The sequence below is a fragment of the Streptomyces zhaozhouensis genome, from assembly GCF_900230195.1.
GTDB lineage: Bacteria > Actinomycetota > Actinomycetes > Streptomycetales > Streptomycetaceae > Streptomyces > Streptomyces zhaozhouensis.
Genome location: NZ_OCNE01000002.1, coordinates 511807 through 568914, shown reverse-complemented (window position 1 = coordinate 568914; position 57108 = coordinate 511807). Strand labels below are relative to the sequence as shown.

Genomic DNA, 57108 nt, shown 5'->3' with positions numbered 1-57108 from the left:
CGCCGTGGTCTCCACGATGTCGCTGACGGTGCGCCAGCGGTCCAGGGAGATGGCGCTGCTGAAGAGCATCGGCGCCACCCCGACGCAGGTGCGGCGGCTGGTGGTCGGGGAGACGGTGGTGCTGGCGGCGCTCGCCGCCGTCGCCGCGATCGTGCCGGCGATGGGGCTCGGGCAACTGCTGTTCGAGGCGCTGAAGGAGACCGGCCAGGTCGACGAGGGCGTCAGCCACGCCTTCGGGCCGGTCGCGATCACCATGGGCATGGCCAACGCGATGGTCGCCGCGGTGATCGGCGCGCTGATCACGGCCCGCAGGGCGACCGCGATGCGGGCGGTGGAGGCCATGGCCGACGCCTCGGGCGCCGGTGGTGAGGAGCCGCTGATGGGCAGGACGCGCTGGGTCCTGACGCTGTTGGCGCTCCTGGCCACCGCGGGCTCCGGCACGGCGGTGCTGACCGTGCTGGACGGCGAGGGTCCCGACGTGATGACCGGCGCCGGCCCGGCGGTGGTCGCCGCCTCCGTCACGATGGCGCTGCTGGCGCCGGTGCTGCTGCGCGGCGTGACGGTCGCCCTGGGCTGGGCGCTGCGGCTGCTGGGCGGGGTGCCCGGCGAGCTGGCGGCGCGCAACGTGCGGCAGCGGACGGGGGAGCTGGCCCGCGCGGTGGCGCCGGTGGCGCTCTTCACCGGGACGGCGGCCGGCACCCTCTCGATGCAGCGGGTGGAGAACCTCCAGCTGCGGGCCGAGGGCCTGGTGGCGGACGAGTCGAGCCAGACCATGGAGACCATGAACTACGTGGTCGTCGGCATCATCGTCGCCTTCTGCTGCATCATGCTGGTCAACACCCTGGTCTCGGCCACGTCGTTCCGGCGGCGGGAGTTCGGCCAGCAGCGGCTGGCCGGCGCGACGCCCCGCCAGGTGTTCTGGACGGTGGCGCTGGAGGCGCTGCTGGTCGCCGCCACGGGCATCGTGGCCGGGCTGGTCGCCGCGGGCGTCGGGCTGATGCCCTTCGGGCAGGCCAGGGCCGACGCCTGGGTGCCGGACGACGGCTGGGTCTGGGTGATCCAGGGCGCGGTGGTCGTGGTCGCCTTCCTGGTGACGCTGGTCGCCAGTGTCGGCACCGCCCGCCGGGTGGTGCGCCGCTCCTCCGCCGTCGAAGCGGCGCTGGCCGCCTGAGCGCCGCGGGCGCTCAGGGGCCGGTGGTGAGCTCGAACCAGACGGTCTTCCCGGCCGGCCCCCGCCGGGTCCCCCACCGGCGGGATTCCCGGGAGACCAGCGACAGGCCACGGCCACCCTCGTCCTCGGGGGTGGCCGTTCGCTCGCGCGGCGGGTCGGCCACCGGGTCGGTGACCTCGACCAGCAGCGAGGAACCGCGCACCACGCGCACCTCCACGGGGCCGCGCGCGTGCCGGACGGCGTTGGTGACCACCTCGCTGACAAGCAGCTCCGCCTGCTCGGCCAGGTTGTCCAGGCCCCACTCGCGCAGCGTCGCCACCACGGCGCCGCGCGCCTCGCGGACCATGCTGCGTTCGGCGGGGAACGTCCAGGTGGCCAGCCGGTCGGCCGGCAGCCCGCCGAGGCGGGCGATCAGCAGGGCGACGTCGTCGGAGTCGTGGTCCTGGTTGTGGGGGCGCAGTGCGCCGATCAGGTGGTCGCAGACCAGGCCGAGCGGCACGTCGGAGCCGGTGACGCGTTCCAGCAGGGCGCACAGCCGGTCCAGGCCGACGCCCAGGTCCTCGTCCCTGGTCTCGATCAGCCCGTCGGTGTAGAGGACCAGCAGGGTGTCCTCGGGGAGTTCGATGCGGCGCTCCTCGAACGAGGTGCCGCTCACCCCGAGCGGCATCCCGGCGGGCAGGTCCAGTGGCCGCGCCCGCCAGGCGTCGCCGTCCTCCCTGCCGACCAGCACCGGTGGCAGATGGCCGGCCTTGGCGATGGTGCAGATCCGGCTGGCCGGGTCGTAGACGGCGTAGGCGCAGGTGGCCATCATCGGGTCGTCGGGGTGCTGGGCGATGTCCTCGCCGAGGTCGTTGATCCGCCGCAGCAGCTCGGAGGGGGCCAGGTCGAGGGTGGCCAGGGTGCGCACCGCGGTCCGCAGCTGGCCCATGGTGGCGGCGGCGCGCAGGCCGTGGCCGGTCACGTCGCCGATGACGAACGCGATCCGGCCGCCGGCGAGCGGGATCACGTCGAACCAGTCGCCGCCGATCTCCGCCCCGCTGGCGCTGGGCACGTAGCGGTGGCTGACCGAGACGCCGGGCAGCTCGGGAAGCCACTGGGGGAGCAGGCTGCGTTGCAGCATCAGCGCGCCCTCGCGCTCCCTGGCGTAGAGCCGCGCGTTGTCCAACGAGACGGCGGCGCGGGCCGCGACCTCGGTGGCCAGGGCCAGGTCGTCGCGGTCGAACGAGGTGCGCTTCCCGGCGCGGCTGATCAGCAGCACGCCCAGCGTGGTGCCGCGTGCCCGCAGCGGCAGGGTGAGCATGGAGTGGATGCCGAGGCCGACGACGGACTCGACCATCGGGGAGTCCTCGGGAAGCCCCTCCACCAGGGCTTCCTGCGACTCGGTCAGGTCGGACTCGCCCCGGGCGAGCGCCCCGGCGAGCAGTGGTGTCGGAGGGAAGGACTCGGACCTGCCGACGCCGAGCAGCCGGTCGATGGCCTCGGTGTGGCGCTTGGCGGCGACGCTCAGCTGCACCAGCTCGGCCTCGCCGAGCACCCCGACGGGGACCGGGTCGCCGCCGGTGGCCAGGGGGGCGAGCAGTTGGACGCTGGAGTAGTCGCCGAACCTGGGCACCAGCTGCTTGGCCAGGGCCTCCGCGATCCGGCGCACGTCGAGCAGGTCGCTCATGGCGTTGCCCACGTCGTTGAGGAGCGCGAGCCGTTGGCGGGCCCGTTCGATCTTGTCCAGCGCCTCGCGCCGGTCGCTGATGTCCATCACGGTGCAGCTGACGCCGAGCGGCTTGCCGTCCCTGCCCAGCAGCTGACCGAGGGAGAGGGACTGGGCGCCCTGGCCGTCGGGGGAGGACAGGACCAGGTTGGTCACGGGCTGACCGGTGACGAGGACCTCGCGCTGCACCCGGTAGAGCTCCTGGGCGGTCGGGTCGGGCAGCACGTCGAGGACGGTCCGGCCGCGCAGCTCCCGGTCGCCGACGTCCTGGAGCCGGCGCAGCGCGTCGTTGGCCCGGACATAGCGCAGCTCGGTGTCGAAGATGGCGATGCCGAGCGGCGAGGCCGTGAACAGGCCCTCAAGCGCGGCCAGGTCCTGTTCGACGTCCAGCATCTCGCCGACCTCGAGGAGATTGGCCAGAATGAGCGGGCCCTCGTCGTCCTCGCCCAGCGGGTAGGCGCGGCACTCCATGAGCACGCCCGAGCCGTCCGCGTGGCGCATCCGCAGCATCCCGCGCCAGCCGCCGTCGGCCAGGACCCGCCGGTGGGTGAGCGGTGGCGTCCCGTCGTCCTCGGTGACGAGCAGCTCGGCCAGTCGGGTGCCGAGGGTCCGCTGTTGGGATCGCCCCAGGATCTCGTCGAGGGTGGGGCTCCACAGCACGACCCGGTCCGCCTCGTCCAGCATCAGGAAGCCGAAGCGGAGGATGTCCAGCAGCGAGCGCTGGGCGCCGGACGGGTTGTCCGGGTGGGCCGGTTCTCTGTGCAACGCTCCACGTCCCCCGTCGGGTGCCTTCGCCGGCCGGCCCGGCGAAGCAGGGATGAATGTCCCTTATACCCGATTGTGCCTGGGGTCAGCGGCGCCCGCGTCCCTGGGCCTCCACCCGCTCCACGAGGTAGTCGACGTCCGGATGCGCCGGAGGCGCCTCGGCGCCGCCGGCGCGCAACCGTTCGATGAGGCGCTGAGCCTCGGACCTGGTGGCGCACCGCCCTATCCGGTAGCGGCTGCCGTTCTTCTCCTGACGGATCACCTGCCACGGGTGCAAAATGCTGCCGTTCATCCCTCACCCCACCTCCGCATATGCCAGACCTTACGCCAGCGCCTTACCCAGCGCACACGGTTCAGGCCACAGCGTTGGTGGTATGCGCCGGCGCACGCATCGTGCTCCCCCCGTGCGCCGCCCCGCCGGCGTGACCCTAGTCGTCGCGCCGGCGCCGCCGGATCCGGGAGCCCAGCCACACCAGCGGGTCGTACGCGCGGTCCACCGCGCGTTCCTTGAGGGGGATCAGCGCGTTGTCCGTGATCCTGATCGACTCGGGGCAGACCTCGGTGCAGCACTTGGTGATGTTGCAGAAACCGAGCCCGTGCTCCTTCTGCGCGTCGCGCGCGCGGTCAAGCCCCCGCTCGCCCGCCGCGTCCAGCGGATGGGTGTCCAGCTCGGCCGCCCGCATCAGGAAGCGCGGCCCGGCGAAGGACTCCTTGTTCTCCTCGTGGTCGCGTACCACGTGACAGACGTCCTGGCAGAGGAAGCACTCGATGCACTTGCGGAACTCCTGCGAGCGCGCCACGTCCTCCTGGCTCATCCGGTACTCACCGGGACCGAGCCCGCGCGGGGGAACGAACGCCGGGATCTCCCGCGCCTTCGCGTAGTTGAAGCCCACGTCCGTGACCAGATCCCTGATCACCGGGAACGTGCGCATCGGCGTCACCGTCAGCACCTCGTCCGGGGCGAACAGCGACATCCGCGTCATGCACAGCAGCCGTGGCCGCCCGTTGATCTCCGCCGAGCACGAACCGCACTTGCCCGCCTTGCAGTTCCAGCGCACCGCCAGGTCGGGGGCCAGGGTGGCCTGCACCCGGTGGATCAGGTCGAGCACCACCTCGCCCTCGTGCGCGTCGACCGTGTAGTCGGTCAGCCGCCCCGAGGGCCCGTCGCCGCGCCAGATCCGCAGCCGCGCCCGGCGCGGCGGGCCCGCGCCCGCGCCCGTCCCGCCGTCGGCCGTCGCCTCCGCCCTGGGATCGTCCGTGGGACCGCCCGTGGGATCGTCCGTGGAATCGCTCACGTCAGCTCCTCTTCGGTCAGGTACTTGGCCAGCTCTTCCCGCTCGAAGAGGTCGAGCAGGTCGGCCCGCATCGCCGGCAGTCCGCGGCGGGTCAGCCGCACCCCGGCCGCCGGTTCCGGCAGCGCGCACAGCAGGTTGACCCGGCGCCAGGCCGGGTCCATCGCCGGGTGGTCGTCGCGGGTGTGGCCGCCGCGCGACTCGGTGCGTTCCCTCGCGGCCAACGCCACGCACTCGCTGACCAGCAGCATGTTCCGCAGGTCGAGCGCCAGGTGCCAGCCCGGGTTGTACTGCCGGTGGCCCTCCACGGCGACGCGTTCGGCCCGCGCGCGCAGCGCGGCCAGTCGCTCCAGGGCCTCGGCCATCTCGGCGTCCCGCCGGATGATGCCCACCAGGTCGTTCATCGTGCGTTGCAGCTCGGTGTGGATCGTGTACGGGTTCTCCGGCTCCGCCCCGCCGCCCGCCTGCTCCGCCCCGCCGAACGGCCGCAGCGCCTCCGCCTCGGCCGCCGCCACCTGCGCGTCGCCCGCGCGCGGCCGGCGCGCCGGCGCCAGCCCGCCGGCGTGCAGCGCGGCGTGCAGCCCGGCGCGGCGGCCGAAGACCAGCAGGTCGGAGAGGGAGTTGCCGCCCAGCCGGTTGGAGCCGTGCATCCCGCCGGCCACCTCGCCCGCGGCGAAGAGTCCGGGCACCCCGGTGGCCGCCGCCGTGTCGGGGTCCACGTCGACCCCGCCCATCACGTAGTGGCAGGTGGGGCCCACCTCCATCGGCTCGCGGGTGATGTCCACGTCCGCCAGTTGCTTGAACTGGTGGTGCATGGACGGCAGCCGGCGCTCGATCTCGGCGGCCGGCAGCCGCGTCGACACGTCCAGGAAGACCCCGCCGTGCGGGCTGCCGCGCCCCGCCTTCACCTCGGCGTTGATCGCCCGCGCCACCTCGTCGCGGGGCAGCAGCTCGGGCGGGCGGCGGTGGTGCTCGGGGTCCTCGTACCAGCCGTCGGCCTCGGCCTCGTCGGCGGCGTACTGCGCGCGGAACACCTCCGGCACGTAGTCGAACATGAACCGCCGGCCCGCGCTGTTCCGCAGCACCCCGCCGTCGCCCCGCACGGACTCGGTGACCAGGATGCCCTTGACCGACGGCGGCCATACCATGCCCGTCGGGTGGAACTGCACGAACTCCATGTTCACCAGCGGCGCCCCGGCCAGCAGCGCCAGCGCGTGCCCGTCGCCCGTGTACTCCCAGGAGTTGGAGGTCACCTTGAACGACTTGCCGATCCCGCCGGTGGCCAGCACCACCGCCGGCGCGTCCAGCACCAGGAACGTGCCCGACTCGCGCGCGTAGCCGAAGACCCCGGCCACCCGCCCGCCGGGAACGCCGCCCTCGGTCAGCACCCGGGTGACCGTGCACTCCTGGAAGATCCTCAGCCGCGCCTCGTGGTCCCCGCTCTCCCGGAAGTCCTCCTGCTGGAGGGCGACCACCCGCTGCTGGAGGGTGCGGATCAGCTCCAGCCCGGTCCGGTCGCCGACGTGCGCCAGGCGCGGGTACTCGTGGCCGCCGAAGTTCCGCTGCGAGATCCGTCCGTCGCGGGTCCGGTCGAAGAGCGCGCCCCAGGTCTCCAGCTCCCACACCCGGTCGGGCGCCTCGCGCGCGTGCAGCTCGGCCATCCGCCAGTGGTTGAGGAACTTCCCGCCGCGCAGCGTGTCCCTGAAGTGCGTGCGCCAGTCGTCGCGCGCGTTGACGTTGCCCATGCTGGCGGCGATGCCGCCCTCGGCCATCACGGTGTGGGCCTTGCCGAAGAGGGACTTGCAGATCACGGCGGTGCGCAGTCCCTGCTCCCGCGCCTCGATCGCCGCCCGCAGCCCGGCGCCGCCGGCGCCCACCACCACGACGTCCCACGTCTGCCGTGCCACGTTGCTCAACTCGGGTCACTCCTCGCTCGTGGGCGGACGGGTCCGGGCCGCCGACGGGGCGGCGTTCCGGTGGTTCAGAAGAGCCGCGGGTCGGAGATGACGTCCGTGGCCAGCAGGTAGACGTACAGGTCGCACAGGCCGAGGCTGATCAACGAGGCCCAGGCCAGCGCCATGTGGCGGCCCGTCAGCCGGCTCACCCAGGTCCACAGCCGGTAGCGCACCGGGTGGCGGGAGAAGTTCCGCAGCCGGCCGCCCATCGCGTGCCGGCACGAGTGGCAGGAGAGGGTGTACGCCCAGACCAGCACGATGTTGACCAGGAAGAGCAGCGTGCCGACGCCCATGTGGCCCCAGGCGTACTCCTCGTCGCGGAAGCCGAGCACCGTGTCGTAGGTGAGCACGCAGGCGATGACGGCCGAGGCGTAGAAGAAGTAGCGGTGCGCGTTGTTGAGGATCAGCGGGAAGCGCCGCTCGCCCGAGTAGGAGCGGTGCGGCTCGGCGACTCCGCAGGCCGGGGGCGAGGCCCAGAACGAGCGGTAGTAGGCCTTCCGGTAGTAGTAGCAGGTCATCCGGAAGCCCAGGGGGAAGACCAGGATGACCAGCGCGGGGGAGAGGGGCCACCACTCCCCGACCAGCGCCCAGTTGGGCCCGCCCCGCATCGGCTCGCACGCCTCGGCCAGGCAGGGCGAGTAGAAGGGGGAGACATAGGGCGCCGCGTAGTAGTCGGCGTCGGAGAACGCGCGCCAACTGGCGTAGCCGATGAACGTCAGCAGCGCCAGGGCGGTCGCCGCCGGCGCCAACCACCAGCGGTCGGTGCGCAGATGGCGCGCCCCGATGGCCGCCCGGCTCGCCGGGGCGTTCGGTGCGGTTTCGGTTGCCACGGATTGCTCCCGATGCTCGTCGGGGTCGTACGGGCGTGGAGCGTCGTCCGGCGCGCGCCCTGAGGCGCGCGCCGGATCTCAGGGGCGGGCGGGACCGTGCCGCGCGCCCAGACCCTCGTCGTCGGCGTCCCGCCACAGGCTGCGGTCGTAGGGCGCCTCGGGAACCGCGATCGGTTCGGCGTCGGCCGCGGCGGACGCGTCGGGCCGGCGGCCGGGGGAGGCGGCCAGCAGCGCGAGGCCCTCCCGCAGGTGCCGGGCGTCGGCGCGCAGCCGCCGGGTCTCCAGACCGGGCCCGAACTCCCGCTCCAGACGGCTGATGTGAACGGTCAGTTGGTCGACACAGCGTTGCGCGGCTCGCAGTTCGTCGTGCGACTGGCTCACGTGCCACCTCCGTTGGTGGTGCATCGCCCTCACGAGTGTGACGCGCGCCACAGCCCCTTGGGAAGGGGTCGTCTCGGCCACCTCGTCGGGTGCGACGCCTGGGCCGGGCGGGTGATCTGCCGGGGCGGGGCGCCGTGTCGGTCCGGTCGGGGGACGCCGGTCCCGTTCAGTGGTGGATACGTGTGATGAACGGTTTAACGGACTAGGTCCGGCGGAGGTACGAGCCATGGCAGGCGTCCCAGCGAACAGCGAGCACCCGGCCACGACCGGCCGGCCGGCCCGACGGCGGGCCGGCGCCCGATGGGTCGCCGCGCTCACCGTCGGGCCGCTGCTGGCGGCCGGGCTGCTCGCCGGCTGCGGGGGCGGGGAGGAACGGTCCCTCGTCGACGACGCCGCCCGTTCCGTCGCCGGCGCCGACCGCGCCGGGCTGCGCGAGGGCGGCACCGCCACCTGGGCCGTCGACGCGCTGCCCGCCACGCTGAACGCCTACCAGTTCGAGGCCGACGAGGTCACCGCGCGGATCGCCGCCGCGACCCTGCCGATGCTCCACACCGTGGACGAGGAGGGACGCCCCCGGCTCAACGAGGACTTCCTGCGCTCCGCCGAGGTGACCGCGACAGAGCCGCGCCAGCGGGTGGTCTACACACTGAACCCGGATGCGGTCTGGAGCGACGGCCGACCGTTGGACGCGGAGGACTTCGCCGCCCAGTGGAAGGCGCTGCGCGGCGAGGAGACGGAGTACTGGTCGGCCAGCGCCCAGGGGTACGACCGGATCGAGAAGGTCACGGCGGGGCCGGGGAAACACCAGGTCGAGGTGGTCTTCACCCGCCCGACCGCGGAGTGGCGGGCGCTCTTCAGCCCGCTCTACCCGGCCGAGGTCACCGGCGACCCCGCGGTCTTCAACGAGGGCTCGCGGACCGAACTCCCGCTCTTCGCCGGCCCCTTCGCGGTTCAGTCGGTGGACCAGGAGGAACGTTCGGTCACCCTCGCGCGCAACCCCGAGTGGTGGGGAGAGAGCGCCCTCCTCGACGAGCTGGTGCTGCGGGCCGTCGACCGGGACGAACGTGCCGCCGCGCTGCGCGAGGGCTCGGTCGACATCGCGGAGGTCGCCCCGGCGGAGGCGGCCCGCATCGAGGCGGCCGACGCCGTCGAGGGCGCGGACGACGGCGAGGGGGCGGACGACGGCAAGGGGGAGGGGCTCGGGGAGGGCGAGCTCAACGCGCCCGCCGGCCCGTCACCCGCCCTGGACGCCCTCCACGACCTCGCCCTCGCGCGGCTCGGCGGGACCGGGGAGAGCGCGGACGCCACCCGGCGCTACGCGGCGGCCGTGGCCGGCGCCGACCGGACCAGGGAACGCGCCTTCGCCACCCGCGAGGAGGCCCTGCGCGAACAGTTGCGCGACTTCACCGTGCACCGTGCCTACCACCCGAGCTACACCCAGCTCACCCTCAACGGAAGCTCCGAGGCGCTGGAGGACGAACAGGTGCGGTGGGCCATCGCCCGCGCTCTCGACCGCGAGAAACTGGCCAGCCAGGTCCACGAGCCGGCCGGGCTGCCGACCGCGCCGCTCGGCAGCCATCTGCGGGTCGTCGGCCAGCACGGGTACGAGGACACCAGCGACGCGCTCGGCGCGACCGGCGCCGAGCGGGCGGCCGAGCTGCTGGAGGAGGCCGGCTGGCGGCTGCCGGCCGACGACGCGACCAGCGACGACAAGGCGACCGGCGCACGCGCCGCCGCGCTCGCCCCGTTGAGCCCCGGCCTTCCCGCCGCGCACCAGCGCGCGGGCCTGCTGGCCCAGGCGGCCGGCGTCCTCGCCGAGCCCGCCGCGGAGCCCCCGGCCGAGCCGGCCGCGGAGCCGGCCGCGGAGGAAGAGGAAGAGGAAGAGGAAGAGGAAGAGGAAGAGGAAGAGGGGGGAGAAGGGGAAGCGGAGGGGACCGACGGCGCCAACGGCGCGCCGGCCCCCGCCGGCGCCGGCCCGCTCCCCATGACCGCCCCGCTCCCCACCGCCGACGAGGCCGGCGAGGCCGGCGAGGCGGAGGAGGCCGGCGAGGCGGGGGAGAGCGACGCCGTCGCCGAGGCCCGGCGGGTCGCCGACGAGGCGGCCCGGGAGGCCGGATCGCTGAGCGAGGCCGCCAGGGCGCCCGTCCGCACCAGGGACGGCGAGCCGCTGAGCCTCCGCTTCGTGATGCCCGACGGCGCCGACGCCGAGCCGCTGCGCCAGGTCGGCCACCGGATCGCGGCCATGCTGGCCACCGTCGGCATCGGCACGGAGATCAGCGAGGTGCCCGCCGACGAGTACTTCGAACGCCACGTCGCCTCCGGCCGCTTCGACCTCGCCCTCCACTCCTGGCCGGCGACCGCCTACCCCGCCGTCGACGCCAGACCGCTGTTCACCAAGCCGGTCTCGCTCCCCGGCGGCCAGCTGCTGGTCGAGCAGAACTACGCGAGGGTCGGCACCGACCACATCGACCAGCTGCTGGACCGGGCGGCCGGCGCGCTCGACGAGGAGGAGTACCGGCGGCTGCTCGACGACGCGGACGCCAGGATCTGGGCCGCCGCCGGCTCGCTCCCCCTCTTCCAGCGGCCCCAACTCGTCGCCGTCCACCGGGACCTGGCGGGTGTCGGCGCCTTCGGCCTCGCCACCCCGCGCTTCCAGGACATCGGCTTCCGCCGCTGAGCCCCCGCGGTCGCTGAGCCCGCCCCGCCGCCCCGACCCGAGCCGAACCCCGCCCCAACCCCGCCCCAACCCCGGCCGAAATCGGGCCGAACCCCTCCGCCACCTCCCCGCGCCGAGCCCCGACCGCCCCCGCGCCCCCCGACTCCGGTTCCCGCACGTCGTGCCCCGCGCCGACCTGCGGGAACCGGCCATGACCGGCGGCGCGGCGCCGCCCGCGCACGCCCCCCGGCACCCCGCGAGCCGCGTGGCCCGTCGCGCGCCCCGTACCATGGCACCCGAGGCCGGTGCCACGGTCTGCCCGGCGCGCGGGTCTGGGGGCCCAGCGGACACACCCGGGTGGGGCGCAGTCTGCCGCGCCGCCCCAGCCACGAACCCGGGAGAACTGCCCAGCCATGCCTACGCGTCACGACATTCGCAATGTCGCCATCGTCGCCCACGTCGACCACGGCAAGACCACCCTGGTGGATGCCATGCTCCGGCAGGCGGGGGCGTTCGCCGCCCACCAGCAGGTGGACGACCGGGTGATGGACACCGGTGACCTGGAGCGCGAGAAGGGCATCACCATCCTCGCCAAGAACACCGCCGTCCGTTACCACCCCAAGGGCGGCGGCGACCCGGTGGTGATCAACATCATCGACACCCCGGGCCACGCCGACTTCGGCGGCGAGGTGGAACGCGGCCTGTCCATGGTGGACGGCGTGGTGCTGCTGGTGGACGCCTCCGAGGGGCCGCTGCCGCAGACCCGCTTCGTGCTGCGCAAGGCGCTCCAGGCCCGGCTGCCCGTGGTGCTCTGCGTCAACAAGACCGACCGTTCCGACGCCCGGATCTCCGAGGTGCTGAACGAGACCTACGACCTCTTCCTCGACCTGGACGCCGACGAGGAGCAGATCGAGTTCCCCATCGTCTACGCCTGCGCCAGGGACGGCGTCGCCTCGCTGACCCAGCCGGCCGACGGGACGGTGCCGTCCGACAGCGACAGCCTGGAGCCGTTCTTCACCACCCTGCTCCAGGCCGTTCCGGCGCCGGTCTTCGAGGAGGACGCCCCGCTCCAGGCGCACGTCACCAACCTGGACGCGGACAACTTCCTCGGCCGGATCGCGCTCTGCCGCGTGAAGCAGGGCGAGCTGCGCAAGGGCCAGTCCGTCGCCTGGCTGAAGCGGGACGGCAGCGCGGCCACCGTGCGGATCACCGAGCTGCTGATGACCGACGCGCTGACCCGCAAGCCGGCCGAGGTCGCCGGGCCGGGCGACATCTGCGCGGTGGCCGGCATCCCGGACATCATGATCGGCGAGACCCTGGCCGACCCGGAGCACCCCGAGCCGCTGCCGCTGATCACCGTGGACGAACCGGCGATCTCCATGACCATCGGCACCAACAACTCCCCGCTGGTGGGCAAGGGCGGCAAGGGCCACAAGGTCACCGCCCGGCTGGTCAAGGACCGGCTCGACCGCGAGCTGGTCGGCAACGTCTCGCTCCGGGTCCTGCCGACCGAGCGCCCCGACGCCTGGGAGGTGCAGGGCCGAGGCGAGTTGGCGCTGGCCATCCTGGTGGAGCAGATGCGCCGCGAGGGCTTCGAGCTGACCATCGGCAAGCCCGAGGTGGTCACCAGGGAGATCGACGGCCGGGTGCACGAGCCGGTGGAGCGGATGACCGTCGACGCCCCCGAGGAGCACCTGGGCGCCATCACCCAGCTGATGGCCAGCCGCAGGGGCCGCATGGAGACGATGACCAACCACGGTTCCGGCTGGGTGCGGATGGAGTTCCTGGTCCCGTCGCGCGGACTGATCGGGTTCCGGACGGAGTTCCTGACCGAGACCCGGGGCACCGGCATCGCGCACAGCATCTTCGAGCGGCACGAGCCGTGGGCCGGTGAGCTGCGCACCCGCAAGAGCGGGTCGCTGGTGGCCGACCGTCCGGGAGTGGCGACCCCTTACGCGATGTTGAATCTCCAGGAACGCGGCGTGATCTTCATCGAGCCGGGTACCGAAGTGTACGAGGGCATGATCGTCGGTGAGAATTCCCGTTCCGACGACATGGACGTGAACATCACGAAGGAGAAGAAGCTCACCAATATGCGCGCGGCCGCGGCCGACACCACGGAGAACCTGGTGCCGCCGCGCAGGCTGTCGCTTGAGCAGTCGCTGGAGTTCTGCCGCGAGGACGAGTGCGTGGAGGTCACGCCGAGCGAGGTGCGCATTCGCAAGGTCGTGCTGGACCAGCGGGATCGCGCCCGCGCCACCGCCAGGGCCAAGCGCAACTGAGCTGAGCTGCGGCGTTCGACGACATGACCAACTTTTACGTTGGTCATGTCAAGCCCGTTTGTGGGGGGCTATGCGGTGGCTCGTCCGTTATCCGGAGTGTGGTGCGCGACCTGCGTCACATCGGTCCGGATAACGGAGAGCCCGCATCGGCTGAATGTCCGCTTTGGGGGCTTTGCTCCCCCTCATCTTCATCAAAATGAAATAGCGAAGCGGTGGTTAGCGCGGGTTTTATGCCCAATAGTTGTGGGCATTGCGATCCGGACGCGTGTGACGCGGGTAGATGACCTTGTCCTCGCTCCGGGGTTCTCTCTTGCAGTGACAGTGGACTCCCAAGGAGGCAAAGCCCATGCGTGGTGCGCGTAGCGCCAAATGGGTCGCCAGTGCGATTGTCGTGGCCTTCGCCGCGACCGCCTGCGGCAGTGACGGCGACGACTCGGGCGGCGACGCCTCCGGTGGGGACTCGGCCGGCATAGTCCGGGTCGACGGCGGTGAGCCGCAGAACCCGCTGATCCCGTCGGACACCACGGAGCAGTACGGCGCCCTGGTGATGGACAACGTGTTCTCGAAGCTCCTCGACTTCGACGACGAGGGCGAGATCTACATGGTCGCCGCCGAGTCGGTCGAGCCGAACGAGGACGCTTCCGTCTGGACGGTGAAGCTCAAGGAGGGCTGGACCTTCCACGACGGCACCGACGTGACCGCCCAGCACTACGTGAACGCGTGGAACTGGGCCGCCCACATCGACAACAACCAGTCGACCAGCTTCTGGTTCGCCGACATCGCCGGCTACGCCGACGTCCACCCGGAGGAGGGCGAGGAGCCCACCGCCGAGGAGATGTCCGGTCTGAGCGTCGTGGACGACCTGACCTTCGAGATCGAGCTGACCAACCCGGTCTCGTACTTCGACTACAAGCTCGGCTACACGCCGTTCACCCCGCTCCCGGACAGCTTCTACGACGACCCCGAGGCCTTCAGCCAGGCGCCGATCGGCCAGGGTCCGTACGCGTTCGAGGAGTGGAACCACAACGAGTCCATCAAGCTGCGGACCTACGAGGACTACGCGGGCGAGAACAAGCCGGTCAACGGCGGCGTCGACATCATCGCCTACACCGGTCTCGACGCGGCCTACCAGGACCTCCTCTCGGACAACCTGGACGTCATCCGCCAGGTCGACCCGAAGGACCTGCCGGTCTACGAGACCGACCTCGGCGACCGCGCCGTCACCCAGCCGTACAACGGCATCCAGACCATCGTGCCGGTCAAGTACGGCGACTGGGGCGACGTCGACCCGAAGGTGCTCCAGGGCCTCTCGATGGCCATCGACCGGGAGACCATCACCTCCACGGTGCTGAACGGCTCGCGCACCCCGGCCGACAGCTTCGCGCCTCCCGGCGTGCTGGGCTACCAGGAGGGCGCCTCCGGCGACATCACCACCTACGACCCCGAGCGCGCGCGCGAGCTGGTCGAGGAGGGTGGCGGCGTCCCGAACAACGAGGTCGTCGTGCAGTTCAACGCCGACGGTGGCCACCAGGAGTGGGTGGACGCGGTCTGCAACAACCTGATCGCGAACCTCGACATCGAGTGCCGTTCGGACGTGAAGCCGGACTTCGACACCGACCTGGAGGCGCGTGACGCCAACGAGGTCGAGGGCTTCTACCGCGGTGGCTGGCTCGCCGACTACCCGCTGAACGTCAACTTCATGAGCGAGCTCTACCACTCGCGCGCGTCGACCAACTACGGCCGCTTCGACAACGAAGAGGTTGACCAGCTGTTCGACGAGGGCAACCAGGCCGCCTCCCTGGAGGAGACCGTCGCCGCCTACCAGGAGGCCGAGCAGGTCCTCTGGGAGACCATGCCGGCCATCCCGCTCTGGTTCCAGAACATCAACGCCGGTTACTCCAACAACGTGGAGAACGTGTCCTTCGACACCTCCGGCCAGCCGTTGCTGACCGAGATCACGGTCAAGTAAGGCCAGCACGGCACCAGCAGCGCAAGGGGGCCGACGGGCCACTCCGTCACCACGGAGCGGCCCGTCGGTCCCGCCGACTTAGATGGAGGAACCATGGGGCGCTATGTCGTGCGGCGACTGCTCCAGATGATTCCGGTGTTCATCGGGGCGACGTTCATCATCTTCATGATGATGTACGCCCTGCCCGGCGACCCGATCAGAGCCCTGTGGGGCGAACGCGCCCCCGACGAGGCCCAGATGGCCGCCATGAAGGCGGATCTCGGGCTCGACCAGCCGATCCTCAAGCAGTACTGGGACTACCTCACCGGGCTGGTCCAGGGGGACTTCGGCACCCAGATCGCCAGCAGACGCGAAGTCATCGACGTGATCACGGACGCGCTGCCCGCGACCGTCAGACTCACGCTGCTTGCGTTCCTGTTCACCGCGTGCATCGGCATCGCGATGGGTCTCGCCGCCGGTCTGCGCGCCGGGGGCAAGACCGACCGGGTCATCCTGTTCATCACCCTGCTGCTGACCTCGGTCCCGGTCTTCGTGATCGGCTACCTCTACCAGACCTACTTCGGCGTCCGCTGGGGATGGGTCAGCCCCAACGTGCAGGACTCCGAGAACTGGGGCCAACTGCTGCTTCCCGCCATCGTGTTGGCCTCGCTGTCGCTGGCCTACGTGGCGCGGCTGACGCGGACCTCCGTCGCGGAGAACCGGCGCTCCGACTACATGCGGACGGCGCGCGCCAAGGGACTCTCCCCGTCCCGCGCGGTCCGGGTGCACCTGCTGCGGAACTCGATGATCCCCGTGATCACCTTCCTCGGCGTCGACCTCGGCAACCTCTTCGCGGGCGCCATCGTCACCGAGGGGATCTTCAACATCCACGGTATCGGCCGGGCCGTCTACACGGCGCTCAACTCCCGCGAGGGCGCGACGGTGGTGGGGATCGTCTCCTTCATCATCCTGATCTATCTCGTCGTCACGTTGATCGTCGACCTGCTGTACGCGGTCCTCGACCCAAGGATTCGCTATGCCTGAAGCCGAAGCCACCAACGTCAACAAGGCCGTGCGCGCCACCGGGGCACCCGAGTCCGATGTCGCGGTGACCGAGGGCGGGCAGCCGGCGGAGATGGCGGCGTCGGGGCCGGTCCCCGGCAAGCCGCGCAGCCTCTGGTCGGACGCCTGGCACGACCTGCGCCGCAAGCCGTCGTTCCTGATATCGGCCGGCATCATCCTGGTGCTGCTGGTCATGGCGGCCTGGCCGGGTCTCTTCACCAGCGTCAGCCCGCGCAGCGGCGACCTGACCACCAGCTACCTCCAGAAGCCGGAGCTGACGCACTTCTTCCAGCCCGAGTGGCTGGGGTACAACCAGCAGGGCCAGAGCATCTACGCCCGGATGATCTACGGCACCCGCGCCTCGATCGTCATCGGCGTCTCGGTGACCGCGCTGGTGCTGGTGCTGGGCAGCATCGTCGGGATGCTCGCCGGCTACTTCGGCGGCTGGCTGGACGCGCTGCTCTCCCGGATCACCGACACCTTCATGGGCATCCCCTTCATGCTGGGCGCCATGGTGGTGCTGGTCTCGTTCGACACCAGGACCACCTGGACGGTGACGATGGCCCTGGCCTTCCTCGGCTGGACCACGATCGCCAGGGTGATGCGCGGCTCGGTGATCGCGATCAAGCAGTCGGACTACGTGATGGCGGCGCGCTCGCTGGGCGCCGGCACGGGGCGCATCCTGCTGCGCCATGTGCTGCCCAACGCGGCGGCCCCCGTCATCGTGGTGGCGATGATCGCGCTCGGCGGCTACATCACGGCCGAGGCGGTGCTCTCCTTCCTGGGCATCGGCCTCTCGGACCCGGCGATCTCCTGGGGTGGCGACATCAACAGGGCGCAGGACCAGATCCGGGTGGCGCCGCACGTGCTGCTCTACCCGTCGATCCTGCTGAGCATCACCATCCTGTCCTTCCTGATGCTGGGTGACGCCGTGCGTGACGCCCTCGACCCCAAGCTGCGCTGAGTGGGAGATACGCGCGTGTCGATAGAGATGACCAAGGCGGAGGTCCCCGGCGTTCCGCTGCTCGAAGTCCGGGACCTGCACGTCGAGTTCCACACCCGGGACGGTGCGGCCAAGGCGGTCAACGGGGTCAGCTACACGGTGGACGCGGGGGAGACCCTGGCGGTCCTGGGTGAGTCCGGCTCCGGCAAGTCCGTGACGGCGCAGACCATCATGGGCATTCTGGACATGCCCCCCGGCCGCATCACCGGCGGCGAGATCCTGTTCCGCGGCGAGGACATGCTCAAGATGTCCGAGGAGGAGCGGCAGCGGATCAGGGGCGACAAGATCGCGATGATCTTCCAGGACGCCCTCTCCGCGCTCAACCCCGTGCTGTCGGTCGGCTACCAGCTCGGCGAGATGTTCCGGGTGCACCGGGGCATGAGCCGCAAGGACGCCAAGGCCAAGGCCGTCGAGCTGATGGACCGGGTGCGCATCCCGGCGGCGAAGGAGCGGGTCAACGACTACCCGCACCAGTTCTCCGGCGGTATGCGCCAGCGGATCATGATCGCGATGGCGCTGGCCCTGGAGCCGGACGTGATCATCGCGGACGAGCCGACCACGGCGCTGGACGTGACCGTCCAGGCCCAGGTGATGGACCTGCTCGCGGAGTTGCAGCGCGACTTCGAGATGGGACTGATCCTGATCACCCACGACCTGGGTGTGGTCGCGGACGTCGCCGACAAGATCGCGGTGATGTACGCGGGCCGGATCGTGGAGAACGCCCCGGTGCACGAGCTGTACAAGCGTCCGGCGCACCCGTACACCAAGGGTCTGCTGGAGTCGATCCCGCGCCTGGACCACAAGGGCAAGGAACTGTACGCGATCCAGGGGCTGCCGCCCAGCCTCACCGCCATCCCGCAGGGCTGCGCGTTCAACCCGCGCTGCCCGATGGCCCAGGACGTGTGCTTCACCGACACCCCGCCGCTGGCCGAGGTGCTGGAGCAGGACGGCGGCCCGATCGGCGGCCGGGCGAGCGCCTGCCACTTCTGGAAGGAGACGATCCATGGCTGACCGTGAACCCATTCTCGAAGTGGCCAACCTGGTCAAGCACTTCCCGTTGACCCAGGGCATCCTCTTCAAGCGGCAGATCGGCGCGGTCAAGGCCGTGGACGACGTCTCGTTCGAGCTGTACCAGGGCGAGACCCTGGGCATCGTGGGCGAGTCGGGCTGCGGCAAGTCGACCGTGGCCAAGCTGCTGATGAACCTGGAGCAGCCGACCTCGGGCACGATCAAGTACAAGGGCGAGGACATCTCGAAGCTCTCCGGGCGTGCCCTGCGGGCCGTGCGGCGGAACATCCAGATGGTCTTCCAGGACCCCTACACCTCGCTCAACCCGAGGATGACGGTCGGCGACATCATCGGGGAGCCGTTCGAGATCCACCCGGACGTGGCGCCCAAGGGCGACCGTCGCAAGAAGGTGCGCGAGCTGCTGGACGTGGTCGGGCTGAACCCCGAGTACATCAACCGCTATCCGCACCAGTTCTCCGGCGGTCAGCGGCAGCGCATCGGCATCGCGCGCGGGCTGGCGCTCAACCCCGAGATCATCATCTGCGACGAGCCGGTCTCCGCGCTGGACGTCTCGGTGCAGGCCCAGGTGATCAACCTGATGGAGCGCCTCCAGGACGAGTTCGACCTCTCCTACGTGTTCATCGCCCACGACCTGTCGATCGTGCGTCACATCTCCGACCGGGTCGGCGTGATGTACCTCGGCAAGCTGGCCGAGCTGGGCACCGACGGGGAGATCTACGACCACCCGACGCACCCGTACACCCAGGCGCTGCTGTCGGCGGTCCCGCAGCCGGACCCGGAGGTGCGGGAGAGCCGCGAGCGGATCATCCTCACCGGGGACGTCCCCTCGCCGGCCAACCCGCCGTCGGGCTGCCGCTTCCGGACCCGCTGCTGGAAGGCGGAGGACCGGTGCGCGCAGGAGGTGCCGGTGCTGGCGATTCCCGAGCGGTTCGCCAAGGACAAGGGCGGGGTCGCCCACCCCTCGGCGTGCCACTTCGCCGAGGAGCGGGACGTCGTCCACGCCTGACGGGCGTCCCCCGGTCAGGGCTGGGTCGGCACCGTCGCGTCGGGCCGGCCCAGCACCACGGTGCGCCAGGTGAAGCCGTCGGTCGAGATCCGGTAGTGGCCCGGCTGGCTCAGGTCGGTCAGCAGATAGCCGGCCGGGGTCAGCTCGGGCAGCTCCGGCGGCGCGCCGGGACGGGTCACCTCGAAGGTGTGCCCCCGGTCGTCGCTGCGGTAGATGGCGTCGAACGAGTAGACGGTGAGACTGCCGTCGTCCGCCGCGATGGGCGTGCCGACCAGCGAGTGCGGTCCCGGTCCCGCCGAGGGTGACCAGACCCGCTCCCAGCCCGTGCCGTCGTCGGAGCCCCGGTAGATCGCCAGCAGGGTGGTCGCCAGCGCGGAGCTGCTGCCGGGCTCCAACGTGGCGCTGCCGCTGGCCAGTACGTACCAGTCCTCGGGCCCGGCGGCGAGGACCAGCGAGTTGACCGAGCGCCGGTCGGCCTCCGGCGCCCGCTCCAGAAGCCGCAGCCGCTCCCACTCGCGGCCGGCGTCCAGTGTGATCGCGATGTCGGGCTGCCCGGTCTCCGGGTCGAGCCCGGCCACCCACCAGCCGCCCTCGGGCAGCCGCCCCGGGCGGCCGAGCTCGGTGAGCGGCGGCTGGCCGGCGAGCCGGCGGGGCCGGGCGTCGTCGGGGGAGAGCACCTCCAGCGCGCGCTCGTCGGGGTCCTGCCCGGCCGGGCGCGGCACCGCGCCCTCGGGGATCGCGCGGGCGGTCCGCCCGTCGGGGCCGGCGCTGGGGCTGTCGGACCGCCAGCGCGCGCCGCCGTCGGTGGAGAGCCAGTCCTCCTGCCCCGAGGAGACCCGCACCCCGCGCTCGCCGACGGCCTCCACGGTGAAGAGGCTGTTGGCGGCGGGCGTGGTGGGCAGCGGGGTGTCGCGGGTGACCCACCCGTCCTCGTCGAGCACCGCCACTCGGTAGGAGCAGTTGCCCTCGTGCCGGGTGGCGGCGTGGAGGCACTCGACGAGCAGCGCCGCCGCGTGGTCGGGCCCGGCGAAGCTCAGCTGCGCGACCTGGCCGGAAAGTTGCGTTTCGGAAGGGATCGGCGGGGGGTCTGCCGAGGGCTCGGGCGCGGGGGTGGCGCCGGGCGTGCCGGAGGCGGCCGGGTCGTCGGTCGCCTGTTCGGCGGAGGTGCAGCTCAGCAGCGTCAGTGCGGTGAGGACGAGGACCTGCGGGAGAGGAGACCTGCGAGGCATGGCCAGACCATAACGCAGCGGGCCGGTCCGGCATATGGGGGTTTTCGGGCAACACTCCGGAGCGACAAGTGTCCGATTTCCTGTAAATAGGGATATAAGGGATGCACAGGCCGCTCCCTGCCAGTGGTCCCCTCCACCGGCAGACGTCCCCCGCCCAGGAGGCGCCCATGATCGCCGGCACCCGACTGGCCCCGACCCTGGTCGGCGTCACCGCACTGGCGCTGCTCGCCTCCGGCTGCGGCGGAGGCGGCTCGGGTGGCAGCGGCGGCGGCTCCGGGATGGTCCGCGCCTCGTGGGGCGACCCGCAGCACCCGTTGGAGCCGGCCAACACCAACGAGGTGCAGGGCGGCAAGGTGCTCGACATGATCTTCCGGGGCCTCAAGCGCTACAACCCGGAGACCGGCGAGGCCGAGGACATGATGGCCGAGTCGATCGAGACGGACGACCAGCAGAACTTCACGGTCACCCTCAAGGAGGGCTGGACCTTCCAGGACGGCACCGAGGTCACCGCCGACTCCTACGTCGACGCCTGGAACTACGGCGCCCACCTGGACAACGCCCAGATCGCCAGCTACTTCTTCCAGTTCATCGAGGGCTACGACGAGGTCCACCCCGAGGAGGAGGGCGCCCAGGCCACCGCGGACACCCTCAGCGGCCTGGAGGTCACCGGCACGCACACCTTCACCGTCCGGCTCACCGAGCCGTTCGCGCTGTGGCCGGAGACCCTGGGCTACGCCGCCTACGCCCCGCTGCCGCAGGCGTTCTTCGACGACCACGAGGGCTGGCTGGCCAAGCCGATCGGCAACGGCCCGTACCAGATCGACTCCTACCAGCGCAGCCAGTCCATGCGACTGGTGCGCAACGAGGACTACGCCGGCCCGGACAAGGCGAAGAACGACGGCGTCGACCTGCGCGTCTACACCGACAACAACACGGCCTACACCGACCTCCAGGCCGGCAACCTCGACGTCATCGACGACGTGCCCGCCTCCCAGCTCAAGAACGCCGAGTCCGACCTCGGCGACCGCTACATCAACCAGCCGGCCGGCATCATCCAGACGGTCGTCTTCCCGCTCTACGACGACGCCTGGTCGGGCGAGGACGGCGTCAAGCTCCGCCAGGGCATCTCCATGGCGATCAACCGCGAGCAGATCACCGAGCGGATCTTCTCCGGCACCCGCACCCCCGCCAGCGACTTCACCTCGCCCGTGCTCGGCGAGGACGGCGGCTTCCAGGAAGGGCTGTGCGGCGAGGTCTGCGAGTACGACCCCGAGCGCGCCCGCCAGCTGATCGAGGAGGCCGGCGGCCTCCCCGGCGGCCGGGTGACGCTCTCCTCCAACGTGGACACCGGCTCCCACCGCCAGTGGCTGGACGCGGTCTGCAACAGCGTCAACAACGCGCTGGAGCAGGAGAACGCCTGCACCGTCAACCCGGTGCCCACCTTCGCCGACTTCCGCAACCAGATCACCGGCCGGGAGATGACCGGCATGTTCCGCGCCGGCTGGCAGATGGACTACCCGCTGATCCAGAACTTCCTCCAGCCGCTGTACTACACCGACGCCTCGTCCAACGACGGCGGCTACAGCAGCGAGGAGTTCGACGACCTGGTCGACCAGGCCAACTCGGCGGACAACGAGGAGGACTCCGTACGCCTCTTCAAGGAGGCCGAGCAGGTCCTCGTCGACGACATGCCCGCGATCCCCCTCTGGTACCAGAACGGCACCGCCGGCTTCTCCGAGCGGGTGAGCGACGTGCGGCTCAACCCGTTCTCCGTCCCGGTCTTCACCGAGATCACCGTCTCCTGACCGGCTGACCCAAGCCCGCCGCGCCGCTCCCCACCGGAGGACCCATGGGACGTTACGTCATCCGGCGCCTGCTCCAGATGATCCCGGTCTTCGTCGGCGCCACCTTCCTGATCTTCCTGATGGTCTACGCCCTCGGCGACCCCGTCACCGCGCTCTTCGGCGAACGGGGCCCCGACCCGGCGACCGCCGCCGCGCTGCGCGAGCAGTTCAACCTCGACAAGCCCGTCTGGCAGCAGTACCTGCTGTACATGGGGAAGATCTTCACCGGCGACTTCGGGACGGCGTTCAACGGGGAGCCGGTGACCGACCTGATGGGCCGGGCCTTCCCGATCAGCGCGCGGCTGATGCTGGTGGCCCTGTTCTTCGAGATCCTGTTCGGCATCACCCTCGGTGTGATCACCGGGCTGCGCCGCGGCCGGTCGCTGGACACCTCGGTGCTGGTCCTGACGCTGGTGGTGATCGCCATCCCCACCTTCGTGCTCGGCACCACGCTCCAGTTCTTCCTGGGCGTCGAGTTCGGCTGGATCGACCCGGCCGTCAGCCCCGAGGGGCGGCTGGACGAGCTGATCGTGCCGGGGCTGATCCTCTCGCTGGTCTCGCTCGCCTACGTCACCCGGCTGACCAGGACCTCGGTGGCGGAGAACGTCCGCGCCGACTACGTGCGCACCGCCGTCGCCAAGGGCCTGCCGAGGCGGCGGGTGACCGTGCGGCACCTGCTGCGCAACTCGCTGATCCCGGTGGTCACCTACCTCGGCGCCGACATCGGCAACCTGATGGCCGGCGCCATCGTGACCGAGCGGATCTTCAACATCCAGGGCGTCGGCTACCAGCTCTTCCAGGGCATCCTGCGGCAGAACTCGCCCACGGTGGTCGGCTTCGTGGTGGTGCTGGTGCTGATCTTCCTCCTCGCCAACCTGCTGGTTGACCTGCTCTACGCCGTGCTCGACCCGAGGATTCGCTATGCCTGACCGCCGTTCCGACCGTTCCGACCGTTCGGACCCGCTGGGGGCCCAGCAGAGGGCGAGCGCCGACGCGCTGACCGTCGGCACCGCCGAGGAGGTGGAGGGCGCGCCGCGCGGGCTGTGGTCGGACGCCTGGCACGACCTGCGGCGAAACCCGATCTTCGTGGTCTCCGCGCTGCTGATCCTCTTCCTGGTGCTGATCTCGCTGTGGCCCTCGCTGATCGCCTCACGCAGCCCCGTCCACTGCGAGCTGGGGCGTTCCCTCGAAGGGCCGAGCGCCGGGCACTGGTTCGGCTTCGACACCCAGGGCTGCGACGTCTACACCCGCACGGTCTACGGGGCGCGCGCCTCGATCGCGGTCGGTGTCTGCGCCACGCTCGGGGTCGCGCTGCTGGGCGCGGTGGTCGGCGGCCTCGCCGGCTTCTTCGGCGGCTTCTGGGACACCCTGCTCTCCCGGGTCACCGACGTGTTCTTCGGGATCCCGATGGTGCTGGGGGCCATCGTCTTCCTGAGCATGATCACGCTGCGCGGGATCTGGCCGGTGGTGCTGGTGATCACCGCGCTCGGCTGGCCGCCGATCGCCCGCATCGCGCGCGGCGCGGTGATCACCGCCAAGCAGAACGACTACGTCCAGGCGGCCCGCGCGCTGGGCGCCGGCAACACCCGGCTGCTGCTGCGGCACATCATGCCCAACGCGATCGCCCCGGTCATCGTGATGGCCACCATCGTGCTCGGCACCTTCATCGCGCTGGAGGCCACCCTGAGCTTCCTCGGCGTCGGGCTGCGGCCGCCCACGGTCTCCTGGGGCGTGGACATCTCGGCGGCCTCGGACGGGATGCAGTTCCGCAACGCGCCGCACATCCTGCTCTACCCGGCCGCCGCGCTGAGCGTCGCGGTGCTGGCCTTCATCATGCTGGGCGACGCGGTCCGCGATGCCCTCGATCCCAGGCTCCGCTGAGGGACGAAGGGAAGGGAACGCGATGCTGCTCGAAGTGCGCGACCTGCGCGTGGAGTTCGAGACCAGGGACGGCCTGGTGCGGGCGGTCAACGGGGTGAGCTACACCGTCGAGGCCGGCCGGACGCTCGCGGTGCTGGGCGAGTCGGGCTCCGGCAAGTCCGTGACCGCGCAGGCGGTGATGGGGATCATCGACTCCCCGCCGGGCCGGATCGCCGGCGGCGAGGTCCTCTTCCAGGGCCGCGACCTGCTGACCATGCGCCCCGAGGAGCGGCGGCGGATCAGGGGCGACAAGATCGCGATGATCTTCCAGGACGCCCTCTCCGCGCTCAACCCGGTGCTGACGGTCGGCTACCAGCTCGGCGAGATGTTCCGGGTGCACCGGGGCGCGAGCCGGGCGGAGGCCAGGGCCAGGGCCGTCGAGCTGATGGACCGGGTGCGCATCCCGGCGGCCAAGGAGCGGGTCGACGACTACCCGCACCAGTTCTCCGGCGGGATGCGCCAGCGGATCATGATCGCCATGGCGCTGGCGCTCGAACCCGAGCTGATCATCGCCGACGAGCCGACGACCGCGCTGGACGTGACCGTGCAGGCCCAGGTGATGGATCTGCTCGACGAGTTGCAGCGTGAGTATCAGATGGGACTGATCCTGATCACCCACGATCTCGGCGTGGTCGCCGGGGTCGCCGACGAGATCGCCGTGATGTACGCGGGCCGGATCATCGAGACGGCCCCCGTGCGCGAGTTGTACAAGCGTCCGGCGCACCCGTACACCAAGGGCCTGCTGGAGTCGATCCCGCGCCTGGACCACAAGGGCGGCGAGCTGCGGGCGATCCGCGGCCTGCCGCCCAACCTCGCGCGCATCCCGTCCGGTTGCCCCTACCACCCGCGCTGCCCGCTGGCCAGGGACGTCTGCCGCGAGGACCCGGTGCCGCCGCTGTACGAGGTGGGCCCGGGGCGCGCCAGCGCCTGTCACTTCTGGAAGGAGACGATGGGTGAGTGACCCGCGTGAGCCCATCCTCGAAGTGCGCGACCTGGTCAAGCACTTCCCGTTGACCCAGGGCATCCTCTTCCGGCGGCAGATCGGCGCGGTCAAGGCCGTGGACGGGGTCAGCCTGCGCCTGTACCCCGGGGAGACGCTCGGCGTCGTGGGGGAGTCGGGCTGCGGCAAGTCGACGGTGGCCAAGCTGCTGATGAACCTGGAGCGGCCGACCTCGGGCGCCATCATGTACAAGGGCGAGGACATCTCGAAGCTCTCCGGGCGGGCGCTGCGCGCGGTGCGGCGGAACATCCAGATGGTCTTCCAGGACCCGTACACCTCGCTCAACCCCCGGATGACCGTGGGCGACATCATCGGGGAGCCGTTTCTGATCCATCCCGAGGTGGCGCCGAAGGGGGAGCGCAGGAAGCGGGTGCGGGAGCTGCTGGACGTGGTGGGGCTCAACCCCGAGTACATCAACCGCTATCCGCACCAGTTCTCCGGCGGTCAGCGGCAGCGCATCGGCATCGCGCGCGGGCTGGCGCTCAACCCGGAGATCATCGTGGCCGACGAGCCGGTCTCCGCACTGGACGTCTCGGTGCAGGCGCAGGTGATCAACCTGATGGAAAGGCTCCAGAACGAGTTCAACCTCTCCTACATGTTCATCGCACACGATCTCTCGATTGTTCGCCATATCTCCGACCGTGTGGGCGTGATGTATCTGGGGCGTGTGGTGGAGATCGGAACCGAGGAGGAAATCTACCGGTATCCGACGCATCCCTACACGCAGGCGCTGCTCTCCGCGGTTCCGGTGCCCGATCCGGTCGCCAGCGAACGAAGGGAACGCATCATTCTGGCCGGAGATGTGCCTTCCCCGGCCAATCCCCCCTCCGGGTGCCATTTTCGGACCCGTTGCTGGAAGGCTCAGCCGCTGTGTGCCGAGGTCGACCCGGAGTTGGTCGTTCCCGGCCATCTGCGGGAGGCGGGGCTGCCGGTCGCCCATCCGTCGGCCTGCCACTTCGCCGGGCAGAAGCCGGAGGTGACGGCCGGTTAGGCCGGTCCTCCTCCGGCGCCGCGAGCGGGAACCGGGGCGGCGTGGCGCAGGCCGCGCCGCCCCGGTCACGGCACCCGCACGGCCGTACCGCCTCAGTCTGGGAGGCGCGGATATCCCTGTAGGGTCGGGGGCGTTGCCGCCTTGTTAACGGGAACCCTCCAGGGCGCGCCCCCCTTGTCCGTACATTTCTGGTCCCCCGAGATCACGTCAAGCGCGAAGCGGTGTCAGTTCTTCGGCACTTCGCTTACTAATCGCCTTTCAAAGGTGTGTACCTCTGTTATCCCTTGACGGGTAACTCGCGCCCTTGCCAAAGTCGCGATCTACACGCATCGCACGCGAGAGCGCCATCGGGGGGCCATCTGATGTCCAGCGATACCCAGGTCGCCGCCGAACTGGTGGGCCGTTCCCCTGGGCAGCTGATGTGGCGCCGTTTCCGTCGTGACCGGGTGGGCGTCGTGTCCGGCTGCGTCGTGCTCTTCTTCTTCGCCGTCGGACTGCTCGCGCCGGTGATCTCCTGGCTGTACGGAAAGGACCCGCAAACCCGCTACGGCCAGATCGAGCCGGGGCTGCTCAACGAGTTCGGCTATCCGGTCAAGCCCAACGGCGGGATCGACGGCGAGTTCTGGTTCGGGCTCGAACCCTTCATGGGCCGCGACGTCCTCACGCAGCTGGTCTACGGCATCCGCACCTCGCTGTTCATCGCGCTGGCCGTCACGGTGCTCGCCACGTTGACCGCGATCGTCCTCGGCATCACCGCCGGCTACCTCGGCGGCAAGGCGGACTTCCTGATCAGCCGGTTCATCGACCTGCTGATGGCCTTCCCCAACCAGCTGTTCTTCGTGGCGTTCCTGCCCATCGTGGCGACCCTGTTCGTCGACCCACGCGAGGAGACACCGACCTATGTGCGGGTGGTCTCCATCATCGTGGTGCTCTGGGTGCTCGGCTGGATGACCCTCGGACGCATCCTGCGCGGCGCCACGCTGGCGCTGCGCGAACGGGAGTTCGTCGAGGCGGCCAAGGTGAGCGGCGCCTCGCCCTGGCGGATCATCCGCAAGGAGCTGCTGCCCAACGTGGTCTCGCCGATGCTGGTGCAGGCCACCTACATGTTGCCCAACTTCGTGACCACGGCCGCCGCGCTGTCCTTCCTCGGCGTCGGGCTGGTGGAACCGACCCCCGACTGGGGGCGGATGTTCGCGATCGGCGCCGAGGTCTACCGCGCCGACCTCACCTACATGTTCTTCCCCGGCGTGGCGATGGTGGTCTTCGTGGTCGCCTTCAACCTGCTGGGGGACTCGGTGCGCGACGCGTTCGACCCCAAGACCAACCGCTGACACTACGAACGGGCAGGTGCACCAATGAGCGAACGACCACAGCGGCGAGCGCGCCTGACGGGGGCGGCCGTCGCGCTGACCGGGGCGCTGCTGCTCAGCGCCTGCAGCAGCGGTGGCGGCGGCGGCCCCGAGGGCGAGGGCTCGGGCGGTGGCGGGACGGAGGGCGCCGAGACGCTGGAGGCGGTGACCTTCGCGGACGCCGAGGCGTCCACCGGGCCGGCCGAGGAGGTGCCGGACGCCACCCCGGGCGGCACGGTCTACGTGCTCCAGGAGACCTCGCCCGCCCATCTCGACCCGGCGCAGATCTACTCCGCGGCCGAGTCGAACATAGCCAAGCTGATGCACCGCGGCCTGACCGCCGTGCGCATGGACAACGAGGGCGAGTACTCGGTCGTCGGCGACCTGGCGACCGACTCGGGCACCCCGTCCGACGACGGCCGCACCTGGACGTACACGCTGAAGGACGACATCTACTTCAGCGACGGCTCGCCGATCACCTCGGCGGACGTGCGGCACAGCGTCGAGCGCACCTTCGCGCCGTTCCTCACCTACGGGCCGACGTTCCTCCAGCAGTGGCTGGCCAACACGGGCGGCGCCGAGTACCGCGAGCTGCTGCCCGAGGGGCCCTACGAGGGCGACCACCTGCCGGACAGCGTGCTGGAGACGCCGGACGACAGGACGGTCGTCTTCCACTTCGAGGAGCCGCAGGCCGACCTGCCCTACGCGCTGGCGATGGTCGGCTACGGGCTGGTCTCCGAGGAGGGCGACACCCGCGAGGCGTACGACCAGGAGCCGCTGGCCACCGGCCCGTACGTGATCGAGGAGTTCCGCCCCGACCGTTCGATGACCCTGGTGCGCAACGAGCACTGGGACCCGGCCACCGACCCGGCGCGCAACGCCTACCCGGACCGGTTCGAGATCACCTTCGGGCACACCACGGACGACTCCACCCAGCGGCTGATGGCGGACAACGGCGACGACCGCCAGGCCATCACGTTCAACAACGGCGTGGACCCGGGCAACGCGCCCGAGGTGTCGTCCAACGCCGAGTACCAGGAGCGGCTGGTCCAGGGCTACCAGCCGTTCGTCGCCACCATGGCGATCAACGCCGAGCGGGTCACCGACCTCAAGGTGCGCCAGGCCATCGCCCACGCGCTGCCGCTCAACGGCGTGCTCAACGCCTACGGCGGCGCGTTCGGCGGCGAGTACGCCGGCGGCCTGATCAGTCCGCTGCTGCCGGGCTACGAGGAGGGCTACGACCCCTACGGCAAGCTGGCCAACCCACAGGGCGACCCCGAGCGCGCCAGGGAGCTGCTGGAGGAGGCGGACGCGGTCGGCTACGAGCTGAACTACGTCCACCACACCGCCACCGAGGACGCGCGGGCCGCCGTGGCCGTCGAGGACGCGCTGGAGCAGGCCGGCTTCGTGGTCAACCGCAGCGAGGTGCCGCAGACCTCCTACTACGACACCATCGGGGTCGTCGACAACGGCTACGACATCTACCGCAGCAACTGGGGCCACGACTGGCTCTCCAGCGCCACGGTGATCCCGCCGCAGTTCGACGGCCGGCAGATCCAGGACGGGGCCAACAACTACAGCCACGTCGACGACGAGCGGATCAACTCGGAGATCGACCGGATCCGGCAGATCACCGACCCGGCCGAGGCCGCGACCGAGTGGTTCGGGCTGAACGAGTACATCGTCGAGGACGTGCTGACCCAGGTCCCGCTCTACTACTACAAGATGAACGTCCTGCATGGTTCGTTGATCGGCGGCGCCGACTTCAACGACGACCTCGGAACCGTGGACATGCATCGGATCTACGTCATCCAGGACGAGGGCTGACGGTCGTCAGGACGGGGGCGTCCGCCGCGCGCGGGCGCCCCCTCCGGACCCCGGCCGACCGAACCCAAAGGGCTGCTACCCGATGCTCCGATTCCTGCTGCGGCGATCGCTGGGCGCGATCGTCATCCTGCTGATCATCAGCGCGGTCACGTTCTTTCTCTTCTACGCGATCCCGCGCAACCCGGCCCTGCTGGCCTGCGGCAAGACCTGCACGCCCGACCAGCTGGCCATCGTCGAGGCGAACCTGGGCATCGACAAGCCGGTGCCGGTGCAGTACTGGGAGTACATGGTCGGCATCTTCACCGGCCGTGACTACCCGATCGGCCACTGCCCCGCGCCGTGCCTGGGCTACTCGTTCACCGACAACCGCCCGGTGCTGGAGACCATCCTGGACCGGCTGCCCACCACCCTCTCGCTCGCCGTCGGCGGCGCGGTGGTCTTCCTGGTGGTCGGCCTCGCGATGGGGATGCTCGCCGCCTGGCGGCGCGGCACGCTGCTGGACAAGTCGCTCAGCTCCGCCTCGCTGGTGCTCGGCTCGATGCAGATCTACTTCCTCGGCCCGCTCGCCCTGGCGCTGCTGGTCCACAACAACCAGGTCTTCAGCCAGCCGAAGTACGAGCCGTTCACCGAGGACCCGACGGCCTGGTTCGGCGGGCTGCTGCTGCCCTGGCTGGTGCTGGCGACCATCTTCACGGCCAACTACACCAGGATGTCCAGGGCCACGCTGATCGAGCAGCTGCGCGAGGACCACGTGCGCACCGCGAAGGCCAAGGGCATGTCGCGGTCGACCGTCTTCTTCCGCTACGCCTGGCGCGGCTCGCTGATCCCGATCGTCACCATCTTCGGCATCGACCTCGGCTCGCTCTTCGGCGGGGCGATGATCACCGAGTTCACCTTCAACCTGCCGGGCCTGGGACGGCTCGCCGTGGACTCGGTCACCAAGTCCAACCTGCCGATGCTCATGGGCGTGATGCTCTTCGCCGCGACGATGATCGTGCTGTTCAACATCCTCGTGGACGCCTGTTACGCCTTGATCGACCCGCGGGTGCGGCTTGCCTAGGAGCGCTGACCACTCATGACCACCAACAGCCCCTTCCTGACCGTGGACGATCTGCGGGTCCACTTCTCCACCGAGGACGGCACCGTCAAGGCCGTCGACGGCCTCTCCTTCGAGGTGGCCCGCGGCCGGACCCTGGGCATCGTCGGGGAGTCGGGGTCGGGCAAGTCCGTCGCCACCCAGGCCATCCTCGGCCTGCACAGCCGCGAGACGGCCGCCGTCTCCGGCCGGATCACCCTGGACGGCGCCGAGTTGACCGGGGCGCCCGAGCGCGTCCTGGAACGGCTGCGCGGCAACACCGCCGCCATGGTCTTCCAGGACCCGCTCACCGCGCTCTCCCCCTACTACACCGTGGGCCGGCAGATCGCCGAGCCCTACCGCAAGCACCGCGGCGCCTCCCGCCGCGCGGCGCGGGAGCGGGCGATCGAGATGCTGGCCAAGGTCGGCATCCCGAACCCGGCGCGACGCGTGGACGACTACCCCCACCAGTTCTCCGGCGGGATGCGGCAGCGGGTCATGATCGCCATGGCCCTGGTCTGCGACCCCGACCTGCTGATCGCCGACGAGCCGACCACCGCGCTCGACGTCACCGTGCAGGCCCAGATCCTGGACCTGCTGATGGAGCTCCAGGAGGAGTTCGGCTCGGCGATCATCATGATCACCCACGACCTGGGGGTGATCGCCGGCGTCGCCGACGACGTGCTGGTGATGTACGGCGGTCGGGCCGTGGAGCGCGGCACCGTGCGCGAGGTGCTGGCCGCGCCCCGACACCCCTACACCTGGGGGCTGTTGACCTCCATGCCCCGGCTGACCGCCGACGTCGACAAGGAGCTGGTGCCCATCGCCGGCTCCCCGCCCAGCCTGCTCACCCCGCCGCCCGGCTGCCCGTTCGCGCCGCGCTGCGCCTTCGTCGACGAGGTCGGCGACGGACGCTGCGCCGCGGAACGGCCGGCGCTGCCCGAGGGGCGCGGCGCCGCCTGCCACCTCACCGAGGAGCAGCAGCGGACGTTCTACGGCGAGCGGATCAGGCCCCGGCTCGCGTAGCGCGCGGGTCCCGCCGGGACGCGACGCGGCACCGTGACGCCCGTGAGACACGTGAGGTAAGGACAGCAGGATGACCACTGCCAGCACAGCACACGAGGGGCCGGCCGGGCCGGAGGAGGGGACCGGGGCGGCCGGGGAGACCCCGCCCGCGCTGATGACCGCGGAGGGGCTGACCAAGTACTTCCCGATCAAGGGCGGCTTCCCGTTCAAGCGGACGGTCGGCGCGGTCAAGGCGGTGGACGGGCTCGACCTCGTCGTCCGCGAGGGCGAGAGCTTCGGCCTGGTGGGCGAGTCGGGCTGCGGCAAGTCCACCACCGGGCGGCTGCTGGCCCGGCTGCTGGAGCCGACGGCCGGCACCATCACCTACCGCGACCAGGACATCAGCCACGCCGGCCGCAAGGAGCTGGCGCCCATCAGGTCCGAGATCCAGATGATCTTCCAGGACCCCTACTCCTCGCTCAACCCGCGTCAGACCGTGGGCAGCATCGTGGGCGCCCCCCTGGAGATCAACCGCGTCAACCCGCCCGGCGGCCGGGAGGCCAGGGTCCGCGAGCTGATGGACACCGTCGGCCTCAACCCGGAGCACTACAACCGCTTCCCGCACGAGTTCTCCGGCGGCCAGCGCCAACGCATAGGCGTCGCCAGGGCGCTGGCACTCGAACCCCGGCTGATCATCGCCGACGAGCCGGTCTCGGCCCTCGACGTCTCCATCCAGGCGCAGGTGATCAACCTGCTCCGCCGGGTGCAGCGGGAGCACGGCATCGCGTTCCTCTTCATCGCCCACGACCTCGCCGTGGTGCGGCACTTCTCGCAGCGGATCGCGGTGATGTACCTAGGCAAGATCGTCGAGGTCGGCGACCGCCGGGCGATCTACGAGCGGCCGCGCCACCCCTACACCCACGCGCTGCTGTCCGCCGTCCCCGAGGCCGAGCTGGAGCTGGCCGAGGCCGAGGACCCGGAGGCCGGCGCGGACGCCCCGAAGGAGCGAACCGCGCGCCGTGAGCGCATCCGCCTGGAGGGGGACGTCCCCTCGCCGAGCGACCCGCCCTCCGGATGCCGCTTCCGCACCCGCTGCTGGAAGGCGCAGGACCGCTGCGCCACCGAGGAGCCGCCGCTGGTGCGCATCGAGGGCAACGCGGAGGGGCACATGACCGCCTGTCATTTTCCGGAGGCAGGTACCGTTCTGCTCGAATGAGCCGGGGGCGTGCGCCCCTGGTCTGCTCCCGTGCACCGCGCCGTGCGGCTCTGACGGGCCGTTATGATCCGTGGCGCACGGCGGGAAGCCGGGCCCCTCGCCGGGTGGTCCTCCCACCGTGTCTGTACAAGGCACGAGTCACTGGAGGGTGATCCTGGTGGGCCTCACCATCTCAGCTTCCCTGCTGTTGCTGATCATCGTCTTTCTGCTGGTCAGAAAGGCAGGGCTCAAGGTCCTGCACGCGATCGTCTGCGTGCTTCTCGGCTTCTATCTCGCCAGTTCGAACATGGCCCCCACCATCGACAACTTCAGCAACAGCATCGGGGAGATGATCAACTCCCTGAGCTTCTGACCGTGACCGGCTTCTGACCGTGACCGGCTTCTGACCGTGACCGCGATGGCCGCCCGGGGGGCGACGTAGGCTGCCCCCATGAGTTCCGGCCGCCCCGGGGTGCTGCTGGTGCACGCGCACCCCGACGACGAATCGATCACCAACGGCGTGACCATGGCCGCCTGCGTCGAGGCGGGGGCCAGGGTCACGCTGGTCACCTGCACGCTGGGCGAGGAGGGCGAGGTCATCGGCGCCGCCCTGCGCCACCTGGCCGCCGACCGGGACGACGCGCTCGGCCCGTACCGCGCCCGGGAGCTGGCCTCGGCCGCCGCCGCCCTCGGCGTCACCGACCACCGGCTGCTCGGCGGCGAGGGACGCTACCGCGACTCCGGGATGAGCGGGCTGCCGAGCAACGACAGGCCGAACGCCTTCTGCCGCGCCGACCTGGACGAGGCCGCCGGGGCGCTCGTCGAGATCATCGTCGAGACCCGACCCCGGGTGGTGCTCACCTACGACCCCGAGGGCGGCTACGGCCACCCCGACCACATCCAGGCCCACCGCGTCGCCATGCGCGCCGTCGAGCTGGCCGCCCCCCGCCACCGGGTGGAACGCGTGCTGTGGCACTGCCTCCCGCACGGCGAGGTGGAGCGCGGGCTGGACCGGCTGCGCCGCGAGGGCCCCGGCCGTTTCCCCGCCGTCGCCACCGCCGCCGACCTGCCGGGCGTGGTCCCGGACGCCGAGGCGGTGCTCGCCGTCCGCGGCAGCGAGGCGGGGTACGCCGCCAAGCGCGCCGCGATGGCCGCCCACGCCACCCAGATCGAGGTCGAGGGGGAGACCTTCGCGCTCTCCAACGGGCTGGCCCAACCGCTGTGGCGTACCGAGTACTTCACCCTCGGCCACGGACAGCCCCCGCCGCCGGGCGCGGTGGACGACGTCTTCGCCGGCCTCCCCGCCGAGGAGGCGCCGTGAGGATCGCCGCCCACGCCGGTCTCGGCGTGCTGGGCTTCGTCGCGGGAGTCGCCGGCTCGCTGGTGCAGGGCGGCTGGTTCCCGTTCGGCGTGCTGCTGGCGCTCGCCGGCTGCGCCGGCCTCTTCTGGGGCGGCGCGCTGCTCACCCGCAGCCGGATCGGCGCGGCCTCGCCGGCCGGCGGCTGGGTGCTGTCCGTGCTGGTGCTCACCGTGACCAGGCCGCAGGGCGACTTCGTCTACGCGGCGGGCGCCGGAAGCTATGTGTACCTCCTCGGTGGGATGACGGTCGCCGTGGTGTGCGCCACTCTCGCCCCCGGCGAACGCCCGCTCTTCGCCGTGCCACAGGGCGGAACCGGCCGGTAACGCCCCTGCTGAGAGCGGGTGTCGGGGTGGGGCACTGATGTGCTGATCCTGTGCGGGCGGCATCCCGCCTCGCCGACCCCAGTATCGTGGGGCCAGCCGCCGCTGCCCGGACGCGTTCCGGGGCGGCTGGTGAAGCCCAACCGGGAGATCCTGCCTTGAGTCGAGAAACTGACAATTCCCCCAACAACCGGGGTTGGGGTGACCCCCAGCGGAACGAGGGGGAAGCAGCGGCCCGTCCGGGTCCTCCGTCGGCGGAGGAGAAGAAGACCGAGACCACGATGACGACCCGTGCGCGGATCAACATCCCTGGCTCCCGGCCCATTCCGCCGATCGTGGTGCGCGAGACCGTCGACGAGGAGGCCGCGCGCTCCGCGCCCCCGCCGCTGCCGACCCGGACCCCCAAGCCGCCGCCGGGCGCCCGCACCGAGGGCAAGAGCCAGGGCGACGCCACGGGCGGGGACTCCGGCAAGAAGACCAGCTCCTGGTTCGAGCCGCGCAAGTCGCCGCCGAAGACCGGCGCGATGCCGCAGGTCGGCGCCGAGGAGCCGGGCCGGGGCGAGCCGCCCCACGAGCCGGCCGGCCACGACGCCCCCCGCGCCGGCGGCCACCCGCCGCTGGCCGACACCCCGCCCGACGGGATGCCGGGTGTGGGCGGTGAACGGGCCGCCGCCTCCGACTGGTTCCCCGGCGGACGCGACGAGCCGCCGCCCGTCAGCCCCCAGGGTCCGCTGCCGGTCCGTCCCACCGGGCCCACCACGGGACCGGCCACGGGACCGATGAGCGTGCCGCCGGCGCCCACGCCGATGGGCGACGACCGTCCGCCCACCATCCCGCCGCAGGGCCCGGCGCCCACCCCCCAGGGCCCGATCCCGACCCTGGACTCCGGCGGTCCCGCGCCGCGTCCTGGCGGCAGGCCGCCCGAGGACGACCCGAGCGGCACCACCATGGACCTCGGCGGTCCCTTCCCGCCGGCCCCGCCGCCCGGCGTCCACGACGGCGACCCCGCCGCCACCGGCCCGATGCCGCGCCCCGACTTCGACGACGACACCGGCGCCGTCCCCGCCGTGCCGCCGCCGGGCCCGCGCCCACCGGCGGACGAGGAGCCGCCGCCGCCCGCGGCGCCCGCCGCGGCCAAGCCGGCGCCGCGCGGCCGTTCCAAGCTCAAGCTGCTGGTCGTCGCGCTGGTCGGCCTCGGCGTCGTCGCCTACGGCGCCGGCCTCTTCCTCAACCAGGACGACGTGCCCAAGGGCACCGAGACGCTGGGCGTCGACATCGGCGGGATGTCGACCGAGGAGGCGCACGCCGCACTCGACGAGCGGCTTGACGCGGCCAACAACGAGCCGCTGATCCTGGTCGTCGACGGGCAGGAGATCGAGCTCAAGCCCAGCGTCGCCGGCCTCGCCGTCGACGCCGAGGCCACCGCCCGGGAGGCGTCCGGCACCGACTACAGCCCGGTCGCCGTGATCGGTTCGCTCTTCGGCGGCACCAGGGAGGCCGACGCGGTCTTCTCCGTCGACCGCGAGAAGCTCACCGTCGCCCTCCAGGAGCGCACCGCCGAGGCCGGCGGCGCGGGCCCCGTGGACGGTACCGTCGTCTTCGAGAACGGCCAGGCGATCGGCCGCGCCGGCCAGCCCGGCGCCGCCATCGACCCGGTCGCCGCCGGCGACGCCGTCGAGGCCGCGTTCCGCGAGCGCGCCGCGGGCGGGGAGAACGCGCCGGTCGAACTCCCCGTCGCCGAACGGGACCCGCTGGTCGGCGAGGAGCAGGTCCAGCAGGCGCTGGAGGAGTTCGGCGAGCCGGCGATGTCCGGCTGGGTGTGGCTGGTGGCCGCCGACCGCGAGCTCCCGATCAGCCAGCAGACGCTCAGCGGGATCCTCACCATGGAGCCGAGCGACCAGGGCAACCTCCAGCCGGTGCTCGACCCCGACGGCCTCGCCGAGCTGTACGGCACCACGTTCGACGGGGTGATGATCGACGCCGGCAGCGGCCTCGTCGAGATGACCCCGGAGCACGCGGCCGCCGCGCTGATCCCGGCGCTGCGGGAGACCGCCACCGTCGACGAGGGGCCGGGACGCAGGGTCGCCGAGGTCGAGGGCGCCACCCTCGGCTGACCGCACCGCACCGCACCGCCGCACCGGGCGGCGCCCCCCGCTCAGTCGGAGGGCGCCGCCCGGTAGTGGTAGCGGTGGTGTTCGGCGAAGCCGAGCCGCTCGTAGAGCGCGCCGGCCGCCGTGTTCTCCGGCGTCACCTGGAGCCAGCCGGCCGAGGCGCCCTCGGCCAGCGCCGCCCTGGCCAACTCCGCCATCAGCGCCGTCCCCAGCCCCCGCCGCCGGTGCGCCGGCGCCACGTCGATCGCGCCGAAGCCGGCCCACCGCCCGTCCACCACGCAGCGCCCCACGGCGAGGGGCGGCTCGCCCGCCCCGCCCGCGACCTCCGCGAGCAGCACCGAGGGACCCGCGGCCAACACCCGCCGCGCCACCGCCGGATCGCGCCCCGCCGACGGGCTGCCGGCGAGCCAGCGCCCGGTCAGCTCCCGGCCGACCGTCACCCGGCCGTCCGGCTCCCGGTCGGCCAGCGGCGCCAACGCCCCCACCCGCAGGACCGCGAACCCCACGGGGCGCCAGCCCCGCGCGTCCAACGCGGCCACCAGCCGCTCGTCCCCGTCGCCGCCGCCCGTCGCCACCTGCACCAGCGGCGGCAGCCCGCGCGCCGCGTACCAGGCCACCACGCGGTCGAGTTCGGGGTCGGCGGGGCCGAGGCGGACCGCCGAGTTGGCCCGCCGCGTCCAACCGCCGGCGGCCCGCAGCAGCCAGTCGCCGACCCGTTCCGTCTCGGGCGCCGGCCAGGCGCGCGTCGAGACCCGCGTCAACTCCGCGACGGAGGCCGCCGGCACGCCCCGCCTGCGCGCCGGCGCGGGCGGCACCACCTTCCCCGCGACCAGCGCCGACTCCGCCAGGCTCGCCGTCTCCCCGGACCGTCGGGTCAACGTCAGCACCCCGTCCGTCCACGAAGTGAGAATCCCCAGGGTGTCGGTGAACCGCGCCGCGCCCTCGCCGGCACCCGTCTCCGTGCGTACCGAGACGCGTTTGCCCACGTCATCAGGGGTGATCCGAACCTCAAGTCGGGCCCCGGCAGTGAATTCCATCCCGCTAGCCAACCCCTCAGGTGTGCGCATGGCTCCGCAACGGCGATACTAGGTCGGAGCATCAGCGACACCGCGCCCACGTGCGCCGGCGGAGCCACCGCCACGACGAGGAGGACTGACAGCGTGACCTACGTGATCGCCGAGCCCTGTGTGGATCTCAAGGACAAGGCATGTATCGAGGAGTGCCCCGTCGACTGCATCTACGAGGGGCAGCGCGCTCTCTACATCCACCCCGACGAGTGCGTGGACTGCGGAGCCTGTGAGCCCGTCTGCCCGGTCGAGGCCATCTTCTACGAGGATGACACCCCGGAGGAGTGGAAGGACTACTACAAGGCCAACGTCGAGTTCTTCGAGGAGCTCGGCTCCCCCGGCGGTGCCAGCAAGCTCGGCCTGATCGAGCGCGACCACCCGCTGGTCGCCGCCCTGCCGCCGCAGAGCCACGACGAGTGAGCGGAACGGCCTCGGCGGGTCCGGGGCCGTTCCCCTCCGCCGGCAGCGGCCGCGACGCCCGTGGCAGCCGCGGTACCGGCGGCAGCCGTAGCAGCAACCGCAGTCACGTCACCGAGGAGTGCCACCCGTGCCGTCCGCCGTCTCCGCCCGACTGCCGGTCTTTCCCTGGGACCGGCTGGAGCCCTACAAGGCCACCGCCTCGGCGCACCCGGACGGCATCGTGGACCTCTCCGTCGGCACCCCGGTCGACCCCGTTCCCGAGCTGGTCCAACGCGCCCTCGCCGAGGCCGCGGACAGCCCCGGGTACCCGACGGTCTGGGGCACCCCGGCGCTGCGGGACGCCCTCGTCGCGTGGGTGACCGGCCGCACCGGCGCCGTCGGTCTCGAACACCGGGGCGTGCTCCCGGTGATCGGCTCCAAGGAGCTGGTCGCCGCCGTGCCCGGCCAGCTGGGCCTCGGCCCCGGTGACCGGGTCGCCTACCCCGAGCCGGCCTACCCGACCTACGAGGTCGGCGCCCGCCTCGCCCGCGCCGAGCCCGTGCCCTACCGCGGCTCACCCACCGAGCTCGACCCGGCCGGCCTGCGGCTGCTCTGGCTCAACTCCCCGGCCAACCCGACGGGTCGGGTGCTCGACGTCGCCGAGCTGCGCGCGATCGTCGCCTGGGCGCGCGAGCACGGCGTGCTGGTCCTCAGCGACGAGTGCTACCTGGAGCTGGGCTGGGAGGCCGAGCCGGTCTCCGTGCTCCACCCGGACGTGTGCGGCGACAGCCACGAGGGCCTGGTCGCGGTGCACTCCCTCTCCAAGCGCTCCAACCTCGCCGGCTACCGCGCGGCCTTCCTGGCCGGCGACCCGGCGGTCATCGGGGAGCTGCTCGGCGTCCGCAAGCACTCCGGCATGATGCTCCCCGCTCCCGTGCAGGCCGCGATGGCCGTCGCGCTCGGCGACCGGGAGCACGTGACCGAGCAGCGCGCCCGTTACGCCGCCCGCCGCGCGGCGCTCCGCTCGGCGCTGACCGCGCGCGGCTTCACCATCGCGCACAGCGAGGCGTCGCTCTACCTGTGGGCCACCCGCGACGAGCCCTGCTGGGACACCGTCGCCGAGCTGAGCAAGCTGGGCATCCTGGTGGCGCCCGGCGACTTCTACGGCGCCGCCGGCGACCGCTTCGTGCGGGTCGCCTTCACCGCCACCGACGAGCGCGTCGCCAGCGCCGTGGCCCGCCTGTCCTGACCACGCGCACGCGGGAGGGGGCCGCCGCGCCGGCGACCCCCTCCCGCGTTCCGCTGTCGAGTCCGCTCAGCGAGCGGTCACCCCGCCGAGCAGCGCGCCGCCGGCCCTCGCGCCCTCCTGGAGGTGCGGCGCGACATCCGCGCCGGCCTCGTTCACCACGCCCACGGCCGACCGGCCCAGGCCGTTGACCGTGTCCCCGACCATGTCGGCCTGCTCGGTGTCGGACGAGAGGTTGGCCAGCGGCGCGGCCTGGGCCACCGCCGCGGTGCCCAACAGGCCGGCGGCGCCGGCGGCTCCGCAGAGGGCGGCCCGGACCAGGGTCTTGCGAACGGGGTGCGACATGGCTTCTCTCCTCGTGGTGGACGTCGGGAGCACGGTGTGTCCCCCGTGCCTATCGGCCACCGGCCGCCTCGGGTTGCGGCCCGCCCGGGTAAAGAATCGGTAATACGCCGGCCGGCCGACGTCCCGCCTGGCGTTCCCCAACCACACCGGGGTGGCGTCCCGTTGGACGAGGGGAAGGTGTTTCGCGGAGATCTCGGGTGCTGTTCGCGAAGGAATTCGGGGGAAACGGGAAACGTGTGCGCCGACCGCGCGGGCAAAAGCCTTGAAGGGTAAGGGAGTTGCTCTCGCGAGGTCTTCCGGCGCGAAAGTCGGCGCGGCCGCCGGCGCTTTCCGCGAAGGTGTGGCGAACGTATTCGACCGGTCACTCCGTGCTGGGGATCAGCGAAATCCGCACGGTTTCGAGTGAATTCCCCCCGGAGTCACCGGAATCCCCGGATGCCCCGGAATCGGCCGCGTTCCCCTCGGCCGTCCGCCAGCCCTCGTCCGAGCGTGCCGAGAGCCAGCGCCGCCCGTCGTGGACGACCTCGGCGACCCCCAGCGTCCCCGCCTGGGCGACCAGCCAGTGCGACAGCTCCCACCCGGGGGAGCCGTCCGCCTCGCCCCCCGCCGGCTCCAGCGTCACGGTCAACTCGAAGCCGTCGCCGTCCCGCGGTTCCACGGAGGCGCGGCCGTTGAACTCCTCCTCCAGCCGCTCCCGCAACAGCTCGGGGTCGGCGGGCGTCGGGTCGTTGTCGGTGACACAGGTGAACGCCGCGGGTGCCCGACCGGTCAACGGACCCGAGAGCAGCGTGGCGTTGCCCTCGTGCTTGGCGTACTCGTCGGGGAAGGCGCTGCGCTGCACCTCCTGCGCCGCCACGGTCAACTCCAGCTCCTCGTACGCGGGGATCTCCAACAGCTTCGTGTAGAAGGCGTTGGCGGCGTACACCGGGTCCCGCACCTGCTGTTCGTCGCCCCAGCCCATCGAGGGGCGCTGCTGGAAGAGACCCAGCGAGTCGAGGTGGCCGTGGTCGAGATTGCGCAGGCTGGACTCCTGCATCGCGGTCGCCAGGGCTATCGTCACCGCCCGTTCCGGCAGCCCGCGCGAGTTCCCGACGGCGGCGATGGTGGCCGCGTTGGCCGCCTGCGCCGGGGTGAGGGAGTGCGGTCCGTCCTCAGGATCCGCGCCCCGCGCCTCGCAGTGCGGCCTGGCGCGACTGCCCGACTCGTACTGGACGACGGCGTAGGCGGCGATGCCGGCCAGCGCCAGGATCGCGGAGGCGCCGCGCAGCAGACGGCGCCGGCGTCGTGAAGTGGTCGTCCGTTCGGGCACGCGATGAGAGTAACGGCTGTCCCTCGGTGACCGTTCGGCGCGGGTACCGTGACCGCATGGAACGACCCGCATCCGGCACCGCCGCCCCCCGCCAGCGACTCGACCTCGGCCTCGACGCGGCGGCGCTGACCGCCCGGTTGGTGGACATCCCCTCGGTCAGCGGCACCGAGGAGCCGCTCGCCGACGCCGTCGCCGAGGCGCTCGCCGGCCTCGACTGGCTGCGGGTGGACCGGTTCGGGAACAACGTGGTGGCCCGCACCGAACTCGGCCTGGACCAGCGGGTGGTGCTCGCCGGCCACCTCGACACCGTGCCGGTCGCCGACAACCTGCCCTCCCGGCTGGACGACGAGGGCGTGCTGTGGGGGCTCGGCACCTGCGACATGAAGTCCGGGGTCGCGGTGCAGCTGCGGATCGCGGCCACCGTCCCCCGGCCCAACCGCGACCTGACGTTCGTCTTCTACGACAACGAGGAGGTCGAGGCCGAGCGCAACGGCCTCGGCTGGCTGGCCGCCGCCCACCCCGACTGGCTGGAGGCGGACTTCGCGGTGCTGCTCGAACCGTCCGACGGCCAGGTGGAGGGCGGCTGCCAGGGCACCCTCCGGGTGCTGCTGCGGATGGCGGGCCAGCGGGCGCACTCGGCCAGGAGCTGGATGGGGGTCAACGCGATCCACGCGGCCGCCCCCGTGCTGGAACGGCTCGCCGACTACCGCCCGCGCCGGGTGGAGATCGACGGCCTGGAGTACCGCGAGGGCCTGAACGCGGTGGGCATCACCGGCGGGGTCGCCGGCAACGTCATCCCCGACGCCTGCCAGGTCACCGTCAACTACCGTTACGCGCCCGACCTGGACCAGGAGCGGGCGCTGGCGCACGTCCACGAGGTCTTCGCGGACTGCGGGGTGGCCGAGTTCGTGGTCGACGACCACTCGCCCGGCGCGCTGCCCGGACTTTCGCACCCGGCGGCGCGGGCGTTCCTGGAGGCGGTCGGTGGCCAACCTTGCCCCAAGTTTGGCTGGACGGACGTCTCCCGGTTCAGTGCGCTTGGCGTGCCGGCGGTCAACTACGGGCCGGGCGACCCCAGCCTGGCCCACCGCCAGGACGAGCGGGTCTCGACGGAGTCCGTGCTCGCCTGCGAGCGCCGGCTGCGCGCCTGGCTGGGCGGCTGACCGGCCGCCCGGCCGGCGAGGGGGACGGAACCCGGCCGGAGATCCCGGCCGGAGGACGAGGACGTGAAACGATCACAGGTGAGGAGCGCGCGATGAGCGGGAGCGCACAGGTGCCCGACGAGGCACCGGGGAACGAGCGGACCGGCGGCGGCGACCAGCCGCGCGAGCAGCGGCTCGGCCCGGTGGTGCGGCGGCGGCAGCAGGTGATGACCAGCACCTCGGACCAGCGGCTGCTGGACTCCAGGGGGCCGTCCGACTGGGTCCACCAGGACCCGTGGCGGGTGCTGCGCATCCAGTCCGAGTTCGTCGAGGGCTTCGGCGCCCTGGCCGAACTGGGCCCCGCCGTCTGTGTCTTCGGCTCGGCCCGCACGCCGCCCGGCAGCCCCGAGTACGAGGACGCCCGCCGCATCGGCCGGGGCCTGGCCGACGCCGGGTTCGCGGTGATCACCGGCGGCGGCCCCGGCGCCATGGAGGCGGCCAACCTGGGGGCCAGCGAGAGCGGCGGCGTCTCCGTCGGCCTCGGCATCGAGCTGCCCTTCGAGCAGGGGCTCAACGCGCACGTGGACGTGGGGATCAACTTCCGCTACTTCTTCGTCCGCAAGACGATGTTCGTGAAGTACGCCCAGGGCTTCCTGGTCCTCCCCGGCGGACTCGGCACCATGGACGAGTTGTTCGAGGCGTTGACGCTGGTCCAGACGCGGAAGGTGACCAGGTTCCCGATCGTGCTCTTCGGCTCCTCGTACTGGGGCGGCCTCGCCGACTGGCTGCGCGACACGGTCATCGCCCAGGGCAAGGCATCGCCCCGCGACGAGGACCTCTTCCGGATCACGGACGACGTGGAGGAGGCGATCCGCCTCGTCACGAAGGACTAGCCGTCCGGGCCTGTGCGGATGGTCGTCCTCGCCCCGGTGGTGGGTTGCTCGCGCCGTTCCCCGCGCCCCTTCCAGGTCGGTGGGCGGTTTTGGGGGCGCGGGGAACTGCGCGATTGCTGTGTGGCGGGTCGCAGTCGACTACGGAGCTTCGTGGCTGGGTGGGTTGTCGGGTGCGCCTCGGTGGTGGGTTGCTCGCGCAGTTCCCCGCGCCCCTGGTCGTGGTGGGCGTTCGCGCTCAGGTGCGGGTTCATACAGGGCCGGTGGGCGGTTTGGGGGCGCGGGGAACTGCGCGATTGCTGGGTGGCGGGGTGCAGTCGACTACGGAGCTTCGTGGCTGGGTGGGTTGTCGGGTGCGCCCAGGCGGACGGTCAGGCCAGACCCCGCCTGGCCACCGCGGGTTCCTCGTGGCCGGCGATCGCCGCGACCATCCGCAGCACCTGCCGCGTCTCCGCGACCTCGTGCACCCGGTAGACCCGCGCGCCGAGCCAGGCCGAGACCGCCGTGGTCGCCAACGTCCCCAGCAGCCGCTCCCGCACGGGCAGGTCCAACGTCTCGCCGACGAAGTCCTTGTTGGAGAGCGAGACCAGCACCGGCCAGCCGGTCCCGGTCATCTCCGGCAGCCTCCTGGTCGCCTCCAGCGAGTGGCGCGTCGACTTGCCGAAGTCGTGACCCGGGTCGATCAACACGCCCTCGCGCGGCACCCCCAGCGCCACCGCCCGTTCCGCCAGCCCCACCGTGACGCGGAGGATGTCGGCCATCACGTCCTCGTACCGCACCCGGTGCGGCCTGGTGCGCGGCTCGGCGCCGCCGGCGTGGGTGCAGACCAGGCCCACGCGGTAGCGGGCGGCGACCTCGGCCAGCAGGGGGTCGACGCCGCCCCAGGCGTCGTTGAGCAGGTCGGCGCCGGCCGCGCAGGCCGCCTCGCCCACCTCGTGCCGCCAGGTGTCGACGCTGATCACGACGTCCGGGTGCCGGCGGCGGACCTCCGCGACGAAGCCCGCGGTGCGGCGGATCTCCTCGGCCGCGTCCACCTCCTCGCCGGGGCCCGCCTTGACCCCGCCGACATCGATGATGTCCGCGCCCTCGTCGACCGCCCGCGCGACCCGTTCCAGCGCGGCGCGTTCGCCGAAGGTGGCGCCCTGGTCGTAGAAGGAGTCCGGGGTTCGGTTGACGATCGCCATGATCACCGGCTGGTGGGCGGCGAACTCCCGCTTGCCCAGGCGCAACATCACGTTCAGCCCTCTCTCGGGTTCTCTCGGCGGAGAAGCCGTCCCGCTCGGGGCGCGGCCCGCGGGCCCGGCGTTTCGCCGGGGCCCCACCAGGGCGTGCGCCCGGGTTCTCCCGCCCCTCGAACCTACCCGGCCCACGGTGCCATCCCCCGTGCGAGACTCCAGGGCAGGACTCACAGGGGAGAGGCTTCGGTGTTCTGGTTCTTGATGGTCGCGATGGTGGTCGTGATCGCCGCGGTCACGCTCGCGGTGCTCAGCAGCGGCGACGGCTCCGGCGCGCCGGCGACGGGCGGGTTGCGCGACGCCGAGCCCGAGCGGGCGGCGGACCCGCTGCCGTTGCACCGCCCCCTGACGCCCGCCGACCTGATCCGGGTCCGCCTGCCGGTGGCGCCGCGCGGCTACCGGATGACCGAGGTGGACGACGTGCTGGACCGCGTCGCCGCCGAACTCGCCGAGCGCGACGCACGGATCGCCGACCTCGGGGCGCTGCTGGAGAGGGCCAGGAACGAGCGCGCGGAAGAGACCGGCGAACGCGACTGACGCGCCGGCCGATCGGCGCCCGACCCGCCCGGCGGGGACGGAATCGGATTCCCCGTTCGGACCTGCGGGATTCGGGAAGTCCCCGCCGTCGTGCCCCCGCTTCCGGCGTTCGGCTTCCGCGGGCGCTGCCCCCGCACGGCCCGCCGAACCGCCCGTGACCCGCGCGTCCCGGATACCTCCCAGAAGAACGCGGGTAACGCGGACACTCCCCGAATTGAGTGGTTTTGCGTGTGTGCGTTGCCGAAGGGAGACCGGCCAATGTTGGTCACGGGACCCATTCATGCGGGATAATGAAGGCAAGCAATGTGTTCGACGCCGACGACGCTCGCGTCATCGGCTGCGACGAGCTGGTTCAGGAAGGGGAACGAGCATGGCGGCCATGAAGCCGCGGACGGGCGATGGTCCGCTTGAGGTGACCAAGGAGGGGCGGGGCATCATCATGCGCGTTCCGCTCGAAGGCGGTGGCCGACTCGTTGTCGAGCTGACCCCGGACGAGGCGGTCGCACTCGACGAGGAGCTGAAGAAGGTGACCGGCTGACGTCGCCGCGTTCCGCGTTGACCACGGCGCCGCCCCGGAGCATGTCTCCGGGGCGGCGCCGTCCGCGTTCCGGCTAGACCCGCGCCGCGCACAGCAGCCCGTCGCCGACCGGCAGCAGGGCGGGGGCCAACTGGTGGCTCTCCCGCACCGCGCGCAGCAGTTCGCGCAGCCGGCGCACCTCGGTCGGCGCGGCCGCCGAGTCGACCGTCCGGCCGCCGGCGAAGACCCCGGCGAAGCAGACCAGCCCGCCGGGACGCAGCAGCCGCAACGATTCTGCGAGGCACTCCAGGTACTCCAGCCGGTCCCCGTCGCAGAAGACCAGGTCGTAGCCGCCGTCGGTGAGGCGGGTCAGCACGTCCAGCGCGTGCCCCGGGATGATCCGGGTGCGGTTGGCGGCGAAGCCGGCCAGCCGGAACGCCTGCCGGGCGAACTGCTGCCGCTCCGGCTCGATGTCGACGGTGGTCAGCACCGCGTCGGGCCGCATCCCGGTCAGCAGGTGGATGCCGGAGACGCCGGTGCCGGTGCCGATCTCCACCACGGCCCTGGCGCCCGAGACGGCGGCCAGCAGGCGCAGCGCGTCGCCCGTTCCGGGGGAGACGGCGCGCACCCCGGCCTCGCGCGCCCGCTCGCGGGCCCAGTCCAGCGCCGTCCCCTCGGGGCTCTCGGCGTCCGGTGCGCCATACGCCTCGGCGAACGCCCAGCTCGTCAGCCGGTTGCCCGTAATGGCCCTCTCCTGTCCCCGTCTGTCACGCGCCTTGACTGTATCGACTTCGCGCGGGAACCGGATGCCCGGCGTGGACGTTGGTCCCTAAGGCGCGGTGTCCGAAGGACGCCGTGAGCGGTGAGAAATGCTTATCCGGAGCTAACGGGCGAGGTGGCTATGGTTGGGACTCCACTGGACACCACCAGAGCCGACAGGGGAGGTGCGGCCGCGTCCACGGGCCGGGGGGTGCTCACGCGCATCCGACGGTCGTTCGGCGGGCCGAATTCCGTGACAGACAACGCTGACAGCGTCCGAGCGCAGGCCACCACCGAGCCGGCCGACGGCACCACCGCCGCCGTGGCCACCTTCAGCGCGGGCGCCGACAGCCAGAGCTGGGCTCCGCCCAGCTGGGAGGAGATCGTCTCCACCCACAGCGCGCGGGTCTACCGCCTGGCGTACCGCCTCACGGGCAACCAGCACGACGCCGAGGACCTCACCCAGGAGGTCTTCGTCCGGGTCTTCCGTTCCCTGTCGACCTACACCCCGGGCACCTTCGAGGGGTGGCTCCACCGGATCACCACCAACCTCTTCCTGGACTCCGTCCGCCGCAAGCAGCGCATCAGGTTCGACGCGCTCGGCGACGACGCGGCCGACCGGCTGCCCAGCCGCGAGCCCACCCCCCAGCAGCACTTCAACGACACCCACTTCGACGCGGACGTGCAGCAGGCCCTGGACACCCTGGCGCCCGACTTCCGCGCCGCCGTGGTGCTCTGCGACATCGAGGGCCTGAGCTACGAGGAGATCGCCACCACCCTGGGCGTGAAGCTCGGCACGGTCCGCAGCCGTATCCACCGTGGGCGCTCGCATCTGCGCAAGGCCCTGCGCCACCGCTCGCCGGAGGAGCGCGGCTCCCGCGCCGCCGTCCAGCCCGCCGAGCCGGCGCTCGCCGTCGCGCCGGGAGCACCCGGATCAGTGGAAGGCGCGATGGAGTGACCTCCTCCGCGGGAGCCGGCCCGGCAGACCGGCATCTGGGAGAGAGCCTCGCCGCCCTGGTGGACGGCGAGCTTTCGCATGACAGCAGGGACCGCGTGCTGGCCCACCTGGCCACCTGTGCCCACTGCAAGGCGGAGGCCGAGGCCCAGCGCGCCCTGAAGAACGCGTTCGCGGCCAGCCCGCCGCCCGCCCTCTCGGCCGGCCTGCTGGCCCGGCTGCAGAACGTCCCGGCCGAGAGCGGGCCGGCCGCCGGCCCCGGCCAGGCCCCGCCGCGCGAGGACGGCCCGCCGTCCGCCGGCACCCCTCCCAAACGCGGCTTCCCCCTCGACCTGCTGCCCGGCGGCCGGGGGCGCGGCTCGCTGCTGGAGCCGCCCTCGTTCGGCGGCTCGTCCGGGTTCCGGATACACGAGCCGATGGCCGCCCGGCTTCCCCGCGGTCATCGCCTCGCCTTCGCCGCCGCCGGCGCGGTCTCCCTCGCGGCCTTCGCCATCGGCGGCGCCGTCTCGGGGGTGGCCAACCCGGCCGGTGGCTCCGCCAGTTCCAGCACGGTCGCCGCCGGCACCTCGGCGGGCTCCGTCCCACGCCCGATGGGCGCCAGGGACGAGGAGGCGCTGCGGCAGCCGGGCGTGGCCCAGGTGCTGCCGGTCGCCGACGTGGAGGAGACGGTCCCGCCGCCCGCCGCCCGGTTCCCGCTGCTGGGGAGCAGCCTTCCGGTGATCCACGGCCCGTCGCCGGTCCCGGGGGCGACGCCGCCGGCGACCACCCCCGACCCGGTCATAGGCCCGCTCCGCCCGGAGCGCACCGGCTCCAGCGCCCTGGGCGCCGTGAGTCCGCGCTGAGTTCCACCGGCGTACCTGGTTGAATGCACCCCCGTAGGCAGAGGGACGGCGCGGACACGATGGGGACGGCTGCCATGGACAAGGGGAACGGCGTCGAGCGGCGCGGCCCGGCCGCCCAGGGCCCGGCCTCTCCCGAGGCTCCGGCCGAGGACACCGGCGCCGGCCGGGTGCCGGGCTCCGGCCCGTCCTCCCGCCTGGCCAAGCCCTCCGGGGACGCGGAGCGTGAGGCGCCCGCCGGCTCCGGCAGCGAGGACCCGTACAGCACCCCGCCCTACGGCCAGCCGGGCCCCTGGGCCCCGGCGCCGCCCGTGCAGCGCCCCGACCCCACGCCTCCGACCGGCACCCGGCTGCCGCCCCCGGCGGACGGCGGAAGCCTCGGTTCCGGTGCCCCGCTGAGCCAGGCCCCGCCCCCCGCCGACGGCGGGAGCCTCGGCGGCGTCCCGTCGGCGGCGGGCCCGCGGCGTTACGACCCCTGGGCGAGCCCGGAGCCCTCGCCCCCGGTCGCGATCCCGGTGACGGTCGGGGCGGCCCAGGCGCCGCCCTCCCGCACCCGCCGGCTGGTGGCGGGCGCGGCCGTCATCGCCCTGCTCGCCGGCGTGGTCGGCGGGCTCGTCGGCGTGTGGCTGGAGCGCGAGGGCGCCTTCAGCGAGGTGCGGCTGCCGCAGACCTCGAACGGCTCGTCGGCAGCGCCCAGCGGCAGCATCGCCGGCATCGCCGACGCGCTGCTCCCCGGCGTGGTCACCCTGCACGCGCCCGGCGGTCAGTCCGGCACCGGCTTCGTCCTCGACGACCGGGGGCACATCCTCACCAACGCCCACGTGGTCAGCGGCGGCGCCGGCGCCGGCACCCCCGTCGAGGTCACCTTCAGCAGCGGGGACACGGTCAGCGGCGAGGTCGTCGGTGCGCACGGCGGCTACGACCTCGCGGTGGTCAAGGTCTCCGGTGTCTCGGGGCTGACCCCGTTGGAGCTGGGTGACTCGGACGAGGTGCGCGTCGGGGACCCGGTGGTCGCCATCGGCTCCCCGTTCGGGCTGGCCGGCACGGTCACCTCCGGGATCATCAGCGCCACCGAGCGCCCGATCACCGCCGGCGGCGAGCAGGCGGACGGCTCCGACATCAGCTATGTGAACGCCCTCCAGACCGACGCCCCGATCAACCCGGGGAACTCGGGCGGTCCGCTGGCCGACGGCCAGGGCCGGGTGATCGGGGTGAACAGCGTGATCCGCTCCGTGGACAACGGCGGCCCCGAGGCGGGCAGCGTGGGTCTCGGCTTCGCGATCCCGGTCAACCAGGCCAAGGACGTCGCCGAGCAGTTGATCAACACCGGGCGGGCCACCCACCCGGTGATAGGGGTCACCCTGGACACCCGTTACACCGGCGAGGGCGCCCGGGTCGGCAGCTCGACCGACCAGCCGGCGGTGGTCGCCGGCGGTCCGGCGGACGAGGCCGGCGTCAGGGACGGGGACGTGATCACCGCCGTCGACGGGGACCGGATCACCGACGCCGACGAGTTGATCATCAGGATCCGCAGCCACCGTCCGGGCGACGAGCTGGCGCTGACCGTCGAGCGCGACGGCCGGGAGCTGTCCATCGCCGTGGTGCTGGACGAGGCGCCCGACCAGTGACGGCCGGGTGACGTCCGGGCGGCGGCCCGGCGTCCACCGGGCGCTTTACCGGATGCGAACCTCGGGGGGTCTCCCTCCCTCGGTGGCACCGGGGTACCGTGGCCATCTATCCGAGTGCGTGAGGGAGCTGCCAGGTGTTCTTCGATATTGGGTCCCTTGAGTTCATCACGCTGATCGTTCTGGCCATCATGGTCTTCGGGCCGGAGAAGCTGCCGAACATGATCCGCGAGGTGACGCAGTTCATCCGCAAGGTCCGCGACTTCTCCGACAACGCCAAGCAGGACATCCGCTCGGAGCTCGGACCCGACTTCAAGGACTTCGAGTTCGAGGACCTCAACCCGAAGACGTTCGCCAGGAAGCACCTGCTGGACAACGAGGACCTGGGCCTGCGGGAGCTGGCCAACGACCTGGATGTCCGCAAGGAGCTGACCGAGGCCGCCGACGCGGTCAACGGCAGGCCCACCCGGCCCGCGCGGAACAAGCCCGACCTGGGCAAGCCCGGCACCGCCGCCCGCACCAGCCTCGCCAAACAGCGCACCGGCTCCGCGGGGAAGTCCACCGGTGGCACCGGTGGCGGTTCGGTGAAGCTCGGCAAGTCCGGTGACGCGGCCGCGAAAGCCGCCGCTTCCGGGGCCTCGACCGGTTCCGGGGCCTCCCCTGAGCCTCCGCCGTTCGACGTCGACGCCACCTGAGTGGATCCGGCCCCTTTGGGGCATATGCCGGCCTCTGGTTCCCGGCCCCGCCCGACACGGCGGAGACGGATGGCTATCCTCCCTATGTCCGGGGTGTGCCCAGGACGAGGGCAACGAGGAGGCCGTCGGCACATGGAGACGACAAGTCGAGCGGAGCCGCACGACACGAAAGGCGACCATCCCGGCAGGGGAGAGGTCCGGGGGGTGCCGGGCTCCCGCCCGGTGATGGAGGGGTACCTGGCGGCCGACTTCCCCTGGTACGGCCTGGACGACGCGTTCACCGGGCCCCGTTGGCTGACCCAGGTGAGCGCCGGCGCCGACGGTTCCGTGGAGCACGGTTCCACCGGCCACGGCCAGGAGCCGACGCTGCGGGCGGAGCTGGGACACGAGGACCAGCGTTTCGCCATGGTGGTCACCGTCGCCGAGCGCCCCGTGCGCCGCAGTGCAGACGGCAACGGCCTGCTGGAGGCGACATCCCCCGCCTCGGCCGCCTGGCTGGCCGGCTCGGGGCTGCTGGCCTGCACCTGGCCCGCCTCGATGGAGCGGGCGCTGCGCCAGGACTGGCTGGAGCAGCAGACCAACCTCGCCTGGGAGCTGGCGGACGACCTCGGTGGCAACGGCTGGAGCGCGCTCTCCCTGCCGGTCGACGGGGTGCCGACGCCGTTCCACTACCGCGAGTCCGAGTACGGCTGGGTGCTCGCCGGCGCCTCCCCGCAGGGAGCCCACATCGGCGCTTACGGGCGCGGGATGAGCGCCTACGGGCTGGGCTTCGCCGTCGTCAAGGACATCGAGAGCTACTCGGTGCGCGGCTGAGCGTCCGCCCGCCGCGCACCACCGTCGCGCCCCGCGAGGCCGTCAGAACTTGCCGCGCGGGGTGATGCCGAGCGACATCCCGGCCAGCCCGCGCTGCCGGGCCCCCAACGAGGCCGCGATCGAGCGCAGCGCCGACCCGGCGGGCGAGTCCGGGTCGGAGAGCACCACGGGACGGCCGTCGTCGCCGCCCTCCCGCAGCCGCACGTCGATCGGGATGCTGCCCAGCACCGGCACCTCGGCGCCGGTCGTCCTGGTCAGCCCCTCGGCGACGCGCTGGCCGCCGCCGGTGCCGAAGACGTCCACCATCTCGCCGCAGTGCGGGCAGGGCAGGCCCGCCATGTTCTCCACGACGCCGACGATCTTCTGGTGGGTCTGCACCGCGATCGAGCCGGCCCGCTCGGCGACCTCGGCCGCCGCCTGCTGGGGCGTGGTCACCACCAGGATCTCCGCGCCGGGAACCAGCTGCGCCACCGAGATGGCGATGTCCCCGGTGCCGGGCGGCAGGTCGAGCAGCAGCACGTCCAGGTCGCCCCAGTAGACGTCCGCGAGAAACTGCTGGAGCGCCCGGTGCAGCATCGGCCCGCGCCAGACCACCGGGGCGTTGCCCGGGGTGAACATCCCGATGGAGATCACCTTCACGCCCTGCGCGCTGGGCGGCATGATCATGTTCTCCACCTGGGTGGGACGGGCGTCCGTGCCCAGCATCCGGGGCACCGAGTGCCCGTAGATGTCGGCGTCGACCACGCCGACCTTCAGCCCGTCCGCGGCCATCGCCGCCGCCAGGTTCACCGTCACCGACGACTTGCCGACCCCGCCCTTGCCGGAGGCCACCGCGTAGACCCGGGTCAGCGACCCCGGCTTCGCGAACGGCACCTCGCGCTCGGCCTGCCCGCCGCGCAACGTGGTGGCCAGCTCCTTGCGCTGCTCGTCGCTCATCACGTCCAGCTCGACGGCGACCTCGCGCACCCCGGGAACGGCGGAGACCGCGGCGGTCACGTCCGCCGTGATGTTGTCCCGCATGGGGCAGCCCTGGATCGTCAGGTAGATCCCGACGGCGACCTTTCCGTCCGGCTCGACGGCGACCGACTTCACCATGCCGAGGTCGGTGATCGGACGGTGGATCTCCGGGTCGTTCACCCGCCGCAGCGCGGCCCGCACGTCGTCCTCGGAGGGCAGGGTGCCGGTGGCGCCGGTCGCAGGGGGAATGTCGGTAGCCATGCCCCGATGGTACGGCGCCCCACCGCCGTCGAGGGACCGCCCCGGACACCGGCGCCGTCACGTTGCCGGTACGCTGCCGCCACCAGCGCTCCAACGGAGGAAAGGCACCCACCGTGACAGCTCGTGGCCCCGCATCGCACCGGGGTTGGCGTCGGGGCACGGCGGCGGCCGTGACGGGAGTGACGCTGTGGTTCGGCACCGTCGCGTGCGGGTCGGACGAGCCGGCCGTCGAGACCAACGGGGTCGACGAACTGCCGCCCGAGGAGATCGAGGAACGCGCCCGCACCGCCGCCACGGAGGCCACCACCGTGCGGCTCTCCGGCACCGTCGTCGCGGAGGGCAGCTCGTTCCGGCTGGACATGAGGATCGGCCCCGACGGCGGGGTCGGCGAGGTGTCCATGGAGGACACCACGTTCGAACTGCTGCGGGTCGGCGACGACATGTACATGCGCGCGGACGCCGCGTTCTGGGAGACCGAGGGCATCCCCGAGGAGTTGGAGAGCGACCCCACGCAGAAGCTCGACGGGAAGTACGTGCTGGTCTCGCCCGACGACCCGGCCTACGCGGAGCTGAGCGGCTTCACCGAGAAGAACGCGCTGCTGGAGTCGCTGCTGGTCCTCGACGGCGAACGGTCCACGGGCGAGGAGAGCGAGGTGGACGGGGTGCAGACCATCCAGCTCAACGCGGCCGAGGGCGACGGCGGCACCCTGGACGTCGCCTTGGAGGGCACCCCCTACCCGCTGCGGCTGCATCGCGGGGGCGACGCGGGCGACCTGCGGCTGACCGACTGGGACCAGGAGTTCAGCCTCCACCCGCCGGCCGACGAGGAGGTCGTCGACTACGGCGACGAGGTGCTGCCCGAGGACGACTGACGGCCGCCGCGTCGGGCGCGGCGGCGGGTCGGCAGCCCGCTGGGGGTGGCGACCCGGGTGCTCGCCGGGGTGGGCAACGGGGCGGCTGCGCCGCCGTCGTCCGGCATCGCGCCGGGGCGCTGGAGCGGCTCGCCCACCGGCGCCAGCCGCAGCACCGTGCACTCGGCCGCCCAACGGTCGGCGAGGGACGCGGTGTCCGGCGCGTTCAGCCGCTTGCCGGCCAGCTCGGCGACGGCCGTCGCCCACGACGGGTCCTCGCGTCCCGGCTCGGCGACCTCGGCCGCCCAGACGACGAGCCGGCCGCCCTTGTCCTTGCTGCGGCAGCTCACCGTGGCCCGGCCGCCGGGGACCAGGCCGAGCCCGTCCAACGGCTGCTCGCCGGGGCCGCCGACGAGCCAGAGGGCGCCGTCGTGCCAGACGTGCCACAGGGGCCTGGCCGGCCCCTGCGGCCCCCGCACCCAGACCAGCGCGGACTTCCGCGCGGCCTCCTCGATCAGGGCCCGGTCGAATCCGTGCTCCACCGCGGTTGTCGCCATGCGGCGAGCTTAGTGACGGCGCCGCGCCCCAGTCGACCACCCACCTTGCCGGGGTGGGGGCGACGTCGGTGCGGGTCCGGCCAGGACGGTTGTCGTCTGCGGCCCGTCACGGATGCTTCGCGCAGTTCCCCGCGCTCCCGAGTCGCCGCCGGTCTGGTGGGGGCGCGGGGAGCTGTCCGGTGGTGTGGGGGCGACGTCGGTGCGGGTCCGGCCAGGACGGTTGTCGTCTGCGGCTCGTCACGGATGCTTCGCGCAGTTCCCCGCGCCCCCGAGTCGCCGCCGGTCCGGTAGGGGCGCGGGGAACTGCGCGGGTAACTGTCCACCGTGTTGCGGTCGACTACCCACCTGGGTTGTCCGGCATGGTTGTCGTCCGCGGCGACCAGCCGCTACGCCGAGAGGCCCAGCGCGGCCATCCGCTTCGTGTGGGCCTCCGTGATGCGGGAGAACATGCGCCCGATCTCCGCCAGGTCGAAGCCGTCGGCGACACCGCCCACCAGCATCGTGGAGAGCGCGTCGCGGTCGGCCACCACCCGCTGGGCCTGGGAGAGCGCCTCGCCCATCAGCCGGCGGGCCCACAGGGCGAGCCGCCCGCCGACCCGGGGCTCCGCCTCGATCGCCGCGCGCACCTTTTCCACCGCGAAGGAGGCGTGGCCGGAGTCGTCCAGTGCCCGCAGCACCAGGGCGCGGGTGTCGGAGTCCAGCCGCGACGCCACCTCGCGGTAGAAGTCGGCCGCGATGGCGTCGCCGACGTACGCCTTGACCAGGCCCTCCAGCCAGTCGGACGGTGCCGTCAGCCGGTGGAACTCGTCGAGCGGCGCGGCGAACGGGGCCATCGCCTCCGTCGGGTCCTCGTCGATCTGCCGCAGTCGCCCGGTCAGCTGCTCGAAGTGCTGGAACTCGGCCGACGCCATCCGCGCCAACGCCGCCTTGTCGGAGATCCCGGGCGCCAGCTTGGCGTCCTCGGCCAGCCGCTCGAACGCCGCGAGCTCCCCGTAGGCCAGCGCGCCCAGCAGGTCGACGACGGCGGCGCGGTAGCGCGGGTCGGCCGAGGCCTCGGCCCAGTCGCTCGCGGCGATCCCCGTGGGCGCCGTCTCGGCGGTGGATTCTGCGGCGGCTTCGTCGGCGGGGTTCTGCGGCGTCTCCATGGCCAAGCAGGATAGTCCCAGGGCACGCGCCCCACGCCCGCTCGGGCTCTCCCGACCCCGGTGACGGAACGCACCCTGCCATGTGTGACCGGTTCCGGGGTACAGTGCTAAGAGGACTCGCCCAGCTGTGGTGGGTCTCGATTCCGAAGCTGGAGTCTCCTGGGCCCCGGAACGCGGAGCCCGGGTGGCCCTGCGGTGTCCGGTCGGTGGCCCGATCGGCTCCGAACGTGACCAGCCCTCACGCGGATCGTGCTCCCCGCACGGCTCGTGACCAGAGGGACCCGCTCGCGCGGTGCTTGCGCTTGAGCGAGACGACCGGGTCCCGTGCCGGCCGCGGCCGGCCCCGAAGGGGCCGCCGGACCATGGCGCGGTTCACAGACCCGCCTCGCCGCCGTGTGCCGCGTCACACAGAAGAGGCAACCACGCTGTCCACCACCACCACATTCCGAGATCTCGGGATTCTGCCCGAGACCGCCGAGGCCCTGGAGGCCGTCGGCATCACCACCCCGTTCCCCATCCAGGAGATGACGCTTCCGGTCGCCCTCGCCGGGACCGACGTCATCGGGCAGGCCAAGACCGGCACGGGTAAGACCCTCGGCTTCGGGCTGCCGCTGCTGGAGTCCGTCACCGTGGCGGCCGACGTCGAGGCCGGCCGCGCGAACGCCGACCAGCTCAGCGAGGCGCCCCAGGCGCTGGTCGTCGTCCCCACCCGCGAGCTGTGCCAGCAGGTCACCAACGACCTGCTCACCGCCGGCAAGGCCCGCGACGTGCGGGTGCTGTCCATCTACGGCGGCCGGGCCTACGAGCCGCAGGTCGAGGCGTTGACCAAGGGCGTCGACGTGGTCGTCGGCACCCCCGGGCGCCTGCTGGACCTCGCGGGCCAGCGCAAGCTGCGTCTCTCCCAGGTGCGCTGCCTGGTGCTGGACGAGGCCGACGAGATGCTGGACCTCGGCTTCCTGCCCGACGTGGAGAAGATCATCGAGCTGCTGCCGACCCGGCGGCAGACCATGCTCTTCTCGGCCACCATGCCGGGCCAGGTCATCGGCCTCGCCCGCCGTTACATGAACCAGCCCACGCACATCCGCGCCACCGCGCCGGACGACGAGGGCGCCACTGTGGCCAACATCACCCAGCACGTCTACCGGGCCCACTCGATGGACAAGGCGGAGATGGTCGCCCGCATCCTCCAGGCGGAGGGCCGGGGCCTGGCCATGCTCTTCTGCCGCACCAAGCGCACCGCCGCCGACGTGGCCGACCAGCTCAGCCGCCGCGGCTTCGCCTCCGGCGCCGTCCACGGCGACCTGGGGCAGGGCGCCAGGGAGCAGGCGCTGCGGGCGTTCCGCAACGGCAAGGTCGACGTGCTGGTCTGCACGGACGTCGCCGCCCGCGGCATCGACGTGGACGGCGTCACGCACGTGATCAACTACCAGACGCCCGAGGACGAGAAGACCTATCTGCACCGGATCGGCCGCACCGGCAGGGCCGGCGCGGCGGGCATCGCCGTCACGCTGGTGGACTGGGACGACATCCCGCGCTGGCAGTTGATCAACAAAGCGCTGGGGCTGGCGTTCCACGAGCCGCCGGAGACGTACTCCACCTCGCCGCACCTCTTCGCCGAGATGCGCATCCCCGAGGGCACCAAGGGCACCCTGCCGCGCGCCGAGCGCACCAGGGCCGGCCTGGCGGCCGAGGAGGTCGAGGACCTCGGCGGGCCGCAGGCCAGGCGGGGCGGGCGGCGCGGAGCCGCCGGCACCGCCACGGCCGAGCCGAAGCGCCCGGCGCGGCCCAAGCGGCAGCGTCGGCGCACCCGGGCCGGCGAGCCCGTCGCAGGCCAGCCGGCCGGCGAGGCGCGGCCCGCCGAGGCCGCCAAGGCGGCGGCCGAGGCCGACGGCACCGCGCCCCGCGCGCCGCGCCGCCGCCGGCGCCGCACCCGGGGCGGCAACGCCACCGGGGCGACCCCGGCGACCGGCGGCGACTGAGCCCGCCCTGCCGCCGGCCCGCCGTGTCGGGGCGTGCCCGTGTCAGAAGACGGGCTCGCCCTCCCGGGTCAGCCGCCAGTCCTCCCCGGCGAAGGCCGAGGGGTCGATCTGGCCGGTCGACTCGACCCACGCGATGAGGGTGTTGCGGATCTCCTCGGAGTCCGCCCACAGCTGCTCGGCCTCCGGGATGCCGGGGAAGTTCCCGCCACCCGAGGCCCGGTAGTTGTTCACGGCGAGCACCAGCTCGGCGTCGTCGGCCAACGGCTCCCCGCCCAGCCGCAGCTCGCTGATCCGGGAGCCGACGGGCTGGGCGATGTCCACGTCGTAGGTGACGCCGTACACCACGTCGTAGTTGTAGTCGGGGATGCCGTCCGCGTTGGTCAGCGCCTCGGGGTCGACCGGGTCGCCCGGCGCCGTCCGCACGTAGTAGCGGGCGGAGAACTCCAGGTACTCCCGCAGCTGGGCGCCGGTGATCAGCCGTGCTTCCAGCGTGTTCTCGAAGACGTAGAGCCCGGCCACGTCGCGGATGGTGACCTCGCCGGCCGGGATGGCCGCCGTGCGGGAGAAGCACGCGGCCTGGGAGAGCACCGGCAGCTCCGCGTACTCGCCGCCGGCGAGCGCCGCCCGCACGGTCTCGGCCTGCACGTGGTTGACGAAGTCGATGATCGGCACGT

General features: G+C 72.3%; 50 protein-coding genes and 1 pseudogene (2 of these 51 cut by a window edge). 35 read left to right on the top strand and 16 right to left on the bottom strand.

Features of this window, described 5'->3' with window-relative positions:
• Positions 1–1171, top strand: the 3' portion of a protein-coding gene (locus tag CRP51_RS05675) for an FtsX-like permease family protein (RefSeq protein WP_097229848.1). 209 nt of this gene lie to the left of the window's left edge; 1171 of the gene's 1380 nt are visible here — the last part of the coding sequence; the start codon falls outside the window, past its left edge; it ends in the stop codon at positions 1169–1171.
• A gap of 13 nt (positions 1172–1184) precedes the next feature.
• On the opposite strand, the gene CRP51_RS05670 is transcribed toward CRP51_RS05675, so the two are convergent.
• The 6 genes from CRP51_RS05670 to CRP51_RS05645 form a co-directional block, all read right to left on the bottom strand.
• Positions 1185–3641, bottom strand: coding sequence for a SpoIIE family protein phosphatase (locus CRP51_RS05670; RefSeq protein ID WP_245880381.1), 2457 nt, complete (start codon positions 3639–3641; stop codon positions 1185–1187).
• Positions 3642–3726: 85 nt separating this feature from the next.
• Positions 3727–3933, bottom strand: a complete 207-nt coding sequence (locus tag CRP51_RS28290) for an SPOR domain-containing protein (protein ID WP_107500834.1) — start codon at positions 3931–3933, stop codon at positions 3727–3729.
• Between the two features lie 136 nt (positions 3934–4069).
• Positions 4070–4825 carry a succinate dehydrogenase/fumarate reductase iron-sulfur subunit gene (locus CRP51_RS05660; protein WP_097229924.1) on the bottom strand — a complete coding sequence of 252 codons (756 nt, stop codon included), beginning with the start codon at positions 4823–4825 and terminating at the stop codon, positions 4070–4072.
• A gap of 107 nt (positions 4826–4932) precedes the next feature.
• On the bottom strand, positions 4933–6849 hold the full coding sequence (locus tag CRP51_RS05655) for a fumarate reductase/succinate dehydrogenase flavoprotein subunit (protein ID WP_097229847.1): 1917 nt from the start codon (positions 6847–6849) through the stop codon (positions 4933–4935).
• 65 nt (positions 6850–6914) lie between these two features.
• Entirely contained in the window at positions 6915–7718 is an 804-nt protein-coding gene (sdhC, locus tag CRP51_RS05650) for a succinate dehydrogenase subunit SdhC (protein WP_097229846.1), read from the bottom strand.
• Between the two features lie 78 nt (positions 7719–7796).
• Positions 7797–8099, bottom strand: a complete 303-nt coding sequence (locus tag CRP51_RS05645) for an Rv0250c family protein (RefSeq protein WP_245880380.1) — start codon at positions 8097–8099, stop codon at positions 7797–7799.
• A 226-nt stretch (positions 8100–8325) separates the two neighbouring features.
• On the opposite strand from CRP51_RS05645, the gene CRP51_RS29915 reads away from it, so the two are divergent.
• The 7 genes from CRP51_RS29915 to CRP51_RS05610 all read left to right on the top strand — a co-directional run bounded on the left by CRP51_RS29915 (position 8326) and on the right by CRP51_RS05610 (position 19085).
• A complete protein-coding gene (locus tag CRP51_RS29915) occupies positions 8326–10776 on the top strand; it encodes an ABC transporter substrate-binding protein (protein WP_097229845.1) in 2451 nt (816 codons plus the stop codon).
• A 392-nt stretch (positions 10777–11168) separates the two neighbouring features.
• Entirely contained in the window at positions 11169–13037 is a 1869-nt protein-coding gene (gene typA, locus CRP51_RS05635; RefSeq protein WP_097229844.1) for a translational GTPase TypA, read from the top strand.
• Positions 13038–13383: 346 nt separating this feature from the next.
• Positions 13384–15006: a peptide ABC transporter substrate-binding protein gene (locus CRP51_RS05630; RefSeq protein ID WP_097229843.1), complete on the top strand. Its 1623-nt coding sequence runs from the start codon at positions 13384–13386 to the stop codon at positions 15004–15006.
• Between the two features lie 93 nt (positions 15007–15099).
• Complete coding sequence (locus CRP51_RS05625) at positions 15100–16029, top strand: ABC transporter permease (protein ID WP_097229842.1); 930 nt, start codon at positions 15100–15102, stop codon at positions 16027–16029.
• Positions 16022–17011 carry an ABC transporter permease gene (locus CRP51_RS05620; RefSeq protein WP_097229841.1) on the top strand — a complete coding sequence of 330 codons (990 nt, stop codon included), beginning with the start codon at positions 16022–16024 and terminating at the stop codon, positions 17009–17011. The genes CRP51_RS05625 and CRP51_RS05620 overlap by 8 nt, the downstream gene beginning before the upstream one ends.
• Before the next feature lie 27 nt (positions 17012–17038).
• A complete protein-coding gene (locus tag CRP51_RS05615) occupies positions 17039–18061 on the top strand; it encodes an ABC transporter ATP-binding protein (RefSeq protein WP_097229840.1) in 1023 nt (340 codons plus the stop codon).
• On the top strand, positions 18054–19085 hold the full coding sequence (locus CRP51_RS05610) for an ABC transporter ATP-binding protein (RefSeq protein ID WP_097229839.1): 1032 nt from the start codon (positions 18054–18056) through the stop codon (positions 19083–19085). The genes CRP51_RS05615 and CRP51_RS05610 overlap by 8 nt, the downstream gene beginning before the upstream one ends.
• A 14-nt stretch (positions 19086–19099) precedes the next feature.
• Here CRP51_RS05610 and CRP51_RS05605 read toward each other — a convergent pair whose 3' ends face one another.
• Positions 19100–20314: a WD40/YVTN/BNR-like repeat-containing protein gene (locus tag CRP51_RS05605; RefSeq protein WP_097229838.1), complete on the bottom strand. Its 1215-nt coding sequence runs from the start codon at positions 20312–20314 to the stop codon at positions 19100–19102.
• A 167-nt stretch (positions 20315–20481) separates the two neighbouring features.
• On the opposite strand from CRP51_RS05605, the gene CRP51_RS05600 reads away from it, so the two are divergent.
• From CRP51_RS05600 to CRP51_RS28725, 14 genes are all read left to right on the top strand, one after another.
• Positions 20482–22119 carry a peptide ABC transporter substrate-binding protein gene (locus CRP51_RS05600; protein WP_097229837.1) on the top strand — a complete coding sequence of 546 codons (1638 nt, stop codon included), beginning with the start codon at positions 20482–20484 and terminating at the stop codon, positions 22117–22119.
• A 44-nt stretch (positions 22120–22163) separates the two neighbouring features.
• Positions 22164–23087, top strand: coding sequence for an ABC transporter permease (locus CRP51_RS05595; protein WP_097229836.1), 924 nt, complete (start codon positions 22164–22166; stop codon positions 23085–23087).
• On the top strand, positions 23080–24039 hold the full coding sequence (locus tag CRP51_RS05590; RefSeq protein WP_097229835.1) for an ABC transporter permease: 960 nt from the start codon (positions 23080–23082) through the stop codon (positions 24037–24039). The genes CRP51_RS05595 and CRP51_RS05590 overlap by 8 nt, the downstream gene beginning before the upstream one ends.
• A 22-nt stretch (positions 24040–24061) precedes the next feature.
• Positions 24062–25039: an ABC transporter ATP-binding protein gene (locus CRP51_RS05585; RefSeq protein ID WP_097229834.1), complete on the top strand. Its 978-nt coding sequence runs from the start codon at positions 24062–24064 to the stop codon at positions 25037–25039.
• The gene (locus CRP51_RS05580; protein ID WP_097229833.1) at positions 25032–26069 is read left to right on the top strand and encodes an ABC transporter ATP-binding protein; all 1038 of its coding nucleotides are present in this window, start codon (positions 25032–25034) and stop codon (positions 26067–26069) included. The genes CRP51_RS05585 and CRP51_RS05580 overlap by 8 nt, the downstream gene beginning before the upstream one ends.
• A gap of 362 nt (positions 26070–26431) precedes the next feature.
• Positions 26432–27400, top strand: a complete 969-nt coding sequence (locus CRP51_RS05575) for an ABC transporter permease (protein WP_245880379.1) — start codon at positions 26432–26434, stop codon at positions 27398–27400.
• A gap of 24 nt (positions 27401–27424) precedes the next feature.
• Positions 27425–29245: an ABC transporter substrate-binding protein gene (locus CRP51_RS05570; protein WP_097229832.1), complete on the top strand. Its 1821-nt coding sequence runs from the start codon at positions 27425–27427 to the stop codon at positions 29243–29245.
• Positions 29246–29327: 82 nt separating this feature from the next.
• A complete protein-coding gene (locus tag CRP51_RS05565) occupies positions 29328–30305 on the top strand; it encodes an ABC transporter permease (RefSeq protein ID WP_097229831.1) in 978 nt (325 codons plus the stop codon).
• Positions 30306–30320: 15 nt separating this feature from the next.
• Positions 30321–31346, top strand: coding sequence for an ABC transporter ATP-binding protein (locus CRP51_RS05560; RefSeq protein WP_097229830.1), 1026 nt, complete (start codon positions 30321–30323; stop codon positions 31344–31346).
• 70 nt (positions 31347–31416) lie between these two features.
• Positions 31417–32541, top strand: coding sequence for an ABC transporter ATP-binding protein (locus tag CRP51_RS05555; RefSeq protein ID WP_097229829.1), 1125 nt, complete (start codon positions 31417–31419; stop codon positions 32539–32541).
• A gap of 157 nt (positions 32542–32698) precedes the next feature.
• Positions 32699–32893: a hypothetical protein gene (locus CRP51_RS05550; RefSeq protein WP_097229921.1), complete on the top strand. Its 195-nt coding sequence runs from the start codon at positions 32699–32701 to the stop codon at positions 32891–32893.
• 78 nt (positions 32894–32971) lie between these two features.
• On the top strand, positions 32972–33841 hold the full coding sequence (gene mshB, locus CRP51_RS05545) for an N-acetyl-1-D-myo-inositol-2-amino-2-deoxy-alpha-D-glucopyranoside deacetylase (RefSeq protein WP_097229828.1): 870 nt from the start codon (positions 32972–32974) through the stop codon (positions 33839–33841).
• Positions 33838–34203 carry a DUF6113 family protein gene (locus CRP51_RS05540; RefSeq protein ID WP_097229827.1) on the top strand — a complete coding sequence of 122 codons (366 nt, stop codon included), beginning with the start codon at positions 33838–33840 and terminating at the stop codon, positions 34201–34203. Before mshB ends, CRP51_RS05540 begins: the two co-directional genes overlap by 4 nt.
• 278 nt (positions 34204–34481) lie before the next feature.
• The gene (locus tag CRP51_RS28725; protein WP_097229826.1) at positions 34482–36314 is read left to right on the top strand and encodes a hypothetical protein; all 1833 of its coding nucleotides are present in this window, start codon (positions 34482–34484) and stop codon (positions 36312–36314) included.
• Between the two features lie 41 nt (positions 36315–36355).
• Here the strand turns inward: CRP51_RS28725 and CRP51_RS05530 are convergent, their stop codons facing one another.
• Complete coding sequence (locus tag CRP51_RS05530; RefSeq protein ID WP_097229825.1) at positions 36356–37348, bottom strand: GNAT family N-acetyltransferase; 993 nt, start codon at positions 37346–37348, stop codon at positions 36356–36358.
• A gap of 123 nt (positions 37349–37471) precedes the next feature.
• Between CRP51_RS05530 and fdxA the strand changes: the two genes are divergently transcribed.
• Together fdxA and dapC are read left to right on the top strand one after the other, a co-directional pair.
• A complete protein-coding gene (fdxA, locus tag CRP51_RS05525; protein ID WP_097229824.1) occupies positions 37472–37798 on the top strand; it encodes a ferredoxin in 327 nt (108 codons plus the stop codon).
• A 127-nt stretch (positions 37799–37925) separates the two neighbouring features.
• Positions 37926–39026, top strand: coding sequence for a succinyldiaminopimelate transaminase (dapC, locus tag CRP51_RS05520; protein WP_097229823.1), 1101 nt, complete (start codon positions 37926–37928; stop codon positions 39024–39026).
• A 66-nt stretch (positions 39027–39092) separates the two neighbouring features.
• Here dapC and CRP51_RS05515 read toward each other — a convergent pair whose 3' ends face one another.
• Together CRP51_RS05515 and CRP51_RS05510 are read right to left on the bottom strand one after the other, a co-directional pair.
• Positions 39093–39368: a hypothetical protein gene (locus tag CRP51_RS05515; protein ID WP_097229822.1), complete on the bottom strand. Its 276-nt coding sequence runs from the start codon at positions 39366–39368 to the stop codon at positions 39093–39095.
• Between the two features lie 361 nt (positions 39369–39729).
• Positions 39730–40677 carry a VldE C-terminal domain-containing protein gene (locus tag CRP51_RS05510; protein ID WP_097229821.1) on the bottom strand — a complete coding sequence of 316 codons (948 nt, stop codon included), beginning with the start codon at positions 40675–40677 and terminating at the stop codon, positions 39730–39732.
• Between the two features lie 56 nt (positions 40678–40733).
• On the opposite strand from CRP51_RS05510, the gene dapE reads away from it, so the two are divergent.
• Together dapE and CRP51_RS05500 are read left to right on the top strand one after the other, a co-directional pair.
• Positions 40734–41840, top strand: coding sequence for a succinyl-diaminopimelate desuccinylase (gene dapE, locus CRP51_RS05505; protein ID WP_097229820.1), 1107 nt, complete (start codon positions 40734–40736; stop codon positions 41838–41840).
• A gap of 92 nt (positions 41841–41932) precedes the next feature.
• Positions 41933–42712 (top strand): LOG family protein, encoded by a 780-nt coding sequence (locus CRP51_RS05500; RefSeq protein ID WP_097229819.1) that lies wholly within the window; start codon positions 41933–41935, stop codon positions 42710–42712.
• Positions 42713–43080: 368 nt separating this feature from the next.
• Here CRP51_RS05500 and folP read toward each other — a convergent pair whose 3' ends face one another.
• Positions 43081–43941 carry a dihydropteroate synthase gene (gene folP, locus CRP51_RS05495; RefSeq protein ID WP_097229818.1) on the bottom strand — a complete coding sequence of 287 codons (861 nt, stop codon included), beginning with the start codon at positions 43939–43941 and terminating at the stop codon, positions 43081–43083.
• 192 nt (positions 43942–44133) lie between these two features.
• On the opposite strand from folP, the gene CRP51_RS05490 reads away from it, so the two are divergent.
• Positions 44134–44481, top strand: a complete 348-nt coding sequence (locus CRP51_RS05490; protein ID WP_097229817.1) for a DivIVA domain-containing protein — start codon at positions 44134–44136, stop codon at positions 44479–44481.
• Positions 44482–44851: 370 nt separating this feature from the next.
• Positions 44852–45019 carry a DUF3117 domain-containing protein gene (locus CRP51_RS05485; RefSeq protein ID WP_019434894.1) on the top strand — a complete coding sequence of 56 codons (168 nt, stop codon included), beginning with the start codon at positions 44852–44854 and terminating at the stop codon, positions 45017–45019.
• Between the two features lie 73 nt (positions 45020–45092).
• Here the strand turns inward: CRP51_RS05485 and CRP51_RS05480 are convergent, their stop codons facing one another.
• Entirely contained in the window at positions 45093–45806 is a 714-nt protein-coding gene (locus CRP51_RS05480) for an O-methyltransferase (RefSeq protein WP_097229816.1), read from the bottom strand.
• A 93-nt stretch (positions 45807–45899) separates the two neighbouring features.
• On the opposite strand from CRP51_RS05480, the gene sigE reads away from it, so the two are divergent.
• From sigE to CRP51_RS05455, 5 genes are all read left to right on the top strand, one after another.
• On the top strand, positions 45900–46715 hold the full coding sequence (sigE, locus tag CRP51_RS05475; RefSeq protein WP_245880378.1) for an RNA polymerase sigma factor SigE: 816 nt from the start codon (positions 45900–45902) through the stop codon (positions 46713–46715).
• A complete protein-coding gene (locus CRP51_RS05470; protein WP_097229815.1) occupies positions 46712–47554 on the top strand; it encodes an anti-sigma factor family protein in 843 nt (280 codons plus the stop codon). The genes sigE and CRP51_RS05470 overlap by 4 nt, the downstream gene beginning before the upstream one ends.
• Positions 47555–47628: 74 nt before the next feature.
• Positions 47629–49179, top strand: coding sequence for a S1C family serine protease (locus tag CRP51_RS05465; RefSeq protein WP_097229814.1), 1551 nt, complete (start codon positions 47629–47631; stop codon positions 49177–49179).
• Positions 49180–49313: 134 nt separating this feature from the next.
• The gene (locus CRP51_RS05460) at positions 49314–49871 is read left to right on the top strand and encodes a sec-independent translocase (RefSeq protein WP_097229813.1); all 558 of its coding nucleotides are present in this window, start codon (positions 49314–49316) and stop codon (positions 49869–49871) included.
• 132 nt (positions 49872–50003) lie between these two features.
• The gene (locus CRP51_RS05455; protein ID WP_439333119.1) at positions 50004–50684 is read left to right on the top strand and encodes a hypothetical protein; all 681 of its coding nucleotides are present in this window, start codon (positions 50004–50006) and stop codon (positions 50682–50684) included.
• A gap of 42 nt (positions 50685–50726) precedes the next feature.
• Here CRP51_RS05455 and CRP51_RS05450 read toward each other — a convergent pair whose 3' ends face one another.
• The gene (locus CRP51_RS05450; protein ID WP_097229811.1) at positions 50727–51902 is read right to left on the bottom strand and encodes an Mrp/NBP35 family ATP-binding protein; all 1176 of its coding nucleotides are present in this window, start codon (positions 51900–51902) and stop codon (positions 50727–50729) included.
• Between the two features lie 170 nt (positions 51903–52072).
• Between CRP51_RS05450 and CRP51_RS05445 the strand changes: the two genes are divergently transcribed.
• Complete coding sequence (locus CRP51_RS05445) at positions 52073–52774, top strand: hypothetical protein (protein ID WP_245880377.1); 702 nt, start codon at positions 52073–52075, stop codon at positions 52772–52774.
• Here CRP51_RS05445 and CRP51_RS05440 read toward each other — a convergent pair.
• Positions 52741–53310, bottom strand: coding sequence for a hypothetical protein (locus CRP51_RS05440; protein ID WP_097229810.1), 570 nt, complete (start codon positions 53308–53310; stop codon positions 52741–52743). The genes CRP51_RS05445 and CRP51_RS05440 overlap by 34 nt on opposite strands.
• 386 nt (positions 53311–53696) lie before the next feature.
• Positions 53697–54455 carry a ferritin-like fold-containing protein gene (locus CRP51_RS05435; protein WP_097229809.1) on the bottom strand — a complete coding sequence of 253 codons (759 nt, stop codon included), beginning with the start codon at positions 54453–54455 and terminating at the stop codon, positions 53697–53699.
• Positions 54456–54747: 292 nt separating this feature from the next.
• On the opposite strand from CRP51_RS05435, the pseudogene CRP51_RS05430 reads away from it, so the two are divergent.
• Positions 54748–56414 (top strand): annotated as a pseudogene (locus CRP51_RS05430) (DEAD/DEAH box helicase); the annotation flags it as partial.
• 62 nt (positions 56415–56476) lie between these two features.
• On the opposite strand, the gene CRP51_RS05425 reads toward CRP51_RS05430, so the two are convergent.
• Positions 56477–57108, bottom strand: partial view of a bifunctional metallophosphatase/5'-nucleotidase gene (locus CRP51_RS05425; RefSeq protein WP_097229808.1) — the 3' end only. 1180 nt of this gene lie beyond the right edge of the window; only the last 632 of its 1812 coding nucleotides appear in the window; its start codon lies off the right edge, out of view — the gene reads right to left on this strand; its stop codon occupies positions 56477–56479.

Excerpts from the sequence above, each read along its gene's own strand:
- CRP51_RS05435 (WP_097229809.1), bottom strand. The coding sequence starts at position 54,455 with ATGGAGACGCCGCAGAACCCCGCCGACGAAGCCGCCGCAGAATCCACC.
- CRP51_RS05605 (WP_097229838.1), bottom strand. The coding sequence starts at position 20,314 with ATGCCTCGCAGGTCTCCTCTCCCGCAGGTCCTCGTCCTCACCGCACTG.
- CRP51_RS05555 (WP_097229829.1), top strand. The coding sequence starts at position 31,417 with ATGACCACTGCCAGCACAGCACACGAGGGGCCGGCCGGGCCGGAGGAG.
- CRP51_RS05570 (WP_097229832.1), top strand. The coding sequence starts at position 27,425 with ATGAGCGAACGACCACAGCGGCGAGCGCGCCTGACGGGGGCGGCCGTC.
- dapE (WP_097229820.1), top strand. The coding sequence starts at position 40,734 with ATGGAACGACCCGCATCCGGCACCGCCGCCCCCCGCCAGCGACTCGAC.
- CRP51_RS05615 (WP_097229840.1), top strand. The coding sequence starts at position 17,039 with ATGACCAAGGCGGAGGTCCCCGGCGTTCCGCTGCTCGAAGTCCGGGAC.
- sigE (WP_245880378.1), top strand. The coding sequence starts at position 45,900 with ATGGTTGGGACTCCACTGGACACCACCAGAGCCGACAGGGGAGGTGCG.
- CRP51_RS05575 (WP_245880379.1), top strand. The coding sequence starts at position 26,432 with ATGTCCAGCGATACCCAGGTCGCCGCCGAACTGGTGGGCCGTTCCCCT.
- folP (WP_097229818.1), bottom strand. The coding sequence starts at position 43,941 with ATGTTGCGCCTGGGCAAGCGGGAGTTCGCCGCCCACCAGCCGGTGATC.
- CRP51_RS05610 (WP_097229839.1), top strand. The coding sequence starts at position 18,054 with ATGGCTGACCGTGAACCCATTCTCGAAGTGGCCAACCTGGTCAAGCAC.
- CRP51_RS05560 (WP_097229830.1), top strand. The coding sequence starts at position 30,321 with ATGACCACCAACAGCCCCTTCCTGACCGTGGACGATCTGCGGGTCCAC.
- CRP51_RS05585 (WP_097229834.1), top strand. The coding sequence starts at position 24,062 with ATGCTGCTCGAAGTGCGCGACCTGCGCGTGGAGTTCGAGACCAGGGAC.
- CRP51_RS05590 (WP_097229835.1), top strand. The coding sequence starts at position 23,080 with ATGCCTGACCGCCGTTCCGACCGTTCCGACCGTTCGGACCCGCTGGGG.
- CRP51_RS28290 (WP_107500834.1), bottom strand. The coding sequence starts at position 3,933 with ATGAACGGCAGCATTTTGCACCCGTGGCAGGTGATCCGTCAGGAGAAG.
- CRP51_RS05630 (WP_097229843.1), top strand. The coding sequence starts at position 13,384 with ATGCGTGGTGCGCGTAGCGCCAAATGGGTCGCCAGTGCGATTGTCGTG.
- CRP51_RS29915 (WP_097229845.1), top strand. The coding sequence starts at position 8,326 with ATGGCAGGCGTCCCAGCGAACAGCGAGCACCCGGCCACGACCGGCCGG.
- CRP51_RS05620 (WP_097229841.1), top strand. The coding sequence starts at position 16,022 with ATGCCTGAAGCCGAAGCCACCAACGTCAACAAGGCCGTGCGCGCCACC.
- CRP51_RS05450 (WP_097229811.1), bottom strand. The coding sequence starts at position 51,902 with ATGGCTACCGACATTCCCCCTGCGACCGGCGCCACCGGCACCCTGCCC.
- CRP51_RS05625 (WP_097229842.1), top strand. The coding sequence starts at position 15,100 with ATGGGGCGCTATGTCGTGCGGCGACTGCTCCAGATGATTCCGGTGTTC.
- CRP51_RS05595 (WP_097229836.1), top strand. The coding sequence starts at position 22,164 with ATGGGACGTTACGTCATCCGGCGCCTGCTCCAGATGATCCCGGTCTTC.
- mshB (WP_097229828.1), top strand. The coding sequence starts at position 32,972 with ATGAGTTCCGGCCGCCCCGGGGTGCTGCTGGTGCACGCGCACCCCGAC.
- typA (WP_097229844.1), top strand. The coding sequence starts at position 11,169 with ATGCCTACGCGTCACGACATTCGCAATGTCGCCATCGTCGCCCACGTC.
- CRP51_RS05485 (WP_019434894.1), top strand. The coding sequence starts at position 44,852 with ATGGCGGCCATGAAGCCGCGGACGGGCGATGGTCCGCTTGAGGTGACC.
- CRP51_RS05600 (WP_097229837.1), top strand. The coding sequence starts at position 20,482 with ATGATCGCCGGCACCCGACTGGCCCCGACCCTGGTCGGCGTCACCGCA.
- CRP51_RS05530 (WP_097229825.1), bottom strand. The coding sequence starts at position 37,348 with ATGGAATTCACTGCCGGGGCCCGACTTGAGGTTCGGATCACCCCTGAT.
- CRP51_RS05440 (WP_097229810.1), bottom strand. The coding sequence starts at position 53,310 with ATGGCGACAACCGCGGTGGAGCACGGATTCGACCGGGCCCTGATCGAG.
- CRP51_RS05465 (WP_097229814.1), top strand. The coding sequence starts at position 47,629 with ATGGACAAGGGGAACGGCGTCGAGCGGCGCGGCCCGGCCGCCCAGGGC.
- CRP51_RS05500 (WP_097229819.1), top strand. The coding sequence starts at position 41,933 with ATGAGCGGGAGCGCACAGGTGCCCGACGAGGCACCGGGGAACGAGCGG.
- CRP51_RS05565 (WP_097229831.1), top strand. The coding sequence starts at position 29,328 with ATGCTCCGATTCCTGCTGCGGCGATCGCTGGGCGCGATCGTCATCCTG.
- CRP51_RS28725 (WP_097229826.1), top strand. The coding sequence starts at position 34,482 with ATGACGACCCGTGCGCGGATCAACATCCCTGGCTCCCGGCCCATTCCG.
- CRP51_RS05515 (WP_097229822.1), bottom strand. The coding sequence starts at position 39,368 with ATGTCGCACCCCGTTCGCAAGACCCTGGTCCGGGCCGCCCTCTGCGGA.
- CRP51_RS05455 (WP_439333119.1), top strand. The coding sequence starts at position 50,004 with ATGGAGACGACAAGTCGAGCGGAGCCGCACGACACGAAAGGCGACCAT.